Origin of the sequence: Phenylobacterium sp. (assembly GCF_030680185.1) — a bacterium.
In the GTDB taxonomy this organism is placed as follows: domain Bacteria; phylum Pseudomonadota; class Alphaproteobacteria; order Caulobacterales; family Caulobacteraceae; genus Phenylobacterium.
The window spans coordinates 1-55,758 of the sequence record NZ_JAUXVZ010000020.1; the positions used below are offsets into that span (position 1 = coordinate 1).

The window sequence follows — 55,758 nt, forward strand, 5'->3', positions numbered from 1 at the left end:
GACCCTGATGATCATCGAAGCCATGAAGACCATGAACCCGATCCCGGCGCCGCGCGCCGCTGGCGACGCGGTGAACTCCCCCATGGTCGGCACGGTCTATCTGCAGCCCCAGCCGGGCGCCGCCAGCTTCATCAAGGTCGGCGATACGGTCACGGCCGGTCAGACCCTGATGATCATCGAAGCCATGAAGACCATGAATCCGATCCCCGCGACGCGGGCCGGCAAGGTGGTCGAGATCCTGGTTTCGGACGCCCAGCCCGTCGAGTTCGGCGAGCCGCTCGTCATCATCGAGTAGATCGATGTTCGAGAAAATCCTGATCGCCAACCGGGGCGAGATCGCCCTTCGCGTTCACCGGGCCTGCAAGGAGATGGGTATCTCCACGGTGGCCGTGCATTCCGAGGCCGATTCCGGCGCCATGTGGGTGCGCCTGGCCGACGAGAGCGTCTGCATCGGTCCGGCCTCGGCCGCCAAGAGCTATCTCAACATCCCGGCCATCATCGCCGCGGCCGAGATCACCGGCGCCCAGGCCATCCATCCGGGCTACGGCTTCCTGTCGGAAAACGCCCGGTTCGCCGACATCGTGGGCGCCCACGGCTTCACCTTCATCGGGCCCAAGCCCGAGCACATCCAGATGATGGGCGACAAGATCACCGCCAAGCAGGCGGTGATGCGGGCGGGCATCCCGGTGGTCCCCGGCTCGGCCGGCGCGCTCACCACCGAGGAAGAGGCCCTGGCGGCCGCCGACGAGATCGGTTTCCCCGTCCTGATCAAGGCCGCCGCCGGCGGCGGCGGACGCGGCATGAAGGTGGCCCTGGACCGCGAGAGCCTGGCCGAGGCCGTCAGCACCGCCCGCGCCGAGGCCCTGGCGGCCTTTGGCGATGGGTCGGTCTATATGGAGCGCTACCTCCAGAAGCCCCGCCACATCGAAATCCAGGTGATCGCCGACTCCTTCGGCAATGTCTGCCATCTGGGGGAGCGTGACTGCTCCCTGCAGCGCCGCCACCAGAAGGTGCTGGAAGAAGCCCCCTCGCCGGCCATCGATGCGGCGGCCCGGGCCAAGATCGGCAAGGTGGTCGTCGATGCGATCAAGGCCATCGGCTATCTCGGCGTCGGCACCATCGAATTCCTGTATGAAAACGGCGAGTTCTTCTTCATCGAGATGAACACCCGCCTGCAGGTGGAGCATCCGGTCACCGAAGCCATCACCGGCATCGATCTGGTGCGCGAGCAGATCCGCATCGCCGCGGGCCTGCCGCTCTCCTTCACCCAGGAGCAGGTGGTGTTCGAAGGCCACGCCATCGAGTGCCGGATCAACGCCGAGAATGCGCGAACCTTCCGCCCTTCGCCGGGCAAGGTCACCGACTTCCACGCCCCGGGCGGCCTGGGCGTCCGGCTGGATTCGGCGGTCTATGCCGGCTACGTCATCCCGCCCGACTATGACAGCCTGATCGGCAAGCTGATCGTCCACGGGCGCGACCGCGAAGAATGCCTGGCCCGGGTCAACCGCTGCCTGGGCGAGATGGTGGTCGGCGGGGTGGACACCACCATCCCGCTCTTCCAGGACCTGATGCTCCAGCCCGACATCATCGCCGGCGACTACAACATCCATTGGCTGGAAAAGTGGATCAAGGCCCAGGCTGACGAAGCCTGAGGCCATGGAAGCCTTCGGCCCGCTGCAACTGCTGGCCTGCTACACCCGCGGCGTCTTTCCCATGGCCGACGCCCGGGAGGACGACCGCATCTTCCTGGTCGACCCGGAGCACCGCGGCGTCCTGCCGCTGGACGACTTCCACGTGCCGCGCCGCCTGGCGCGGACGGTGCGGTCCGAGCCGTTCGAGATCCGGTTCGACACCGCCTTCGACACCGTCGTCGCGCTGTGCGCCGAGGCCGCGCCGGATCGGCCCGAAACCTGGATCAATCCGGTCATCCAGGACCTCTATTCCGAACTTCACGCCATGGGCTGCGCCCACAGCGTCGAATGCTGGCGCGACGGCGTCCTGGTCGGCGGCCTTTACGGGGTGTCTCTGGGGGGCGCCTTTTTCGGAGAGAGCATGTTCTCGCGGGCCACGGACGCCTCGAAGGTGGCCCTGGTGCATCTGGTCGCCCGGCTGATCGTCGGCGGTTACCGCCTGCTGGACGCCCAGTTCATCACCGATCACCTGACCCAGTTCGCCGCTGAAGAAATCCCCCGCGCCGACTATCACCGCCGCCTGGCCCAGGCCTTGTCGGCCCCGGCGGTCTTTGGGGATCAGCCGCCGCTGGCGGGCGCAGACGCCCTGCAGGTGATCAGCCAGGCGTCATAGACCGGATGCTCCAGCGGATGGAGCGCCGGCGAGGCGGCATACATCCAGCCGCGATAGGCCTGCCGCGGCGCCGGCGTCGGCAAGCCGGCCCGGGGGCGGGGCTGCGAGTCGATGGTCAGATAGGCGATGGCGTCCGGGGCCTGTTCGTCCGGCGCGGCAAGCTCGCAGGCCCGCACCGTGAACACCAGGCTCTTGTAGCGGATGGGTTGGCCCACAGGCGCTTCGAAGCGGATGGTCTCGGCGCTGATCTTGTCCAGGGCCTGGATGACGGCGACGTCGTAACGCGCCCGCTTCATCGGCGGCTTAGGTTCCGGCGCAGGCTCCGGCTCGCGCGCCGCCTGGGTCGTTTCCGGCGCGTCCTCGATCTCCGGCGCCGGTTCGGGCGGCGGGGCGACATCGGGCAGGCTCGGGATAGGGGCCGGCGTGACCTGGGGGGGCGCGGGCTGGGGCGGCGGGGCGGATGTCTCCGGCGCCGTCTGCGCCACCACGGCGCCGGCAGCGAGCCCCGCCAGGCCCAGGCTGAGGATCAGGGCGCGCGAGCGGCGCATCAACCGATACCTATTCCGGCGTCCAGGGCAGATAGTCCCCAGTCGCCTTCTGACGCTCGCCGCTCCGGGCCAGGGAGCCCTGGGGACGGTAGGCGTGGATCGTGCCGGTCAGGTTGGGGCGATGGTCCTTCTCCCAGGGCTGGCGCAGCAGGGGCGCCTCCACCGGGGATTCATCGAAGGTATAGTGCAGCCAGCCATGCCATTCAGCCGGCACCTTGGAGGCCTCCGCATAGCCCGAGAAGATCACCCACCGGCGCTTGCGGCCGTCATAGGAGTCCGACGTATCCTTGGCCTCATAGTAGCGATTGCCATAGTCGTCCTGGCCCACGAAGACGCCACGGCGGCCGATGTGGAAGCGCGCGCCGAGGGAGGCGCCGTTCCACCAGGTGAAGATCGCTTTGAACACGTTGGACTGACCCGGCTGGCAGGAATTTCGGGCGGACTATAGGTCCCCGTCCCCGGATCGTCCAGCGCCCCGCCAACCTCAACATCTTGGGGATGACGCGTCTGTCGCACGCAACATCTATTGCCCGGCCGGCAGGCCCTTTCTAGGCTGCGCCCAAGGGAGTCTGAGATGAGTCTAGACGGCGGCAGAGTGGAGCGGCGCACGCTTGAGCGCAGAGGCGACGTTGTCGAGGTGGCCGCGCCCTCCGCCTGGCCCAACGCCCAGGTCGAGGCGTGGCTGGACTGGGCCGAAGGCGACACCGATCTGCCCGCCGCCATCTTCCGGTTCGCCGAGGCGCAGGTGAAGGCCGGCCAGCGGCTGGGCCTGTTCGAGGGCGTGGGCGCCCGCGGCCGATTCCGCCGGGAACTGGGGGCGGCCCTGCTCGCCGGACAGATCGCTCTGCGCTCGGTCACCACGGCCGAGCCCGACCACCTCGACGACGCTGAGGCCCTGCTGGAAGACTTGGCCCGCTACCGCGCCGCCCATCGGGGTCGGCGCAGCGCCTTGGAGGCCGCCGCCGCCCTCGGGGGCCGGCTCCAGGCCCTGGCCGACGCCGTCCATCGCTGCCATGGCGATCCGGACGCCTGCGCCGACCCGCAACGCAACCCGAGCCTGGCCCGCGCCGCCGAGGCGGCCCGGGCGGCCGGCGCCTCCGACTGGGCTATCCTCGACGCCATCAGCCTCGCCAGGGCGGGCGAGACCCGCCTGCTCGCCATCGCCCCGGTCCTGGCGGATCTCGCGCCGATCCTTGCCCGGCCGCCCGCAAGCCCCGCCCCCGCCCTGGATCGCGCCCTCGCCCTCACCGCCTGGGAGACCGGCGGCCTGACCGTGGCGTTCGACGCCCCTGCGCCGCCGGCCCATGCCCTGGGCTGCGTCAACCTGATGGCGTTCGGCGGCGGCGAGGCTTTCGACGTCGGCCGCTTCGAGGCGTCGGTGGGCCTGCTGGCCACGGCCCTGGCCTGTCTGGCCGAGGGCGAGCCGGCCGTGCTGGGCCTGGCGGGTCTGGCCGACTGGCTGGCCGCCCAGGGCCTGGCCTACGATTCCGATGAGGGCCGGCAGGCCGCCCGCGACCTGTATGAGCGCGCGCGTCTGGCCGCCGAGGCCGCCTGCCCCAGCCTGAACGGCGGCCCGGGCGTGTTCGATGATCCGGAACTGGCCCTGATGGTCGGCGGCGCCAGCGCCGCAGGCGAACCCTGGGAAGGCCCCGTCACCTTCGCTGAAACCGCCGATGGCCATATCGTGCGGGTGGTGAGCGAAGCCGCCCTCTGCGGCCTGCGCGCCATCGGCGCTGACCTGGACGCCGCCCGCTGGCGACTGCTGGGCCATGGCAGCCTGGAGGCCGCGCCGGGGATCGACCACGCCGCCCTGACCGCCCGGGGCTTCACCGAGCACGAGATCGGCGCGGTGGAAGCCGCCCTGCCTTATTGCGTGGCGCTGCGCGAGGCTTTCCGTCCCGAGGTGGTCGGGGAGGGCTTCCTGGCCGACGTCCTCGGCGCGCCGGGCGAAGACCTGCACGACCCGCGGTTCGACGCCCTGCGCGTCATGGGCTTCACAGAGGCCGAGATCGCCGCGGCCCAGGCCCACGCCCTGGGCGCCAATCGCCTGGAAGGCCCTGACCTGGACGCCGCCCAGCAGGCGGTCTTCCTCACCGCCGATGACCTGGGGCCGGCCCCCTACCTCGCCCTGCTGGCGCGCATTCAACCGGCCCTGTCCTGGCCGGCGCAGGCCGACTTCACCCTGCCCTGGGACGCCAGCCTCGAAGACGTCCAGACCTTGATGGCCCAGGCCAGAACCGCTGGGGTCTGCGCCGTGCGCATTCAGCGCGCCGAGCCCTCCGCCTATCAGGGCCTCGACCTGCCTCAGACGAAGGAGGCCGCCCGCGCCGAGCCGCCGCCGGAAGAGCGGATCGTCGAGCGGGTGGTGGAGCGCGAGCGCGCCCGCCGCAAGCTGCCCGACCGTCGCAAGGGCTATATCCAGAAGGCCTCGGTGGGCGGCCACAAGGTCTATCTACACACCGGCGAGTATGACGAGGGCGAGCTCGGCGAGATCTTCATCGACATGCACAAGGAAGGCGCGGCCTTCCGATCGCTGATGAACAACTTCGCCATCGCCGTCTCGATCGGGCTCCAGTACGGGGTGCCCCTGGACGAATTTGTCGAGGCCTTTGTCTTCACCCGCTTCGAGCCGGCCGGACCCGTGACCGGCAACGACTCCGTGCGTTCGGCCACCTCGATCTTGGACTATGTGTTCCGCGAACTGGGCGTCTCCTATTTGGGCCGCGATGACCTCGCCAACGCCGATCCCGACGAGCTCAACGCCGATGGCCTCGGCCGCGGCAAGGCCGATGAGCCGGCGCTCGCCACCGGCGAGCCGCAGCCGGCCTCGCGCTACATCTCCAAGGGCTTTTCCCGCGGAGCGGCGCCGGACAATCTGGTGGTCCTGTCCCTGGCCGACCATCGGGCGAGCCGGGCGCAGAGCGTCCAGGCGGCCGATGTCTGTGCGGCCTGCGGCGACATCGCCGTGGTGCGCAAGGGCGCGAGTCTGATCTGCGAGACCTGCGGCGCCCGGGCTGGAAAGATCGACGACCAGGCGGGTTAGGCGCCAGCCAGCAGGGCGCGCCGCACACCTGGCCTTAAGCTTGCAGGTCTAGGGCAAGACCTGTTCCTTTGCTTGCAAGGCGTCGCCCTATGAGACTGACGACATCCCTTTTCGCCCTGGCGGCTGTTCTGGCCGTGGCCGCCCCGGCGGCCGCCCAGAACGCGGGCCAGATCGCCCAGGTTCGCAATGGCGCGAGCTGTCCCAAGTGCAATCTGTTCCAGGCCGATCTCAGCGGCCTGAGCCTGAGCGGAAAGAACTACGCCGGCGCCCGACTGCGCCAGGCCGACCTCAGCCTGTCGATCATGACGCGCACCAGCTTCGCCGGCGGCGACCTGCGGGATATCGAGGCCTATGGCGGGCTCTTCACCGGGGCCAACTTCGGCGGCGCCAACCTGACCAACGCCAGCTTCGTGGGGACCCATCTGCAGGGCGCCAGCTTCCGCGGCGCCAATCTGACCGGGACCAATTTTTCCGGCGCCGAGATGGATCGGGCGACCGGCCTGACCCAGGGCCAGCTTAATGCCGCCTGCGGCGACGGCGCCACGCGCCTGCCGGGCAATCTCCGAATCCCCGCCTGCTAAGGTCGTATAATTACTGCGATTTAAGTGGTCATTCGCGCGCGGGCGTCACAGATGGAGACTCGACACGGAGCCTGCATGACCCGACTGACCCGCCTTCTCGTCCTGATCGCCGCTCTGGGCGCCCTTGCGCCGGGCGTCGCCAGCGCCCTGACCAGCGACAAGTCCGTCGCCCGCATGGTGGCCTTTGGAGGCTCCTGCGCCAAGTGTGAGCTGTCGGGGCGCAAGCTGGCGGGCGCCAGCTTCATCGGCGCCGACTTCACCGGCGCCGCCCTGGTGGGGTCCGATCTGCGTGGCGCGCGCTTCCACGGTTCGGCCTTCACCCAGGCCGACCTGTCTCGGGCCGACATGTCCGACAGCGCCATGATGGGCGCGGCCTTTGACGAGGCGAACCTGTCTGACGCGGTGCTCCGCTCGGCCGAAGCCAAGGGCGCCAACTTCGCCAAGGCCAACCTCAGCGGCGCCGACCTGCGCGAACTGGACGCCAGCGGCTCAAACTTCGCCTCGGCCAATCTGCAGAACGCTCGCCTGGACGAGGCCGAGCTCAAAGGCGTGAATTTTTCCCGCGCCGACGCCCGCGGCGCCAGTTTCCGGGAAACCGAGCTGACCGCCGCCAATCTTCAGGGCGGCCGCTTCGACAATGTCTCGTTCCGGGAGGCCGAGTTGGACATGGCCAATCTTCGGGGCGCCACCTTCTCCGGCGCGGATTTCCGCGAGGCCACCATGGATCGCACCGATATCGGCGGCGCTGACCTCTCCCGCGCCCGAGGCCTTAAACAGTCGCAGCTGGATGACGCCTGCGCCGACGGCGGCACAAAGGTTCCTTCTGGCCTGACCGCCAAGTCCTGCGGCGGACGGCGCGTGGTGGTTCGCGTACGGCCTCCGCCGGCGCCGCCTGCCCCGCCCGCGCCGCCGGCCGCGCCGCGCTATCTGGCGCCGCTGGCCGACTAACGCCGTTCGCCTCAGGCCGGCTTGATCGGCAGGGCCAGGCGCAGGCTGAGTTCCTTGAGCTGCCGCTCTTCAACGTCCGACGGGGCGCTCATCATCAGATCCTGACCCTGCTGGTTCAGCGGGAAGGCGATGACTTCGCGGATGGCGCTCTCACCGGCCAGCAGCATGACGATCCGGTCGATGCCCGGCGCCAGGCCGCCGTGGGGCGGGGCCCCATAGCGGAAGGCGTTCAGCATGCCGCCGAACTGCTCCTCGACGATCTGCTGGCTATAGCCGGCGATCTCGAAGGCCTTGATCATCACATCGGCCCGGTGGTTCCGCACCGCGCCCGAGCACAGCTCATAGCCGTTGCAGACGATGTCGTACTGGTAGGCCAGGATATCCAGCGGATCCTTGGTCTGCAGCGCCTCCATCTCGCCCTGGGGCATGGAGAAGGGGTTGTGCGAGAAGTCGACGTGGTTCGTCTCCTCGTTCAGCTCGAACATCGGGAAATCGACGATCCAGACGAACTCGAAACGGTCCTCGTCCACCAGCTTCAGGTCGGTCCCGACCTTGGTCCGGGCCGCGCCTGCGAACTTGTAGAAGACCTTGGGATCGCCGGCCGCAAAGAAGGCCGCATCGCCCTGGCCAAGGCCAAGCGCGCTCATCAGGCTCTCGGTCTTTTCAGCGCCCAGGTTCTTGGCGATCGGGCCGCCCCAGCCGCCTTGGTCCTCGCTCCAGAAGATGTAGCCCAGGCCCGGCTGGCCCTCGCCCTGGGCCCAGGAGTTCATCCGGTCGCAGAAGGCGCGGCTGCCGCCCTTGGGCGCCGGGATCGCCCACACCGCGTTCTTGGCGTCTTCCAGGATGCGGGCGAACAGGCCAAAGCCGCCGCCGCGGAAGTGGTCGGAGACGTCCTGCATCTCGATGGGGTTGCGGAGGTCGGGCTTGTCGGAGCCGTACTTGGCGATCGCCTCCCGGTAGGGGATGCGCGGGAAGGGATAGGGGGTGACCGGCTTGCCCTGGCCGTATTCTTCGAACACCCCGTGCATCACCGGCTCGATGGCGGCGAAGATGTCGTCCTGGGTGACGAAGCTCATCTCCACGTCGAGCTGATAGAATTCCAGGCTGCGGTCGGCCCGCAGGTCCTCGTCGCGGAAGCACGGCGCGATCTGGAAATAGCGGTCGAAGCCCGCGACCATCAGCAGCTGCTTGAACTGCTGCGGGGCCTGGGGCAGCGCGTAGAACTTGCCCGCATGCAGACGCGAGGGCACCAGGAAGTCCCGGGCGCCTTCCGGCGATGACGCCGTCAGGATCGGGGTCTGGAACTCGTTGAAGCCCTGGTCGGTCATCCGGCGGCGGATGGAGGCGATCACCTGGCTGCGCAGCAGGATGTTGCGATGCAGGGTCTCACGCCGCAGATCCAGATAGCGGTGCTTGAGGCGGATTTCTTCGGGATAGTCAGGCTCGCCAAACACCGGCAGCGGCAGTTCGGCGGCTTCCGACAGCACCTGGACGCCCTTGGCGTGAACCTCGACCTCGCCGGTGGGCAGGTTGGCGTTCACCGTGTCGGGGGTGCGCGCGACGACCTCGCCCTCCACGCAGATGACGCTCTCGGCCCGCAGGCGCTCGACCGTGGCGAAGCCCGGGGTCTCCGGGGCAAACACCAGCTGGGTCAGGCCGTAATTGTCCCGCAGGTCGATGAAGACCAGCCCCCCATGGTCGCGCTTGCGATGAATCCATCCGGAAAGGCGGACGGTCTGGCCCGTGTCGGCGGCGCGAAGCTGGCCGCAGGTGTGGGAGCGGTAAGGGTGCATGAGGAGTCGCAGAAAAAGCAGGGAAAACGAGGCGCGGAAGGGCGCATGCGGGGCCTGCCTTGTCAAGGCGGCGGGCCGGCGCAAGCCAGCCCGCATCCTAGATAGGTCGAGGCCTATTTCGCGGGATCGACCAGGGCCTGGTAGACCAGGGTCCGGGTTGCGGTCCCCAGATCAGGCCCGCCGGTGCCGCCGAACCGCTGGATCATGCCCACGAACACGATGTCGTTGGTGGGGTCGACCCAGAACCAGGTGCCGGCCGCACCACCCCAGCTGAGCGTCCCCTTCCCTTCCAGACCGCCGGCCTTGCGGGGGTCCTTGATCACCGCGAAGTCGAGGCCGAAGCCCACGGCGTCATTGAAGCGCTGGCCCACCGATCCGTTGGAGGACACCACCGCGTCCTTGGGAATCATGTCGGTTCCCATCAGCTCCACCGTGGCCGGCGAGAGGATCCGCACCCCGTCCAGCTCGCCGCCATTGGCGATCATCTGGGCGAAGCGGGCATAGTCGGCCGTCGTCGAGACCAGGCCGCCGCCGCCGGACTCCATGCGCGGCGGCGCGTTGAAGTCCTGTGCCGGCGCCCCGGCCAGTTCCGTGGCCTCGAACAGGCGTCCCCCGTTCGGCGCGCCCACATAGACCGCAGCCAGGCGATCGCTCTGGCCCTGACGCACCTGGAAGCCCGTGTCGGTCATCTTGAGCGGCTTGAAGATCCGCTCGGCCATGAAGGCGCCCAGGGTCTGGCCGGTCAGCTTCTCGACGATGTGGCCCTGGATATCGACGGCGACGGAGTAGCTCCAGTCCGTGCCCGGCTGGAACATCAGGGGGATGGTCGCAGTCTTCTCGACCATCTCCTGCAGGGAGGCCGAGCCCAGGACGCGCTTTTCGCGGAACATCCGGTCGACAGCGTGTTCCTCGGCCAGGCCATAGCCGAAGCCGGCCGTATGGCTCATCAGCTCGCGCATGGTCGGGTCGCGGGTGACGGGCTCGAGGATCGGCTGGCCCTGGGCGTTGGTTCCCGTCATCACTTTGAGGCCGGCCAGCTCGGGCACGTACATGCTGACCGGGTCATCCAGCCGCCAGCGGCCCTCTTCGAACAGGATCATCATGGCCACGCCGGTGACCGGCTTGGTCATGGAATAGATGCGGAAGATGGCGTCCTTCTCCATCGGCCGCTGCTCGGCCAGGCTCGCCTGCCCATAGGTGTTGAAAGCCACCACCTGGCCGTGGCGGGCCAGGAGGGTGGTCATGCCCGCCACACGGCCGTCGGTGACCGCCCGGGCCATGGCGGCGTCCAGGCGCTTCAGGCGCTCGGCGGAGAAGCCCACCGATTCGGGACTGGCGGCGGCCGGCAGAGGCGCCGGCGCCCTCTGGGCCAGGGCTGCGGGCGGCGCAGCCAGGATGGCGACAGCGAGCGTCGCCGCCGCAAGACGGTTGAAATGGAACATGTGTGGCCTCCCCTGAGCTCTTTGGGCCGAAGCCTATCGGAGCCTGCGGCCGCCGCAATGGCCAAGCTGACCAAGGCGGGGCGAAGGAGGCCTATTTCGGCTTGAACCGCTTGCTGGTCGGGAAGCCGCGGGGCGCCAGCTTGCCGGCCCCGGCCCTGCGGCCAAGCCACTCGCGCCACTCGGTCCAGACCCGGGTGCGGCCGGCGGGATCGATCCAGACAGCGCCCGTCTCGGCCTCGAACACGGTGGCGTCCCGCAGGCCGCCCTCGCGATAGGCCTGCAGCTTGACCCCCTTGCCCCGGGGCATTTCCGGCAGCTCGGCGATGGGGAAGATCAGGATTTTGCCGTTGTCGCCGATCACCGCAATGTGGTCGCCACGCACGGCCAGGGTCGGCAGGGCGCCGTGCTTGTCCACTGTCAGCACCTGCTTGCCGGCCCGGCGCGCCGACACCGCCTCGTCTTCCGACATGACAAAGCCATAGCCGGCCTTGGAGGCCAGCACCCGGCGCAGGCCAGGCTTGTGGGCGAAGACATCGACGATCTCCACCTGGTCTTCCAGGTCGATCATCAGGCGCAGCGGTTCGCCATGCCCGCGGGCCGAGGGCAGCTTGTCACAGCCGATGGTGAAGAACCGGCCGTCCGACGCCAGGATCAGCAGCTTGTCCGTGGTCTCGGCCGGCACGATGAAGCCGAGCTTGTCGCCCTCCTTGAACTTCAGCTCGGAGGGATCGTCGACCTTGCCCTTGGCCGCCCGGATCCAACCACGCTCCGACAGGATCACCGTGATCGGCTCGCGGGGGATCATCGCCTCGATGGCGGCCTCGGCGTCCACCTCGGGCGCATCGGCGAAGATCGAGCGGCGCTTGCCCACGGCGGTGTCGGGGCCGAGCACCTTGCGCACCTCCTTCAGGCCGACTCCGACCAGCTTCCATTGCCGGAGCTCGGACTCCAGCAGCTTCAGCAGGCCGTCGCGCTCCTCCGAAAGCTCCCCATGCTCGCGGCGGATCTCCATCTCCTCCAACCTGGCCAGCTGGCGCAGGCGGGTGTTGAGGATGGCGTCCGCCTGCAGGTCCGAGAGCTTGAAGGTCTCGATCAGCTTGGCCTTCGGCTCGTTCTCGTGCCGAACGATGCGGATCACCTCGTCCAGATTGAGATAGGCGATCAGCAGGCCGTCGAGGATGTGCAGCCTAGCCTCGATCTTGGCGAGGCGGTGGCGGGCGCGGCGCACCAGCACCTCGCGGCGGTGGTCCAGGAAGGCGCGCAGGGCCTCCTTCAGGCTCATCACCCGCGGCGTGCCCCGGGCGTCCAGGACATTGAGGTTCACCGAGAACCGGCTTTCCAGGTCGGAGAGCTTGAACAGACTCTCCATCAGGACTTCCGGCTCGATGTTGCGGCTCTTGGGCTCGAGCACCAGCCGCACGTCCTCTGCCGACTCGTCGCGGACATCCCCCAGCAGCGGGGCGCGCTTGTTCTCGATCAGATTGGCCAGTTGCTCGACCAGGTCGGCCTTCTTCACCTGATAGGGGATCTCGGTGACGATGATCTGGTAGGTCCCGCGCCCGGTGTCTTCGCGCACCCAGCTGGCCCGGGTGCGGACGCCGCCGCGGCCGGTCTCATAGGTCTCTAGCATCGAGGCGTGGGATTCGACGATCACCCCACCGGTGGGGAAGTCCGGCCCCTTCACATGCACCATCAGGTCGGCGGTGCTGACATCGGGAGCATCCAGCATCAGCAGGCAGGCGTCGATCAGTTCGGCGGCGTTGTGCGGCGGGATCGAGGTGGCCATGCCCACGGCGATGCCGCTGGAGCCATTGGCCAGCAGGTTGGGGAAGCCGGCCGGCAGAACCACCGGCTCCTCGTCTTCGCCGTCATAGGTCGAGCGGAAGTCGACGGCGTCCTCGTCGATGCCGTCCAGCAGCAGCTGGGCCGCGTCGGTCAGCTTGCACTCGGTGTAGCGCATGGCCGCGGCGTTATCGCCGTCGATATTGCCGAAGTTCCCCTGGCCGTTGATCAGCGGATAGCGCTGGGAGAAATCCTGGGCCAGGCGGACCAGGGCCTCATAGACCGCCGTGTCCCCGTGGGGGTGGTACTTACCGATCACGTCACCGACCACCCGGGCCGACTTCTTGGCCGAGGAATTGGGGTCCAGGCGCAGCTGGCGCATGGCGAACAGCAGCCGGCGGTGGACCGGCTTCAGGCCGTCGCGCACGTCGGGCAGGGCCCGGCCGGTGATGGTCGAGAGCGCATAGGCCAGGTAGCGGCGCGACAGCGCCTCGCTCAGCGGTTCATCGATAATGCGGTCGCCGTCGCCATCGAACGGCGGGGGTGTGTGCTTGCTCATTGATTCTCCGTGGCCGCGGTTTTAGCGCGCCGCGCGGCGTCCGTCACAGTCGCTCAGCGTCCGACAGGCGGTCGATCATCCAGACCCTGGCCGGCGGCAGGGGCCGGTTCAGAGGATTGAAGACAAAGGCCTCCAGGAAGTGGCCCGTCAGGTCGAGGCCAGAGCCGATGTCGCCCGCCTCCAGCCCCCACTGGGCCGACAGCATGAAGGGCGGCAAGCGCAGGAGCTTGTCCTTGTAGGGCTCGCCGGCCTGGGCGCTGACCGCCCGGCCGGTGCGCGGGCTGACATAGATCAGGTCGTCCACTGATCCCGTGGCGGCGCACTTGGAGAGGTCCAGGCCAAAGCCCAGGTCCTGCAGCAGGCCGGCCTCGAACCGGACGAAGACCGCCGGCCAGATATCGGGGACCGCCAGGGCCCTGATCAGGGCCTCCAGGGCCAGATAGGCTCCGTGGTGGGGCTCCCGCTCCGGCAGGGCGCCAGCGGCCACTGCAGCGGCCGCAGAGAGGCCATGCAGGGCCAGGGGATCATCGAACAGGGCGCCCGGCCCCTCCCCGATCGGCTCCAGGGTCGCGGCGCCCAGTTGCTCGGCCACCCGGGCGCGGAAGCGGACGCGGACCTGGGCGCCGGGCTGCAGGAAGGGCTTCAGGCGACGCGAAGCCCCACCGGCCACATGGGCGGCGTAGCGGCCATGCTCGGACGTCAGCAGATCGACGATGGCGCCGGTCTCGCCATGGGCGCGGGCCGAGAGCACGAAGGCGTCGTCCTCGAACTCCATCAGACGTCACCCATCAGACGTCCCCCATCAGACGTCGAAGTCGAGACCCACGTCGCCGTAGAACTCGCGCTTGTCGGCCCAGGTCTCATCGACCTTCACATGCAGGAACAGGTGCACCGGCCGGTCGAACAGCTCGGTGAGCTCCTCGCGGGACTTCTGGCCGATCCACTTCAGGGTCTGGCCGTTCTTGCCCAGGATGATCGGTCGCTGGCTGTCACGCTGGACATAGATGGTCTGCTCGATCCGCACCGAGCCGTCGCGCCGCTCCTCGAAGGCGGTGGTGTCCACGGCCGCCGCATAGGGCAGTTCCTCATGGACCCGCAGATAGAGCTTTTCGCGGGTGATCTCGGCGGCCAGCAGGCGGGCCGGCAGGTCGGCGGTCTGTTCGGCCGGATAGAGCCAGGGGCCTTCAGGCACCAGCTCGGCCATCCGCCGCTTGAGGTCGTCCACGCCCGAGCCGTCGGCGGCCGAGATCATGAACACCTCGGAATAGACGCCGGTGTCGAACAGGCGCTGGGCCAGGGCCAGCATGCGCTCGCGCTTGACCCCGTCGATCTTGTTGAGCGCCAGGATCGCCTGGCGGCCCGACGCCTTCAGACCCTCGATGATGGTCTGCACGTCGATCACCGCCCGCTTGTCGGCCGGGCTGCCCTGGGCCTCGCCCACGGCCAGCTCCGCCTGGACGTCGATTAGGTGGACGACGCCGTCAGCCTCCTCTGCGCCGCCCCAGGCCGAGCGGACCATGGCCCGGTCCAGACGGCGACGCGGCGCGAAGATGCCGGGCGTGTCCACCAGCACGATCTGGCTTTCGCCCTCGATGGCCACCCCGCGCACGGGAAAGCGCGTGGTTTGGACCTTCTGGGTTACGATGGAGACCTTGGCCCCCACCAGACGGTTGGTGAGAGTCGACTTGCCCGCATTGGGGGCGCCGATGATGGCGACGAATCCGGCGCGGGTCATTGAGGTCCTTCACGTTTGAGAAGCATCACCAGGGCGGCGGCCTTTTCGGCCTCCTGCTTGGAACGTCCCTGGGCGGCTTCGGGATCATACCCCTCAATCGTCACCTGTACGGTGAAAGATGGGGCGTGGTCGGGGCCTTCGCGGGCCACGACCTCATAGGTCGGCAATGGCAGCCCACGGCCCTGCGCCCATTCCTGGAGCTGGGTCTTGGGATCCTTGCCCCGGGGCGCATCCAGGTCGGCGAAGGCCTTGGCCCAGAAGTGCAGGAAAAAGGCCCGGGCGGCGTCCAGGCCGGCGTCGATATAGAGGGCGCCGATCAGGGCCTCGCAGGCGTCCCCCAGCACCCCGTCGGACTCCCGGGCGCCGATCTTGGTGGCGCTGGCCGAGAGCCGCAGGGCCTCGCCCAGGCCGATATCCCGGGCCACGTCGGCGCAGGCGTGGAAGTTGACCAGATTGGCCAGCCGACGGCTGAGCTCGCCCTCGCGCGCCTCGCCGTCCAGGCTCATGAGCCGTTCGGCCGCCAGCAGGTTCAGGACCCGATCGCCCAGGAACTCCAGCCGCTCATAGTGGCGCACCTTGGTCGCGCCCTCGCCGACGCTGGCGTGCGTCAGGGCGCGCTCCAGCAGTTCGCGGTCATGGAAGACATGGCCGATCCTCGCCTCGAGTTCGGCGATGGCGGCCGCCCGGCGATTCATGGACGGCCGGTCACTGGAGGATGTTGAAGAACCGGCCAGGCCGCGCCTCGGTCACCCAGGTCCAGGGCTTGAACAGCGAAGCGGCCCGTTCCCAGGACAACAGGATGATCTCGGCCTTGCCCACCAGATGATCGGCCGGGACATAGCCCACGCCGATCTCGGCCGGCGCGCGGCTGTCGAGAGAGTTGTCCCGGTTATCGCCCATGAAGAAGTAGTGGCCTTCGGGAACCAGGAACGGCCCCTTGTTGTCCATCTCGCCGTCGGCGCCCATGTCGTAGGTCACATAGGTGCGACCGTCCGGCAGGGTTTCGCGGAAGCGCATGACTTCGCGGCTGAAGCCATAGCCGGTGTCGATCAGGCCCGGCGACATGGCCTCGCGGGGGATCGGCTGGCCGTTCAGGATGATCTGGCCGCCACGGATTTCGATGCGGTCGCCCGGCAGGCCGATCAGGCGCTTGATGTAGTCGGTGCGGCCATCGCGGGGCAGCTTGAAGACGATGATATCCCCGCGGGACGGGTCGCGGGCGGCGATGCGGCCTTCGAACAGCGGCGGGCTGAACGGGATCGAATGGCGGGAATAGCCGTACGCATATTTGGAGACGATGATGTAGTCGCCTTCCAGCAGGTTCGGCTCCATGGAGGCCGACGGGATCGTGAACGGCTGGAACAGCAGGACCCGCAGGACCAGGGCGATCAGCAGGGCGTAGACGACCGTCTTCACGATCTCCACAATCTCCTGCACCGCGTCGGGCTTCTGGGAGGCCGGCGCGCTGTGCACATTCTCGCTCATGCGTGTTCTCTGCGGCGCGCTGCAGCGCGCGGAAGGGGTTTAGCTATCGTCTGGCGCTGTCTCTAGCAAGCCAGCCCCCTGTGAACTCGCCGTAATCGACGATTCGCCGCAGGGCTGCGGCTATTCGGGCACGGCCTCTATGATCACGAAGGCTTGAGCGTAGGGATGGTCGTCGGTGAGCGTCACATGCACCACCGCCCGGTGACCGGCCGGCGTGATCTCCTGCAGCCGCTTCAGGGCGCCGTTGGTGAGCGCCATGGTCGGCGCGCCGGACGGCATGTTCGCCACCCCCATGTCGCGCCAGAACACGCCCCGGCGAAAGCCGGTGCCCAGCGCCTTGGAGCAGGCCTCCTTGGCGGCGAACCGCTTGGCGTAACTGGCCGCGCGATCGGGCTTGCGCTCGGAGCGGCGGACTTCGATCTCGGTGAAGATGCGTTTGACGAAGCGATCGCCGAAACGCTCCAAGGTCTTTTCGATACGCCGGATGTCGGCGAGGTCGGAGCCCAGGCCGATGATCACGCCGCCAGCTCCGCCCGGGCCTGGTCCATCAGGGCGCGCATCCTCTGGATGGCGGCCGGCAGGCCGATGAAGATGGCCTCGCCGATCAGGAAATGGCCGATGTTCAGCTCCATCACCTGCGGGATGGCGGCGATCGGCTTGACCGTCTCATAGTCGATCCCGTGGCCGGCATGGACCTCCAGGCCCAGGCGCGAAGCCTCGACGGCGGCGGCCTTCAGGCGCTCCAGCAATTCATCGGCGCGGGGATCGCCCTCACGCACGGCGTCGCAATAGGCCCCGGTATGCAGCTCCACCACCTGGGCGCCCATGGCCTTGGCCGACGCCACCTGCTCCAGGTCGGCGTCGATGAAGCACGAGACGCGGATGCCCGCTCCGGCCAGCCGGCCGACCACGGGGGCGATGTGATTATGGCCCTTCACCAGGTCGAGCCCGCCTTCGGTCGTGACCTCTTCCCGACGCTCGGGCACCAGGCAGGCGGCGTGCGGCAGGTGTCGCAGCGCGATGGCCTCCATCTCGGCCGTCACCGCCATCTCCAGGTTCAGCGGCCGGCCACGGCGCTTCACGATCACCGCCAGGGCGTCGATGTCGGTGTCGGAGATGTGCCGGCGATCTTCGCGCAGATGGGCGGTGATGCCGTCGGCGCCGGCGGCGATGGCCATCTCGGCCGCCCGCACCGGATCGGGATAGGTCGCCCCGCGGGCGTTCCTGATCGTCGCCACATGGTCGATATTGACCCCCAGGCGCAGGCCCCTGCTCATGCTTTCAGCCTCCGGCTGCCGGGATCTTCCACCGGGATGGCGGCGAGTTCGGGGGGCAGTTGGTCGGCGGGATAGGCCGGCACGTCCAGCTTCGCCAGGGACAGGAACGGCGCGCCGATCTCGGCCCGTCCGCCGGAGCGATCGACCAGGGCTGCGGCGCAGACCACCTCGCCGCCCGCCTCGCGGATGGCTTCGACACACTCCCGCGACGATAGCCCCGTGGAGACGATATCCTCGACCATGGCCACGCGCGCGCCGGGCTTCAGGGCGAAGGCGCGACGGAACTGGAGCCGGCCATCGACCCTTTCCACGTACATCGACGGCACGCCCAACTGACGGGCGGTCTCATAACCGGGAATAATGCCGCCGACCGCGGGGGACACGCAGACATCCACCTCGCCGACTTCGCGGCGGATCAGGTCCGCCAGGGCCTTGCACAGGCGTTCGGTCCGGTCAGGATACTGGAAGACCAGATTCTTCTGCAGAAACACGCCGGAGTGGAGCCCGGACGAGAGCACGAAATGGCCCTCTCGCAGGGCGCCGGCGCCGCGGAATTCCTCAAGGACTTCGTCAGTGGTCATTTGGGCGCCTCCTTGAGGGCGAAATATCTGAGGGCGGCCTAGATGTCACCTTCGCCCTCCAGTCTATGGTTGGAGATTCGCAGGAGCCGCCGATGCCGGGGATTATCACAACCGAGCGCCTGACGCTTCGCCCGGCCCGGGCGAGCGACCTGGAGGCCATGCATGTGATCCTCAGCTCGGCTCACGCCATGGCCTTCTGGTCGACCCTTCCCCACGAGAAGATCGACGAAACCCGGCTCTGGCTGGAAGGCATGATGGCCACCCGCGCCGACGACTTCATCGTCGAGACCAAGGCTGGCCAGGTGATCGGCAAGGTGGGCTTCTGGGCCGATCCGGAGATTGGCTACATCCTCCACCCCGACGCCCAGGGGAAGGGCTACGCGCATGAAGCGGTTTCGGCGGTGATCGCGCGGGCGTTCAAGGATCGCGGCCTGAATGAGGCGACGGCGGACGTCGATCCCAACAACACCAGTTCGCGCCGACTGCTTGAGCGGCTGGGGTTCGTGGTCGTGGGCAGCGCCAAGAAGACCTATCTGCTGGGTCACACCTGGGCCGACAGCCTTTACCTGCGCTGCACGCCGGAGACGTTCACGGGGGCGAAAACCGCCTGGACCTGGCGCGACGTGCAGATGGCCTGAGCTGGCGCGCCGGGCCTCAGCCCTTGGCGCGATCCACCGTCTCGACACTGGGATTGGCCCGCAGGCCCGCGGCGATGTGGGTGAGGTGGCGGGCGTCCTTCACCTCGAGGTCGAAATCGACATCGAAAAAGTCGCGCTGGCGATGGTGCATGCGCAGGTTGACGATGTTGCCGCCGGCCTCGCCGATCACCGTGCAGACCTGCCCCAGCACACCTGGCGCATTGCGGATGGTGGCGGCCAGCGAGGCCCTGGAAATGGTGTTGCGCTCGGCTTCCGGCGTCCATTGCAGGTCGCGCCAGACGTCCTCGCGATCCTCGTATTCGGCCAGGGTGGCGCAGTCGATCGTGTGCACCGCCAGGCCGCCGCCCTCAGGCTCCAGAATGCCGACAATGCGGTCGCCGGGCACCGGGCTGCAGCACGGCGCGAAATGCAGGGTGACGCCCGGAGTCAGGCCGCTGCCGCGCACATAGAGCCGCGCGCCCGCGCCGCCTTCGATCCTGCGCTGGGCCGTGGCGGCCTCGCGGTCGGCGGCCTTCAGGCCCGGGAAGATGACGTCCAGCACCTGGGTCGGCGTGACCCGCCCGCGGCCGACGGCCTCGAACAGGTCTTCCTCGGCCGCGGTGGCGAACCGGTCCAGGGCCGGGCGCAGGGAGACATCAGCGCGCTTCTTGCCCGCCCGCTCGAAGGTCTGGTCCACCGTGGCGCGGCCCAGGCGGATGAACTCGTCCTTCTCGCTCTGGCGGATATGCCGGCGGATGGCCGAGCGGGCCCGGCCGGTGACGGTGAGTGAGCGCCAGTCCGGCGGCACCACAGGCTTGGCGCCGCGGATAACCTCCACCACGTCGCCGTTCTGCAGCAGGGTCCGCAAGGGACGCAGCTCGCCATTGACCTTCACGCCAATGCAGGTGTCGCCCACATCGGTGTGGACCGCATAGGCGAAGTCGAGCGGCATGGCGCCCCGCGGCAGGCTGACCAGCCGGCCCTTGGGCGTGAAGACGAACACCTGGTCGAGGAACATTTCGAGCTTGGCGTGCTCGACCAGCTCCTCGACATCTCCGCCGTGTTCCAGCAGCTGGACCAGGTGGCGCAGATTGACCAGCGGATCGCGCCCGCCGGCCGCAGCCTGGGCCTCGGCGTCGAAGCCGTAGCTTTCGTTCTTGTAGCGCCAGTGGGCGGCGACGCCGTCCTCGGCCACCCGGTCCATGGCCTCGGTGCGGATCTGCATCTCGATCCGCATGCCGCGGGGGCCGACCACCGTGGTGTGGATCGAGCGGTAGTTGTTCCGCTTGGGCGTCGAGATGTAGTCCTTGAACCGCTCGGGCACGCTGGGCCAGGCCCGGTGGATGACGCCGAGCGCCCGGTAGCAGTCCTCCTCGGAATCGACGATGACCCGGAAGGCGTAGATGTCGGAGAGCTGAGAGAAGCCGATCGATTTGCGCTGCAGCTTCCGCCAGATCGAAAAGGCGTGCTTCTCGCGGCCGAACACCCGGGCGGCGACGCTGGCGGCGGCCAGCTTGGCGGAGATCTCGCCGGAGACCACCGACACCGCCCCGCCCTGCTCCTGGCGCAGCGCCTCGAGCCGCCGGCCGATGGCGTCGCGGGCCACCGGGTTCAGGTGCAGGAAGGCCAGCTCCTCCAGCTCGGTGCAGATGCGGTGGCAGCCGATGGAGCGCGCCAGGGGCGCATAGATTTCCAGGGTCTCGCGGGCGATCCGCTCGCGCTTGGCCGGGTTCTTGATGAACTCCAGGGTGCGCATGTTGTGCAGCCGGTCGGCCAGCTTGACCATCAGGACGCGCACGTCCTTGGAGATGGCCAGGATGAACTTGCGCAGGTTCTCGGCCTGGCGGGTATGTTCGGAATTGCCTTCGAGTTGGGAGAGCTTGGTGACGCCCTCGACCAGTTCGCCGATCTCTTCGCCGAACAGCTGATCGATATCGGCCCGGCTGACCGGACAGTCCTCGATCACATCATGCAGCAGGGCCGTGACGATGGTCGCGGTGTCGAGGCGGTAGTCTGTGAGGATGCCCGCCACCTCGATGGGGTGGGCGAAATAGGGGTCGCCAGAGGCCCGCTTCTGCGAGCCGTGCATGCGCATGGCGTAGACATAGGCGCGGTTCAGCAGCGCCTCGTCGGCGGTCGGGTCATAGGACCGGACCTTGTCGATCAGCTCGTATTGGCGAAGCAGCTTGGGCGGACGCGCCGGTACGGGCGCGTCCTTGGGCTCGGCGACGGGTTGGGCCGCCTGGACAGTAAGAGGGTCTGCGCCTTCGGGGCTCAGTACCGCTCCTCCTGACCGCCATCCCGGTCGCTCTGCAGGGCCCGGATCAGTTCCAGTTCGCTCATCTGGGCATGGGTCGGGTCGGCCAGCAGGGCCAGGGTTTCGGCCTCTTCCTCGGCTTCGGTGTGCTCGTCCACGCGCTGCAGGCTGGCGATCAGGTTTTCGCGCAGCTCTTCGGCGTCGACCACGTCGTCGGCGATCTCACGCAGGGAGACGACCGGGTTCTTGTCGTTGTCGCGGTCGACCAGCAGCTGAGAGCCGGCCGAGATGGCGCGCGCGCGATGGGCGGCCAGAAGAACCAGGTTGAACCGGTTCGGAACCTTCTGGATGCAATCTTCGACGGTGACGCGGGCCATGGAATCCTCGGATTGGGGAGAGAACTGGAGAAAATAGTCGCTCATGCCCGATTGTGCAATGCCGCAGGGGCCGCGTGCGCCTTCGACCCCACCCTCCCTACGGCGCCAGTCGTTGCACCCGCATTCTCCCATCAACAATCATGATCGGCGGGCGCCCATCCTCGTGATGGATTGTTTGTCACTGGTCTCGCGTGTCGCCAAACATCTCAAAACAGCGTCGGAAAATCGGACGCTCCTATTCAAAATTACCATGATATGCGATCGGACGCCGCGGCGGCGGCTCAGAGGGGCGGGTCGCCGGACTGCAAAAACGGTGTCTGAACTCAAAGCGTAGGCATTAGCCGAGGCGGCCGCGAAGTAGGATCTCCATGCGTAGGATCGGTAAGGTGGTCATGGCGGCCGGCGCCGCGCTCGGCCTTGCGATCGGGATCGCTGTGGTTGTCACCTATTGGCCAGCCCCGTCGCCACCGCGACAGCAGGTCGAACCGGCGGCGCCGCTGCGCATCGACAATGTCACGGTGGTCGATGTCGATACGGGCGCCCTCTCCTCAGACAGATCAATTCTGATCGTCGACGGCAAGATCGCTCAGATCACCGGAGCCGACGAGATCAGCGAGCTTTCCAGTCTGCGCCGGATCGACGCCGCTGGGCAATATGTCGTGCCTGGCTACAATAACATGCACAGCCACATCCTGACCGCGGCCCACCCCAACGCCGGGCTCGCGCTGATGTTGTCGGAAGGCGTGACGGGCTTTCGTCAGATGAACGGCTCGGACCGGTTGCTGAAACTACGGCGGGAAGGCCGGCTGCCACTGAACGAAAACACTCCGCGGCTTCTGGCGACGCCGGGAGACCTGGTGATGCCGTTCAACGTGGCGTCGGTCGCAGACGCCGAGACGCTTGTCACCTCGCAGAAGCGCCAGGGCGCAGACTTCATCAAGGTCGGGGCCACGACGCCCCCGTTGCTCTACGCGATCTTGTCGGCCGCGCGAAAGGAAGCGATCCCGGTCGTGGGCCATCTGCCGGAGGGCATAGATCCCGTTCGCGCGTCGCAAAGCGGCTTCCACTCGATCGAGCACCTGGGTCCAGGCGACACGATGTGGATTGGTTGCTCGGCTAAAAAAGCGACGCTCATGAAAGAGGCTGAGCTCAACCCCTCGTTTGCCGCCCCGCCCTTCGAAATACCGACATTCGCGCAAAAGTTGCTTGCGCCTTTCGTCTCTCGAGTCATGGCGCGGCGCCTTCTCAACCCCGCCGCGTTCGAAAAGGAGGAAGGCGTTCGCCGCCTCCAGGCCGCCTTCGACAGCTATGAGCCACAGCAGTGTCGCGCCCTGGCCCAGGAGCTGGCGCGCAACGGCACCTGGATGGTCCCCACGCTTGTCAGGCTGCGAACTCAATATCTGCAGGACTCTCCCGAGTACCGCACCGATCCGTCCATCCCCTATCTTGAGCCTAGCGCCTACAGCGCCTGGATAAAGGTGGCCGACGTCTTCGCGGCGCTGCCAGAGAGTTCCCGCGCGACATTTCGTGAAGGCTACGATCGAAGCTTGGCCTTGACGGCGGTATTGGCGGACGAGGCGGTCCCGATGATGACCGGCACCGACGGCAGCCACCAGGCGCCGGGCTTGAGCATGAAACAGGAATTTCAGGAACTCGCCCGAGCGGGGCTGTCGCCGTTGAAGATCCTTCAGATGACCACGCGCGATCCGGCTCGGTTTCTAGGCCGGACCGCGACCATGGGCTCCGTCGCCGTGGGCAAGGACGCCGACTTGGTTCTGCTCTCGGAAAACCCGACGTCGGACGTCGCCAATCTCGGCCGCATCGCCGGTGTGGTCAGATCGGGCCACTATCATTCGCGCGACGACTTGGAGCTCATGCGACAGCGTGTCGCCAGGGCGCACGGGCGGTTGGAGTAGCGGCCTCAAGCTTGGGTGAAGCCTCCTGGGGTGGGAAGCGACGCCCCTTCAAGCCCTCCGCGCGTCGCACCCTACGCTCGCTCCCGCCGCCAATTCTCGCGCCGTCAGCCCCAAAACCGGATGGCGCCAGTCCGGCGCGATCTCGGCCAAGGGGCCCATGACGAACAGCCGCTGGTGGGCGCGGGGATGGGGCAGGATCAGGTCTTCGCTGTCGATCACCTGGCGGCCGTGGGCGATCAGATCGAGATCCAGGGTCCGGGGCGCATTCCTTTCCCCCCGATTGCGGTTGAATTCCGCCTCGATTGAAAACAGGGTATGCAGAACCGAACGGGGTTCAAGGCGCGTCTCGACAATCGCGACAGCGTTGCGATACTCCGGCTGCGACGGATCGGGCCAGGCGGCCGAGCGCCACCACCCCGATCGCCGAAGAACAGGCAATCCCGCCTGATCGAAACGAGCCAGGGCGGCTTCGAGAAGGGCTTCCGAAGAGCCGTAATCGCCGGTCAGATTGCCCCCCAGCGCGATCACGACCGCCTCGTCCCAGCCAGGTCCCGCGCCGTTTTCAAGGATTTCCACGCTTATGACTTTCTACCCCACCGACCGGCTCGCCCTCTTTATCGACGGAGCGAACCTGTACTCGGCGGCCAAGGGGCTCGGCTTCGACATCGACTACCGCAAGCTGCTGGAGGAATTCCGCAAGCGCGGCGTGCTGGTGCGGGCCTATTATTACACCGCCCTGGTGGAGGACCAGGAATACTCGCCGATCCGTCCCCTGGTGGACTGGCTCGACTACAATGGCTTCCGCCTCGTGACCAAGGCCGCCCGGGAATATACCGACGCGCAAGGCCGCAAGCGCTGGCGCGGCGACATGGACGTCGAGATCGCCGTCGACATGATGGAGATGGCCGAGCACGCCGACCACCTGGTGCTGTTCTCTGGCGACGGTGACTTCCGCTGCCTGGTGGAGGCCGTGCAGCGCAAGGGCTCGCGGGTGAGCGTGGTCTCCACCGTGAAGTCCCAGCCGCCGATGGCGTCGGACGATCTGCGCCGCCAGGCCGACGTCTTCATCGACCTGGCCGATCTGTCGGAGATCATCGGCCGGCCTTCGCGCCTGCCCCGGTTCATCCAGGAGAGCCGGATGAACAATGAGAGCGAGAACGAGGCGGATGCCGAGGCCTGAGCCGGCCATGAGCTCCGCCGCCGAACCGCCCCGCGACTGCCCGCTCTGCCCGCGCCTGGTGGCCTATCGCGAGGTCAATCGCGCCGCTCATCCCGACTGGTGGAACGGTCCGGCTCCTTCGTTCGGCGATCCGGGCGCCCGCCTGGCCGTGGTTGGCCTGGCGCCTGGCCGCATGGGCGCCAACCGCACGGGGCGGCCCTTCACCGGCGACTTCGCCGGCGTGCTGCTGTTCGACACCCTGATCCGCTTGGGCTTCGCGCGCGGGACCTATGAGGCCCGCCCCGACGATGGGTTGGAGTTGATCGACTGCCTGATCACCAACGCCGTGCGCTGCGCCCCGCCGGGCAACAAGCCCGAGACGTCGGAGGAGGCCACCTGCCGGTCGTTCCTGACCGCCCGGCTGGATGAGCTGCCCAATCTGAAGGTGATCGTCACCCTGGGCGACGTGTCCCGGCGCAATGTCCTGCGCGCGCTGGGCCTCAAGGCCTCGGCCGGCGTCGGCGGCCACGGGTCTGAGTTCCAGGCCGGCCCCTATACGGTGATCAATTCCTACCACTGCTCCCGGCTCAACACGAACACCGGACGGCTGACCCCGCAGATGTTCGAGGACATATTCGTCCGCGTCCGGACGCTGCTGGACGGCTGATCCGCTCCCCCTGCCTGCGGACGCAGTTCGCATCTTCCTCCGTCATGGTCGGACTTGATCCGACCATCCATGAACACGTCGGCCAACCCGGTGTTCTTGGACCCTCGCGTCAGGCGCGAGGGTGACGGGAAGACTGAGGGTCTAAGCGCTGCGCCAGTACTGATAGCGCCACAGCGGCGTGAAGCCGGCGCGGGCATAGAGGGCGCGGGCCGGCGCATTGCCCTCCTCCACCTGCAGGAAGATCTGCGTCGCGCCCTGGACCTGGGCGGCCTGGGCGAGGCGGGCCATGACCTGTCCCGCCAGACCCTCCCCCCGGCGGGCGCGGCGGGTGCGCATGCCGTGCAGACTGGCCCAGCCCTCGGCAAGGCTGAGCGCGCCGACCGCGTGGGTCCCCTCTGGGTCGCGGACGGCGGCGAACACCGCGCCGGGCGACTTCGACAGCACGGCCACCCGGTGGGCGCCGTCCTGCGGATCAAACCCCTCGCCCAGAAACACCGACGCCCAGTCTTCGTCCGGCGCCTCAAGTTGCGTCGCGCCGGCAGGCTCGGCGAACCCGGCCACCAGATCGAGATCAGCGGCCATCACCATCGTAGGCTGCTGCGGCGCATAGCCCCGATCCGCCAGCGCCTCGGCCACGCTGGCCAGGCCCTCAACATCCGGCAGCCGGAACACCGGCGACATGCCCTTGGCGCGATAGGCCGCCTCGATGCGGGCGATTAGGCTCTCGTCGCGGACCAGGGTGTGGGCGAGCGGCGCGGCGCTGTGGGCGCGGCCGATGGAGCCTGGCCGCAAGCCCAGGATCCAGGGCCCGATCACCTCGAAACAGTCATGGGCGACGGTGGCGATGGTGGCGCGCTCAATCGCCTCGATCTGCGCCGGAGTTGGCGACGAAAGGCTCACCCCTTGTCGCGCAGCAGGCGGGCCTTATCGCGGGCCCAGTCCCGTTCCGCCGAGGTTTCGCGCTTGTCGTGCAGCTTCTTGCCCTTGGCCAAGGCGATCTCAAGCTTGGCCAGGCCCTTGTCGTTCCAATAGAGCTTGGTGGGCACGATGGTGCGCCCTTCCCGCTGGACGGCGCCGATCAGGCGGTCGATCTGCTTGCGATGGAGCAGCAGTTTCCGGGGCCGGCGGGGCTCATGGTTGAAGTGGCTGGCCTTGGCGTAGGGCGGAATGTCGGCGTTGATCAGCACGATGTCGCGCCCCTCCACCGCCGCATAGGATTCCGCGATATTGGCCTTGCCGGCGCGCAGGGACTTCACCTCGCTGCCCGTCAGGGCCAGGCCCGCCTCCATGGCGTCGTCGAGGAAGTAGTCGAATCGCGCCCGCCGGTTTTCGGCGATGGGTTTTCCAGCCATGACCAGCGCCTAGACGATCCCGGCGTCGTGCAGGGCCGCCAGGACTTCCTTGCGCGCGGCGTCAGAGGCCGGCGCGATCGGCAGCCGCGCCTCCTCCGAGCAGAGCCCCAGATGTGCCAGGGCGAACTTGGTGGGCGCAGGCGAGGCGTCGGTGAACAGCGCCTTGTGCAGACGGATCAGCCGGTCCTGCCAATAGAGGGCGGTCTTCCAGTCGCCGCTCAGGGCTGCGTTGTAGAAGGTGGAAATCAGATCCGGCGCCACATTGACGCTGACCGAGATGGAGCCGTGGCCCCCGTGGGCCATGTAGCCCAGCGCGCTGGGATCATCGCCCGACAGCATCACCCAGTCCTGGCCGCACAGCAGACGCTGCATGGTCGGACGGGTCATGTCGCCGGTGGCGTCCTTGACGCCGACGATGTTGGGCAGGCGCGACAGACGGCCCAGGGTGTCGTTGGAGATGTCCACCCCGGTGCGCGAGGGCACGTTGTAGACGATCACCGGCAACTGCACGGCCTCGTTGATCGCCGCATAGTGGGCGTACATGCCCTCCTGGCTGGGGCGATTATAGTAGGGCGTCACCACCATGGCCGCGTCGGCGCCGACGGCCTTGGCGTGCTTGACCAGTTCGATGGCCTCGCGGGTCGAGTTGGACCCGGCGCCGGCGATCACCGGCACGCGGCCGGCCGCGGTGCGAATGCACAGATCGACCACCCGGCGGTGCTCGTCATGGGAAAGGGTCGCGGTCTCGCCGGTGGTGCCGACGGGCACCAGGCCGTGGACCCCGCCGCTGATCTGGCGCTCGATGAGCGCCACAAAGGCGTCCTCATCCACCGCGCCGTCCCGGAAAGGGGTCACCAGGGCCGGCATCACGCCCCTGAATAATGGTTCGGACATTGTCTGCAAAAAGCCGTGAAAGCGCCGCATGCTGTTGCGGCCTATGATGTTGCGCGGACAATATGTCCGGCGCGGCCATGCCCGCAACCGCCCTGTCATCCGATAGGGTGAGACCTGGAGAGTTCCTGCTTGTACGTCCTTGCGCCAAAGACCCTTCTGACCGCCGCGGCCCTGTTCCTCGTGGTCGGCGTCCCTCAGGCGCAAACCCCACCGGCCTCGGCCCAGGACCCCTTCCCCAAGCCCATCGAGCTCGAGGCGGTGCGACGCGCGCCGCAGGCCCCCCTTTCGGCCAGCGAGAATCAGCTGCTGCGCCAGGCGCTGACCGCCGCGCGGCGCAGCGATGTGGCCGCAACGCGCAGCCTGATCGGCGCCATGTCCGACCCCATCGCCCGCAAGATCGCCACCTGGGCGCTGGTGGATGTGGCCGGCGAATCGGTCGGCTTCTTCGAGGCTGACCAAGCCCGTCGCGACCTGGCCGACTGGCCCCGCAGCGCCGGGCGCCAGGAGACCGCCGAAAAGCTGCTGGCGACCTCTGGCCTCTCGCCGCAGCAGACCATCGCCTGGTTCGGCGGCGAACAGCCCGTCACCGCCCGCGGCGCCATCGCTCTGGCCAACGCCCAGATCGCCGCCGGCCAGGAGGCAGAAGCCACCGCCCTGATCCGCCGCTACTGGCGTGACGAGGTGTTCGAAGCCGATGTCCAGGCCTCGATGCTGGCTCAGTTCGGCCGCTACCTGCGGCCCGAGGATCATGTCCGCCGGGCCGACCGACTGCTCTACGGGCCGCAAGGCCCCGCCGCCCAGGCCATGCTGGGTCTGCTGCCGGCTGACGAGCGGGCCATCGCGCAGGCGCGCATCGCCCTGCGCTCTGGCTCGGCAGGGGCCGAGGCCCAGCTGGCCGCCCTGACGCCGATCCAGGCGGCCCACCCCGGGATCGCCTTCGAGCGGGCGGCCTATCTGCGCGGCCGCGGCCAGGAGTCCCGCGCCTATGACGTTCTGACCCCCCTGCCCCCGGAGCATGCTCAGCTGAGCACCGCGGCCAGCCGCGTCTGGCGGGAACGCTATCCGATGACCCTGGCGGCCCTGCGGAGCGGCGACTATCGCAACGCCTATCGCGCCTCGGCCAATACCGGCCTGACCGTGGGGGCCTCGGCGGCCGAAGCCGAATTCTACGCCGGCTGGATCGCGCTTCGCCGGCTGAACAACGCCGAGCTGGCCGACCGGCACTTCGCCGCCATCGCCGAGATCGGTTCTTCGCCCATCACCCGGGGCCGCGCCCTCTACTGGCGGGGCCGGGCGCATGAGGCCATGGGGGACGCGGCCGGCGCCCAGAGCTTCTATCGCGCGGCCAGCGAGCACAACACGACCTTCTACGGCCAGCTGGCCGGCGAGAAGGTGGGCGACGGGACCATGACCCTGCCGCCGGAGCCCGAGATCACCGAGTTCGACCGCGCCCGCTTCGAGGGTCGCGACGTAGTGCGCGCCGCGCGGCGCCTGCAGGAGATCGGCGAGGCCGGCCTGTTCCGCACCTTCGCCCTGCACCTGAAGGACACCGTGCCCAACGCCGCCGAGCAGGCCCTGATCGTCGATATGGCCCGCGGCTATGGCGACCAGACCGGCTCGATGCTGGTGGTGCGCGGCGCCGCCACCCTGGGCCACGTCCTGCCCCTGCGCGGCTATCCGCAGCGCACGCCGCCCCAGGTGTCGAATGCGCCGGAGCTTGCGCTGACCATGAGCATCACCCGCCAGGAGAGCGGATTTGATCCCCTGATCCGTTCGCCCGCCGGCGCCCGGGGCATGATGCAGGTGATGCCGGGCACGGCCCAGATCGTGGCCCGCCAGATCGGCCTCTCATACTCGGCCAACATGCTGGATGATCCCGACTACAATATGCAGCTGGGTCAGACCTATATCGCCCAGATGCTCCGGCAGTTCAGCGGCTCCTATCCCCTGGCCATCGCCGCCTATAACGCCGGTCCGGGGCGGCCCTCCCAGTGGATCGGCTTCTGCGGCGATCCCCGCGGCGCCGGCACCGACCCTATCGACTTCGTCGAATGCATCCCGTTCTCCGAGACGCGCAACTATGTGATGCGGGTGATGGAGGGCGCGCAGGTCTATCGGGCGCGGCAGAACAACGGCACGGCCAAGATCACGCTCTCGCAGGATCTCGCCCGGGGCGGCTACGGCTATTCCACCGCCCAGGCGACCGGGGCCCAATAGCCAGCCTCCTCGGTCCTAATCGATCGTAATGCCGGCCAGCAGGCCTTCGATGGTCACGTGGATCAGGTCGTCCACCGGCTGCCAGGGGAAGTTGGGGCGCGAGAGGCGCAGGGCCACCACCCCGTGGCAGGCGGCCCAGAGCGCCTGGCTGGCGCTGTCGGCGTCCCCCAGGCGCAAGCGGCCCTCGGCGGCGATTTCGCGGACCACGCCGCTGAACGAGTCGTAGCAGCCGGCCCCCAGTTCCGAAGCCGCGTCGGACCCCTGGGGCAAGGGCCGCACCGCCGAAAACACCAGCTGATAGGCGTTGGGATGCTCGAACCCCCAACGCATATAGGCGTCGAGCATCATGCGGGTGCGGCTGACCGCGTCGAGCGGGCGCTCGGCGATCTGATTGTTGCGATCCAGAAGCTCCTGCATGGCTCCCTGGCAAATCTCCAGCAGGATGCAGGCCTTGTCCTGGAAATGCATGTAGAGCGCCGTGGACGACACCCCCACCTCGTCGGCGATCCGGCGAATGGTCGCGCCCTCATAGCCCTCGGCTACGAAGATACGCTCGGCCGCCTCAAGAATCTCAGCCCGACGCAGATGGCCGTCGCCCTTGGCTTTACGCGCCGAGCGACGCCGTGTGGTGCTGACGCCTACCAAACCCAAATCCCCCTCAAATACACCTGAACACCGGAAACCAATTTCGACCACCTGACAACCCCGGGCTGGATTATCCAGATTTTTCAGCCGTCAGGCGCCATACCGGACCCTATAGGATTTCATCCCCTGGCGCCGTGGGCGGCTTTTTCGTAAGCGAAGCCCATGACTTCATCCCGCCCCACCGTCGCCGAGACCCCCGGCGTGATGCGCACCACCGGCTGGGCCGACTATGCCCTGCTGGATTCCGGGGATGGCAGGAAGCTGGAGCGCTACGGCCCTTACACCGTGGTGCGCCCCGAGCCCCAGTGCCTGTGGACCCCGCGCCTGGACGCTGCGACCTGGGCCAGGGCCGATGCGGTGTTCGATCCCAGCGACGAGGAGGACGCCGGCCGCTGGCGTTTCCAGGGCAAGCTGCAGGACTCCTGGCCCATGTCGTGGCGCCAGGCGAGGTTCAACGCCCGCTTCACCGCCTTCCGTCACCTGGCCTTCTTTCCGGAGCAGGCGGCCAACTGGGAATGGCTGGAGGCGCGCATCCGTAGCGACGCCCAGGCCGCGGCCGAGCCGCCCCGCGTCCTCAACCTGTTCGGCTATACTGGCGTGGCCAGCCTGGTCTGCGCCTCGGCCGGGGCGGCGGTGACCCATGTGGACGCCTCCAAGAAGGCTATCGCCTGGGCGCGGGAAAACGCCGAGCTGTCGGGGCTGGCGGACCGGCCGATCCGCTGGATCTGCGAGGACGCCCGCCGCTATGTGCAGCGCGAGGTCCGCCGGGGCTCGCGCTATGAGGGGATCATTCTGGATCCGCCGAAGTACGGCCGCGGCCCCACGGGCGAGGTCTGGCGGCTGTTCGAGGATCTGCCGGAGCTTTCGGCCCTATGCGCCGAACTTCTCTCGGAAAAAGCCTCCTTCCTTATACTGAATGCTTATGCGGCCAGGATTTCCGGCGCGGCCCTAGCGGGCCTGCTGTCCGAGCGCTTGGCGACACGCGGTGGGACCATCGAATGGGGCGAGCTGGCGCTGTCGGAGCAGTCCGGCGAGCGGGAGATCGGCCTATCCTTCTACGCCCGGTGGGCCTCGTGAGCGGGCGGACCGTCACCTCCCTGACCAATCCCACGGTCAAGGCCGTCCGCGCCCTTCACCAGCGCAAGACTCGGGATGAGACCGGCCTGTTTGTGGCCGAGGGCCTGAAGAACGTCACCGAGGGCGTGGAGACGGGCCACGCGCCGGAGATCCTGCTCTTTGGACGCGAGGCCGCCGACCATCCCCTGCTGCGCGCCGCAGCCCAGGCGACCGACAGGGCCGGCGGCGAGGTCATCGAGGTGACCCAGGACATCCTCGCCAAGGTCTCCCGGCGGGATAATCCCCAGGCGGTGGTGGGCGTCTTCCGCCAGGTCTTCACCCCCCTCACCTCGCTGGAGCCCCGGACCGCCAAGGCCTGGGTCGCCCTGCACCGGGTGCGCGATCCGGGCAATCTGGGGACCATCATCCGCACCGCCGACGCCGCCGGCTGCGGCGCGGTCGTGCTGGTGGGGGAATGCTGCGATCCCTATTCGGTGGAGGCGGTTCGGGCGACCATGGGCTCGATCTTCGCCGTGCCCATCGTCCTCGCCACCGAAGCCGAGTTCGCCGCCTGGCGCCGCGACTGGCCAGGCTCAGTGGTCGGCACCCTTCTGAGCGCCGAGGTCGACCATCGCAGCGCAGGCTACGTCCACCCGGCCCTGATCCTGATGGGCAATGAGCAGCAGGGCCTGCCGCCGGACATGGCCGCGCTCTGCGACGTCAACGTCAAGATCCCCATGCGCGGCCGGGCCGATAGCCTGAACCTGTCAGTGGCCACCGGCGTGATGATCTACGCCGCAAGCTAGCTCCGCGGCTTGGTCCGGGTGGTCGGGTCGGCGACGGACGGATCTTCCGGCCAGGGATGGCGGGGAAAGCGGCCGCGCATATCGGCCCGCACATCGCGCCAGGAGCCGCGCCAGAAGCCCGGCAGGTCCTGGGTCAACTGGATCGGCCGCCGGGCCGGCGACAGCAGCGCCAGCGTCAAAGGCCGCCCGGCCACCATCGGGTGCTCGTTCAACCCGAACACCTCCTGCACGCGGATATCCACTCGCGGGCCGCCCTCGGCCTCATAGTCGATCTGCGCCCGGTTGCCTGTCGGCGCCGTCCAATGGGTGGGAAGCTCCGCCTCCAGCCGTCGCTGAAGGTCCCAGGGCACAAGGCTGCGCAGGGCGCCGTCCAGCAGGTCGGGCGTCAGGTCGGCGAGCCCGCGAAGGCCGTGCAGCAGTGGCGTCAGCCAGTCGTCGAGCTGCGCCACGAGCGCCTGATCCGACAGATCCGGCCAGGTCTGCGCATCTGTTTCGCGCAGGAAGGCGACGCGCTTGCGAAGCGCTGTCGCCGCCGTCCCCCAGCGCAGGGCGCCCAGCCCCTCCCGCCGCAGGCGCGCGGCCAGGGCTTGGGCCACCACCTCAGCCGGCGGATTGTCATCGAGGCTTTCGTGCAGGGCGAGCCGGCCTAGCCGCGTCAGGCGGCGCACGCGGATCCGGCCACCGGGGCTTTCCTCGACACGATCCTCGGTCTCCAGGATGGGGGCGAAGGCTTCGAGGATTTCGTCCTGCGTCAGGGGCGCGGCCAGCAGGATACGATCTCTGCGATCCCCGCCGCCCAGTTCGGCCACCGCCAGCCAGGGCTCGCGGGCCAGCACGTCGCCGGGCTCGATGAAGGCGCCGCGGCCAGTGGCCAGCTGGAACTCCCCCAAGGGCCCCCGCGCCTTGGCCACCCGCTCGGGATAGGCGAGCGCCAGCATCTGGCCGTCGCTGAGCGGCGCGCCCTTGCCCGCCCTGGTCCCTCGGACCCAGCGGTCGGCCAGGGCGCGGGCGTCCCGGGCGCGGGGGGAGCCGTCGCGGTCGAAGGCCTCAAGCCGGTGGGTCAGATGGGCTTCGCGGCCGCCCAGACTGCGCTCGGTGACCAGGGCGGCGATGCGCGCCGCCCGCAGCGCCTGGCCATGCTCGGCGGCCCGCAGGACCATATGCGCCAATCGCGGCGGCAGGGGCATGTCGGCCAAGGCCTCGCCGTGCGGGGTCAGCACGCCAGCCGCATCCACCGCCTCCAACCGGCGCAGCAGGGCCTGGGCCTCCGCCAGGGCGGCCTTTGGCGGCGGATCGAGAAAGGCCAGATCATCGGCCGACTTCGCCCCCCAGCGGGCCATGTCCAGGGCCAGACCCGACAGGTCGGCGTCGAGGATTTCCGGATCGGCGAAGGCCGGCAGGGCGCGGGTTTCGGCCTCGTCCCACAGGCGGTAGCAGACGCCGGGCGCCGTCCGGCCGGCCCGCCCGCGCCGCTGGTCGGCGGCGGCACGGCTGACCCGCACCGTGGCCAGCCGCGTCAGGCCGCTGGCGGGATCGAAGCGCGGCACACGAGCCTGACCGCCATCGATCACCACCCGGACGTCTTCCAGCGTCAGGCTGGTCTCGGCGATGGAGGTGGCCAGGACGACCTTGCGCACTCCCGGCGGGGGCGCCGCTACGGCCCGGTCCTGGGCCTTGGGATCGAGAGCGCCATAGAGGGGCGTGACCAGCACGTCGTCGCGCCGCAGCCGCTCCCCCAGTCTCTGGGCGGTGCGCAGGATCTCGCCCTGGCCCGGCAGGAAGACCAGGACCCCGCCGGTCTCCTCGGCCAGGGCGCGCTCGATGGCCCGGACCACAGCGTCCTCCAGACGCAGGGGCTCGCTGCGGCCGAGATAGCGGGTCTCCACCGGAAAGGTCCGTCCCAGGCTCTCAATCACCGGAGCGCCGGCCATAAGCCGCGCCACAGCCGCCCCATCCAGGGTGGCCGACATCACCAGCAGGCGCAGATCGTCGCGCAGCAGGCCTTGCGCATCCAGCGCCAGGGCCAGGCCCAGGTCGGCGTCCAGGCTGCGCTCGTGAAACTCATCGAAGATCACGCAGGCCACCCCCGACAGGCCGGGGTCGGCCAGGATCATCCGGGTGAAGACGCCTTCGGTGACCACCTCGATGCGGGTGCGGGCGGAGACCTTGGACTGCATGCGCACGCGAAAGCCGACCGTCTCGCCCACGGCCTCGCCAAGCGTCGCGGCCATGCGTTCGGCGGCGGCCCGGGCCGCCAGGCGCCGCGGCTCCAGCATGATGATGCGGCCGCCGTCGAGCCAGGGCGCCTCCAGCAGGGAGAGCGGGGTGACCGTGGTCTTGCCGGCGCCCGGCGGGGCGACCAGCACGGCGCGGGTCCCCGTCGCCAGGGCGTCGTTCACCGCGCCCAGGACGTCATGGATCGGCAGCATGGCGCTCAAGGATACGACCCTTGGTGATCCGCTCAGCTGATCAGCTGGGGGAAGAGGCCAAAGAGCAGGATCAGGAACACCGCGATGGGGCAGAGCCAGGCGATCAGGAAGCGCCAGACGGGCAGCAGCGGGCCGCCGCCCAGGCCGGTCTCGCCGTCCACCAGCTTGCGGTCGGCGATCCAGCCGATGAACACCGCGGTGATCAGTCCCGACAACGGCAGCAGGATCTTGCCGGTCACCCCGTCAAAGGCGTCGAACCAGTTGGCGTTCTCGAAGCCGGGCAGGAAGGCCAGCGGCCGGTGATCGGCCCAGACATTGAACGACAACACCGAGATCATCCCGATCACGAAGAGGCTGGCGCCCAGCAGGCTCGCCACCACCACCCGGCTGGCCTTGAACCGCTCCACGAAATAGGCCGTCGAGATCTCCAGCAGCGACACCGAAGAGGTCAAGGCGGCGAACAGGGCCAGGAGGAAGAAGGCCAGTCCCACCAGGGCGCCGCCCGGCATGCTGTGGAACGCTGCCGGCAGGGTCTGGAACATGAGCGTCGGGCCAGCGTCCGGCGTCAGGCCGACGCTGAACACGATGGGAAAGATCGCCAGGCCGGCAATGATGGCGACCGCGGTGTCGGCGGCCGAGATGAAACCCGAGGTCTGGCCGAGATTGGTGTCGCGCGACGCATAGGCGCCATAGGCGATCATGGCCCCGCCCCCAAGGCTCAAGGAAAAGAAGGCCTGACCCAGGGCCGAGTTCAGCACCTGGGGCTGAAGGGCGCGACTGAAGTCCGGGGTGAACAGGAAGGCCACGGCGGCGGCGAAGTCACCGCTGATCCCGGCATAGATGGTGATCGCCACCAGCAGCACGAAGAAGGCCGGCATCAGCCAGGTGGCCGCCACCTCGATGCCGCCCTTCACCCCGCGGGCGACCACGAAGGTCGTGGCGGCGGCGAACAGAAGATGGGTCAGGCTCATCTGCAGCGGATTGGCGAACAGGGCCGGCATCTGCCCCCTCACCTCCTCGACACTCAGATTGGAATAGGCGCCCGCGAAGGGCTGACCCGCCATGATCGTGCGAGCGACGTCGGCGCCCGATGTGCCGACATAATAGAGCACCCAGCCGGCGACCACGCTGTAGAAGGTGAGGATCACATAGTTGGCGATCATGCCGATCACCGCCAGCCCGGCCCAGGCGCTGCTGGCCTTGGATTGCCGGGCCAGCAGAACGGCGCTCGCCACGGTCGAGCGCTGGCCATGGCGACCGATCAGGGTTTCGGCCAGAAGCAGCGGCGCGCCGATGAGGGCCACGCAAAGAATATAGATTAAGACGAATGCCCCGCCGCCATTGGCGCCGGCCTCGGAAGGGAAGCGCCAGAGATTGCCGAGGCCCACGGCCGAGCCGACGGCGGCCAGCACGAAGGCCGCCTTGGATGACCAGTGGGGCTGACCGGCGGTGGCAAGGTTGGCGACCATGAGGATTTCCCGCGGTTAGACACGTCCGTGGGACGCCGAAACCGCGACCTTGGCCAGCGTCGGACGAACAATCAAGCCGGGGCGCCCGAAGGCCGCCGGAACCGGGGGTCGCCTTCCCCGGCCCCGGCGGCCTCGCCTGGGGCCTATTGCGCCGCGCCCACGGTCTTCTCGTGGTAGCGCGAGTGCCAGTAGGCGTAGCCGAAATAGACCACGATCCCGATCGCCAGCCACACCACCAGCCGCACGAAGGTCGCCGCCGGCAGGCTGGAGATCAGATAGAGGCAGGCCAGCATGCCGCCCGGCGCCACCAGCCACACCAGCGGAGTCTTGAAGGCCCGCGGCAGGTCCGGCCGCGTGACCCGCAGATAGAGCACTGCGCCGCAAATCATCGAGAAGGCCAGCAGGGTGCCGACCGACACCAGCTCGCCCAGCAGGCCGATGGGAAACAGCCCGGCCATGAGGCCGGCGAAAATGGCCGTGAGCGCGGTGCCGGCCCAGGGGGTGCGCCGCTTGGGATGCACCTTGGAGAAGATCGGCGGCAACAGGCCGTCGCGGGACATGGCGTAGAAAATCCGCGACTGGCCATAGAGCAGCGCCATGATCGTCGAGGCGAGGCCCACCGTGGCGCCGATGGTCACCACCGGCTTCAGCCAGGCGAGCTGCGGTCCGACATTGTCCACCGCCACATAGACCGGGGCCGGCACGTTCAGGGTCGTGTAGGGCGCAAGGCCGGTGATCACCAGGCTCATCAGGATGTAGAGCACGGTGCAGATGGCCAGGGAGGCGAGGATGCCGATGGGCAGCGTCCGCTGGGGGTTCTTCGTCTCCTGCGCCGCCGTCGAGATGGTCTCGAAGCCGATATAGGCGAAGAAGATCACCCCGGCCGCGGCGAATATCCCGCCCAGCCCGTACTTCGACGCCCCGGTGATCGGGTCCGTGGTTTCGGCGGGAATGAAGGGCTGCCAGTTGGCCGGGTTCACATAGAGGAATCCGAAGATGATCACGAGCAGCACCACCGAGACCTTCAGAAGCACGATGGCGTTGTTGAACACCGCCGATTCCGTGATGCCGGCGATCAGCACCGCCGCCGTGATCCCAATGACGGCCATGGCCGGAACATTGAGGATGGCGCCGGTGGCGACCAGCTGGTGAGCGTCGTTCACGAGATAGGGCGCCTGGCTCCAGGCCGCCGGTATCAGCACGCCAAAGTCCGCCATCATGCCCACGAAATAGCCTGACCAGCCGACGGCGACGGTCGCCCCGGCGAACAGGTATTCGACGATCAGGTCCCAGGCGATGATCCAGGCGAAAAACTCGCCGACGGTGGCGTAGGCGTAGGTGTAGGCCGATCCCGCCACCGGAATGGTCGAGGCCAGCTCCGCATAGCAAAGCGCCGCCAGGGCGCAGACTAGCCCGGCGATGATGAATGAGATGGTGATGGCGGGTCCTGCATGGGCCTCGGCCGCCTGGCCGGTCAGGACGAATATGCCGGCCCCGATGACCGACCCGATGCCAAGCGCGGTCAGACTGACCGGCCCGAGGCTTCGTTTTAGCGTGTGCTCCCCCTGTTCCGCCGCCTGGGCGAGAAGCACTTCAATGGGCTTTTTTGCGAATATCTTCACCGCAGGACGCGTCCCAACGGGCGTAGCACAACGCCGCCCGAATGGCCGAACCAATGCACGGCCCGCAGAGTCCGGCAATCGCTCTCAAGCGAGGCCCTTTTCCCCGCCGCGGGAAACATGAACAATGCTCCGAAATGCGGAGGCCAACGCCCTTGAACCCATCGGAACCGCCCATCCGCGCCCTGATCGCGCCGGTGACGCCGCTCGCGCAGAACTGCACCATCGTCTGGTGCGCCAGGACGAAGAAGGCGGCGATCATCGATCCCGGCGGCGAGGTCCCTCGCCTGCTCCAAGCGCTCAAGGATCACGACCTGACGTTGGAGAAAATCTGGATCACCCACGGGCACCTGGATCATGCCGGCGGAACCGCCGCGTTGAAGGCCGCCACCGGCGTCCCCATCGAGGGTCCCCATCGCGACGACGCCTTCTGGATCGAACAGATGGACGCAGACGGCGCCCGCTGGGGCATGCCCGAGGCCCGCTCCTTCACGCCCGATCGCTGGCTGGAGAACGGCGATGTGGTGCAGCTCGGCGAGACCGAGTTCGAGGTCTATCACTGTCCGGGCCATACCCCGGGCCATGTAGTGTTCTTCCACCGTCAGGCGCGCTTCGCCCAGGTCGGCGACGTGCTGTTTCAGGGCTCCATCGGCCGCACGGACTTCCCCCGTGGCAGTCATCAGGACCTGATCGACGCCATCACCGGCAAGCTCTGGCCGCTGGGCGACGATGTGCGCTTTGTCTGCGGCCATGGACCGATGTCCAGCTTCGGCGCCGAACGCCAGACCAATCCCTTCGTCGCCGATCAGGTCCTGGCGCGCTGAAACCACGCATGCGCCTTTTACAGGCGTGAAATCTGACGGTTACCCCGGAGGGCGAAAATGGCTCGCATGCAGACAACGCTCACCGACGCGCCCGGCCCCACCGCGCGGATCCTGATGGTCGATGACGACCCCGGCATCCGCGACGTGGTCTCCGATTTCCTCGGCCGCCATGGCTATTCGGTGACCACCGCCGGCGATGCGCGTGAGATGGAGCAGGCGCTGGAGCGCGAGCCCGTCGACCTGATCGTGCTGGACGTCATGCTGCCGGGAGAGGATGGCCTGGCCATCTGCCGCCGTCTGGCCGTGGGCGAGGCCCCGCCGATCATCATGCTCTCGGCCATGGGCGAGGACACCGACCGGATCGTCGGCCTGGAGCTGGGCGCCGACGACTATCTTTCCAAGCCCTGCAATCCACGCGAACTCCTGGCTCGCATCCGCGCCATCCTGCGCCGGGCCGAACAGCGGGGGTCGGGCGATGACCTGGGCGCGGCCTGTGAATTCGCCGGCTGGCGGCTCGATCTGGTCCGGCGCGAACTGCGCTCGCCGCAGGGGGTGGTGGTGAACCTGTCCAGCGGGGAGTTCTCCCTGCTGCGCGCCTTTGTCGAGCGGCCCCAGCGGGTGCTGACCCGCGATCAGCTCCTGGACTTCGCCCGCGGGCCGACCTCCGACGCCTTCGACCGGGCGATCGACGTGCAGATCAGCCGCCTGCGCCGAAAGCTTGACGACGGCGGGGGCCACGACCTGATCCGCACCCTCCGCAACGAAGGCTATATGTTCACCCCGCGGGTGAAGCGTCCGTGAGCCGAGCCAGCCGCCCCACGGCGTCTCTGTTTGTCCAGGTCCTGATGCTGGTGGGGGTCAGCCTGATCACCGCCCAGGCGATCAGCGTCTTCCTGCTGTTCAACCTGCCGCCGCCGGTGCCGGACTTCTACCGCTTCTCGGAGATCGCCGCCGCCCTGCAGGGTCGCCCGGGCGAGCTGATCGAACGGCGCGATCTTCAGTTCCACCTCGCCGACGCCCCGCCTGAAGGCCAGTCGACCGCCGAAAGCATGATGTGGGCGAGAGACAAGCTCGCCGAGGACCTGGGCGTGGCGCCCAGCGCCATCGTCATCGCCAAGACCTACCGCCTGCCCATCTCCGACCGCCGTGTCTTTCGCATCGTCCGCGACCGGATGGAGCGCGCCGGCGGCGAAGGCGTCGAAGACCGGTTCCTGGTGGCGCCGTTCGAGATCGCCATGCAGCGGCCGGACGGCCGGTGGGCCGTGGTGCGACCTCAGCGCGGCCTGGGGCTGAATGTCTGGCAACAGCGGGTCATGCTCTGGTTCCTGCTGTCGGCCCTGGTCATGGCGCCGATCGCCTGGATGTTCGCCCGGCGCCTGTCGAAGCCGTTCCGTCTGTTCGCCGAGGCCGCCGAGCGTCTGGGCCGCGATCCGGAGGCTCCGCCGCTCACCATCCGCGGCTCGGCCGAAATCGCCGTCGCCGCCCGGGCCTTCAACCAGATGCAGGAGCGCCTGCGCCGCTATGTTCAGGACCGCACCGCCATGGTCGGCGCCATCGCCCACGACCTGCGCACCCCCCTGACGCGCCTGCGCTTCCGGATCGAGAACGCGCCGGAAGACCAGCGGGCCAAGATGGCGTCGGACATCGACCAGATGGAGGCCATGGTCGCCGCCACCTTGGGTTTCGTCCGCGACGCCACCCGTCCTGGCCAGCGCACCAAGCTGGAACTGGCCTCACTGGTGGAAAGCGTCTGCGATGAAATGGCCGAGACGGGCGCAGCCATCGAGGTCGAGCGGGCCGAGAAGGTGGTCATCGAGGGCGATCCCGTGGCCTTGCGCCGGCTGGTCACCAATCTCGTGGAAAACGCGGTCAAGTTCGGTGATCGGGGCCGGGCGCGGGTGATCACCGGCGAGCGCGCCGTCATCATCGAGATCGACGACGAAGGCCCCGGCATTCCCGAAGCCGAGATCGAGCGGGTCTTCGAGCCCTTCTACCGCCGCGAGCCCTCCCGCAGCCGCGGCACCGGCGGGATTGGCCTCGGCCTGGCCGTCGTGCGCTCCATCGCCCGCAGCCACGGGGGCGATGTGACCATGGTCAACCGCCCCGGCGGCGGACTGACGGCGCGGGTGACTTTGCCCGGTTAGCGGAAGGCGCGGGACGGGGCGCAGCCGGCGGGTTACCGGGATGCCTCTGTAAAAATTCCGAGATTCGGCGACGCAACCTCAGATGCGATTCGCGGGTTGCTAGAGCGGAGCCTTACGCGGCCCTCCGGATCCGGAGCGTCGGGCGAGAGTTCCGACGCCGCCTGCAAGGAGTGACCCTGATGAGCATTGCCGACCAAACCCCCCCCCGCGCCCGTCGCGGCTTCGCCGCCATGAACCCTGAGCGCCGTCGAGAAATCGCGCGCAAGGGTGGCGCCAGCGTGCCCGGCGAGAAGCGCAGCTTCGCCAAAGACCGTGATCTGGCCGCCTCGGCCGGACGGAAGGGCGGCGAGGCGTCGCGCGGAGGCGGTCGCCGCGAAACCGACGAAACGCCGGAATCCTGAACGCGGCGAGGTTCAGGCCCTGAGCCTGAACCGCCCAGCCGAGGCTGAACATCCTGAAGCGCGCCAGAGGTGATTGGGGCCACTCGCCTCCCGCGCGTTTCAGGCGCTCAGCAGAAAAATCCCAAATGCCGGCTCTGGACTGATCCAACGCCGCTCCATTCGCCATCCGGCCTTAGCCGCCAGAGCTTCCAGCCGCTCTGGCGTGAATTTGTGCGAGTTCTCCGTGTGGATGGTCTCGCCGGCGGCGAAATCGAAGCGGCGACCGGCGACCTGCACGCTCTGGGCCTTGCTGGACACCAGATGCATTTCAATCCGGGCCTGATCGGCGTTCCAGAGCGCGCGATGTGAGAAGGCGGAAAGGTCGAAGTCGGCGGCCAGCTCGCGGTTCATCCGCACCAGCAGGTTCAGATTGAATGCCGCCGTCACCCCTTGCGCATCGTCATAGGCCGCCACCAGGACGTCTTCGCCCTTGACCAGGTCGGCGCCCACCAGGAAGCGCGCGCCGTCCCCTAGCAGGTGGCGCGCATTGACCAGGAACTCCACGGCCTCCTCCGGCGTCAGATTGCCGATGGTCGAGCCGGGGAAGAACCCCACTGCCGGGCGCCCCTGGGCCTGGGCCGGCAGGTCCAGAGCCGTGGTGAAATCGTCCGCCAGGGGCGCGACAGCCAGGCTCGGATAGTCGGCCGAGAGGCTGGCCACGGCCTCATCCAGGGCGCTGGGGCTGATATCGATGGGGGTGTAGACCGCCACCTGCGGGGCGTGGTCGAGGATTTCGCGAGTCTTGAGGCTGGCGCCGCTGCCGAACTCCACAAGGACGGCGTCGGGCGGGATAAAAGCGGCCACCTCGGCGGCGACGTCCTTGAGCAGGGCGAGCTCTGTGCGCGTCGGATAGTATTCCGGCAGCCCGCAGATATCCTCAAACAGCCGCGAGCCCTCGGCGTCATAGAAGTACTTCGGCGATATCGCCTTCTGCCGCCGCGCCAGCCCCGAGAGGACATCGGCCTCGAACGCGCTGCGGCGACGCGCAGGCTTGGGCGCGGCGCCATCCTTGGCCAGGCGCAGCCCGGAGAACATCCACCGCTGATGCGGGTGGAAGAAGTTGCGGTAGGTGGCCCGCACATGGCCGGCCGGCGTCACGCAGGCCCCGCCGCGTAGCACCATCTGGCCGCTCATGAACTTGCCATTGTACTCGCCCACCGCGCCTTCGGCCGGGGCGAAGCCGGGATAGGGGCCATAGGCGCTGCGGGTCCATTCCCAGAGATCGCCGAACATCTGGCGCAGGCCAGATCCGCTGGCGGCGCTCGGCGCCGGCGTCGCCCGGTCGAGGAAGTTGCCCCGCCGGGGAAGCTGGGCCGCGGCGTGCTCCCACTCGGCTTCGGTGGGCAACCTCGCGCCCGCCCAGGTGGCGAAGGCGTCGGCCTCGAAATAGCTGAGATGGGCCACCGGCAGGTGCGGGTCGACAGGACGCAGGCCCTGCAGGCTCATGGCGCTCCAACCGGTGCCGGCCTCGGCCTCCTGCCAGTAGAAGGGCGCACGCCACCCCTCGGCCTGGACCCGGGCCCAGCCGTCGGACAGCCAGAGTTCCGCGCGCTCATAGCCCCCGTCGGCCATGAAGCTCAGCCATTCGCCGTTGGTCACCAGACGGTCGGCCAGGCTGTAGGGCGCCAGATAGGTCTTGTGGCGCGGCCCCTCATTGTCGAAGGCGAAGCCCGGCCCGTGATGGCCGACCTCGACCAGACCGCCCTCGAAGCTCTGAAATCCAAGGGGACCAGGATCTGCGGCCAGGCCCGTGACCGCGCTGCGGCCATAGGCGGGCTTCAGCGGCGACTGGGCGAACAGGTGCAGGACGTCCATCAGGATCAACTCCTGATGCTGTTCCTCATGGGCGAGGCCCAGATCGAACAGGTCCGCGAAGTCCGACGCGCCAGACAGCAGCAGGCGAGTCATCGCCTCGTCCACATGGGCGCGATAGGCCATCACCCGCTCCTGGGAGGGGCGGGTCAGAAGACCCCGCTGAGGTCGTGGCTGACGGGGTCCCAGAGCCTCGTAATAGGAGTTGAACAGGAAGCCGAACCGCTCGTCGAAGACGCGATAGGCCGGCAGATGAGGCGTCAGCAGGAAGGTCTCGAAAAACCAGGTGGTGTGGGCCAGATGCCATTTGGTCGGGCTGGCGTCGGGCATGGACTGGGCCAGCTGGTCTTCCGGGGAAAGGTCGCGGACCAGATGCTCGGTTCGCGCCCGGGCGGCCAAGTACCGTTCCAGTCGCGCATGAGCTGGCGCGTCCTGGGCCGCGAAGGTCATGGTTGCGTCGTCCGAAGGCGCCATTCCACCCCTCCCCATCCCGGTTCCGCAAAGCCAGCCGGCCGCGCGCCTTCGCCAATGCGAAGGTTCAAGGACGAACGCCGATCGGGCGCGCCCTGTTCCCTTAGGTTGGTCCTCGGCCCCCCTGGCGCAACCCGGAACGGAAGACTCCCGGCCACGTTTGGGGGATTGGCCGGGCGGCCGATCGCCCACCAAGGTCGACCCTTAAGGAGTAGGTGTGTCGAGCGAAGGCTCCCAGATGACGCGCGACGGATGGCGGGACGCCGTGGTGGCGATGATCCCGGCCTTGCGCGCCTTCGGCTGGTCTCTGACCCACAATGGATCGGACGCTGACGATCTGGTGCAGGACACCCTGATCAAGGCCTGGTCCAACCGCGACAAGTTCGAGCCGGGGACCAATCTGCGCGCCTGGCTCTTCACCATTCTGCGCAACACCTACTACACCCAGATCGCCCGCCGACGCCGCGAGGTGCGCGACGAGGATGGCGACTACGCCAAGCAGCTGAAAACGCCGCCAAGTCAGGACTGGAGCGTCGCCATGCAGGATTTGCAGGCCGGCCTCGCCCAGCTTCCCGATGAACATCGCGAGGCGCTGATCCTGGTGGGCGCGGCGGGGCTCAGCTACGAAGAGGCGGCCGAAATCTGCGGCTGCGCCGTCGGCACCATCAAGAGCCGGGTGAACCGGGCGCGCAATCGACTGGTCAAGATCATGGAGGACACCGAGTCCTCGGACCCGGCCCCGGGCCCCCCAGACGCGGTCAGGTCCCGCTAGCAACTTGCAGCGGCGGCGGCGCCAGATCGCTCTCGGTATCGCCATCCAGCTGGTCGACCACGGACATGATGGAGTCCGGCACAGGTCGTGACTGAAGCTGCTGGAACATGGCGGACAGCTGTTGGGTCAGGTCATCCTTCGCCGGGCGCAGGTCGGCCGACATATCGAAACTCCAGTAAGAGGTCCGCAGATTTTCCATGAGGAAGGTTAATGCAGCCTGTCTGACGGAACGAGTCCCAGCGCGCAGGGGTTGAACGGGACCATCCAAGGAGACCCCATGGCCGAACACCCCAAGCCGCCCGCCTCCTCCACCGAACGCACCAGCGACACGCCTGGCCAGACCCGCCCGGGCGCCCAGGCCTTCGGCATCGGCGCCGAGGAGTCGCGGCCCGAGTCCAGCGGCATCGTCGATGAGCACAAGGCCTATGTGAAGAAGATCGGCCATCCCACCGCCCCTGAAACCGACCTCGGCGAACCGGCGGAGGAGATGCCCGACCCCACTGAAAATCCCTGATCTGAAGTGCGTGCTGGAACCTGCGCCACGGCGCGGGCCTTATCTGCGGCATGATCCAAGCTGACGCCGCAGGCGGCTTCCAAGGCGGCCTGACGTCGCTGCTGCAAGACCATCCAGAGCAGGCCGGCCTGGTCATCGGCCTGCTGGTCTTCGCCGAGAGCCTGGCCTTCGTCGGCTTCTTCGTTCCCTCGACGCCCATGCTCCTGGCCATCGGCGCGATGCTGGGCGCGGGCCTGCTGGAGCCAGGCCCTCTGCTGCTCTACGCCATCCTCGGCGCGGTGCTCGGCGACGCCGTCTCTTATGAGCTCGGCCGTTGGATGGGCCCGTCGGCCCTGCGCCATCGGATGCTCAAGCGCCGTCGTCGCGCTATCGCCCGCGCGCGCCTGTTCATCCGCAAGGCCGGGATGCTGACCATGGTGATCGGCCGATTCACCGGCCCCATACGCTCACTGGTTCCGCTAGCCGCCGGCATGCTGAAAATGCGTCGCACCCAGTTCCAGATCGCCAATCTGATCGGCGCAGTCCTGTGGATTCCCGTGATGCTCGCGCCGGGCTATCTGGCCGCACAGGGCCTGAGCCTGCTGCCAGAAGGGATGCTGGAGCCGGTGCTGGCGGGCCTCGCCATCGCCGCCATGGGCCTGCTGTTCTGGAAGTGGCGCAAGCGCCGGGCGACCTCAGGCTGAGACCGTCACCATTTCGTTGATCTTGGCGGCCAGCTCCTCCAGGCGGAACGGCTTGGCCACCATCGACATGTTGGCGCCCAGGAAGTCGGCGCGGATCGTCGCGTTTTCCGCATAGCCGGTGATGAACAGGATCGGCAGATCCGGTCGGTGCGCGCGGGCGACCTCGGCGAGTTCTCGGCCATTCATCCCTGGCAGGCCGACATCCGAGATCAGAAGATCGAACGGCGTCGGCGAGGCCAGGATGGGGATCGCAGCGTGGGGCTCGGCCGCCTCGACGGGGAAGTAGCCCAGCTCCTGGAGCACTTCGCGGACCAGCAGACGAACAGCCGGATCGTCCTCGACCACAAGCACGCGCTGGCCGTCGCCATGCGGGGCGATAGTCTCCGGCGCGGCCTCGGCGGCCGCCTCGTCCGCCGTGGCGGGCAGCAAAAGCTCGATGCGAGTCCCCGCCCCTGGCCGGCTGTCGATGCGCACATGGCCACCGCTCTGGCGGGCGAAGCCATAGACCATGGAAAGCCCGAGACCCGTCCCCTGCCCCAGCGGCTTGGTGGTGAAGAAGGGATCGAAGACCTTCTCCACCAACTCCGGCGTCATGCCGACCCCGGTGTCGGAGACCGTGATCATCACATAGGCGCCGGGCTCCAATCCCGGGTGCTGCACGGTTTCGGCTTCGTCCAGACGCACAGCGCCCGTGCCGATGGTCAGGACGCCACCGTCGGGCATGGCGTCGCGCGCGTTGATCGCCAGGTTCAGAAGGGCGCTTTCGAGCTGGTTGACGTCGACGATGGCCCGCGGAACGTCCGGGTCGAGGGCGAACTGGAGCTGAATGCGTTCGTCGACCGAACCCCGGATCAACTCGTTGAGCGACGCCGCCAGGCTGTTGATGTCGGTGGGCTTGGGGTCCAGGGACTGGCGGCGCGAAAAGGCCAGCAGGCGCTGGGTGAGCGCCGCCGCGCGGCTGGCCGAAGCGGTCGCCGCATCCATGAACCGATCGAGATCATCGAGCCGATTGGAGGCGATCCGCCGCCGCATGATGTCCAGCGAGCCGATCACGCCCGTGAGCATGTTGTTGAAATCGTGGGCGATCCCGCCGGTCAGCTGCCCCACCGCCTCCATCTTCTGGCTCTGACGGAGTGCGGCCTCGGCCAGGGCGCGCTGCGCCACCTCCTCCTGAAGCTCGGCCGTCCGCTCCTGCACCTTCAGTTCGAGAGCCTCGTGGCTCTGGGCCAGCAGCGCCATCTGGTCGCGCAGGGCGAACTGCCGCCTGCGACTGCGCAGGGCCACGTCGATGGCGCTCAGCAGGGACCGCTGTCCCAAGGGGCGTTCGAGCAGGATCGCATTGGTGATGTCGGCGAGCAGTCGTCCAGCCTGGCCATCGGCCGGCCGGCCGCTGGGGCGCGGCGAGGTGAGCAGGAGGACAGGGAGGTCCGACCAGCCTGGCTGGACCGCCAGGACCTGGCTCAGAGCCCCCTGGGCCACCAGACCTTCTTCCGTCACCAGAACGGCGCCGGTGCTTTCGTCGACCGCGGCGGCCAAGCTTGGGAGATTGGCGAACACGCGGGCTTCGAACCCGCCGCGGCGCAGCAGGTCGGCGATCGTCTCACCGTCGCGGCCGTAGGGGGCGCAGACGAGGATCGGATTCAGGTCACTCACGTCCCTAGGTTTCACCCCTTGGTTCCATCAAAGGGCCGGCCGCTCCGGCATACTCCGGGGTCCCGGTCATCACCCCTCTGAAGGTGGTCAAGGGCTCACCGACCCGGATCCCTTGAGCATCAATGCGCAATTCGCGAATTGTGTCCTCGTGGGTCCCGCCCCGGTTCTTGATGATCGAGATCGCCTTGCGGATGCGCCCCTCGGCTTCAAAGAAGCGGATCAGCACCACGGCGTCGGCGATGTAGGAGATATTCAGGACGCCGGTGGTCATACTGCCCACCAGCCCGGCCTGGGGATTGATCAGGAAGGTCGTCACCCCCTGCTGGTTCAAGTACGAGAGCAACTCGTGCATTTGCAGGATCAGCTGTTGTTCCTGCGGCATGGCCGTCACGTAGCCGCTCAGGCTATCGATAACCAGAATGCGCACGGCCCGCTCTTCGACCTCGCGCCGCACCATCCAGGCGAACTGTCCCGGTGAAATTTCGGCGGGATCGATCTGGCTGATCGTCAGGGCGCCGCTGTCGATATGCTTCTGAAGATCGAAGCCCAAGGCCCTGGCGCGGACGAGCAAGGTGCCGACGCGCTCGTCGAACTCGAACAGGGCCGCGCTCTCGCCACGCTCGCAGGCGGCGTAGATGTATTGAAGCGTCAGGGTCGTCTTGCCGCCGCCAGCCGGTCCGGTGACCAGGGTGGTCGTTCCCCGGAGCGGCCCGCCCGCCAGCAGGCGGTCCAGTTCGGGCACGCCGCTCGGCGTCGGGTCGCCGGCGAAGGGCGCATGGTGATTGGCCGCGATCAGCCTAGGATAGACTTCGAGCCCGCCTGTGCGAATGGCGAAGTCGTGGTAGCCGGCTACGAAGTCGACCCCGCGCAGTTTCTGGACCTGCAGGCGGCGTCGCGCCGCGCCGAATTCCAACGTCAGCCGCTCCAGGCTCAGCACGCCGTGACAGAGACTATGGAGGTGCGCGTCCCGCTGCCCGTTCTCGCCGGTGAGATCATCGACGAGGAGGACGGTGATGCGCCGGCCGGCGAAGAACTGCTTCAAGGCCAGCACCTGCCGCCGATAGCGCAGCGGATCCTGCGCCAGGAGGCGCATCTCCGACAGGCTGTCGAAGACGATGCGGGCGGGTTGGACCTCGTCCACCTTTTCCTGGATCAGCCGGACAGTGCCGCCGAGTTCCATCTCCCAGGGGTGCAGGACCGATTGCTCTCGTCCCTCGCCGAGCACTTCGCTGGCTGAGGCGAGTTCAAAGAGATCGATACCGTCCAGGCTCCAGCCATGGGACTCCGCCACCGCCTGCAATTCCTCGGCGGTTTCGGACAGGGTGACATAGAGCACGCGCTCACCGCCGCGCACCCCTTCAAGGAGGTACCGCAGGGCCAGGGTGGTCTTGCCCGAGCCCGGCGCGCCTTCCAGAAGATAGACCCGGTTGGCGGGCAACCCGCCCCGCAGAACACCGTCGAGCCCGATGCTGCCGGTGGAAATCCGCACCGGCTCGCCCGGCTTGTCCTCAGTCATGTGGCCCTCTCAAGACCGGTTGGCCGCGCCAGTCGGCTCATCGACCGCTTCGGCGTCGAGAAACGCCGCACGACATGCAGGTTCCTCGGCCCTCACCCGTTCTGCAACGCAAAGCCAAGCTGAAGCGTTGCCGAGTTTCGCGGGCGTTCCGGCGCCAAGCAATACCTTCCAGGGCCGCCCAGGACCCGTGATCGGAAGATGTCGATTGAGGAGGGTGGCGGTGACGGAGGGATTCGAACCCTCGATACCCTTTCAGGTATGACGATTTAGCAAACCGTTGCCTTCAGCCACTCGGCCACGTCACCATTGATTTGAACCGGGTTGTCTCCCGGCCTTCCGATGGTCGCCAGTCCAGCCTTGAGCAGCGACGATCTCGAAGGACGGTCTCCATAGCCGAAACCCGGGGGCCGGGGCAACGGCTCAAAGCCGCGCCCGGCGAAAGAGCCGCGGGTCAGCGCCGGTTAACCTGTCGATCAGGGGCGGCGCCCCATACTGGGCAGGACTTTACGACCCCCGCGTACAGAATGACCCGCGTACAGAATGTCCAACCTGGTCCGTCTCCCTCAGGCTTCGCCTAAAGCCCCCCGCCCCTCGCCGGCTGACCACGCGCCAGAGGCCGAGGCTGAGGCGAAGTTCGCCCTGGGGCTGGAGCAGGGTCTGGAGGGCGCCCTGCCCCCGGCGGAGTCGGCGCCCGTCCAGGACCGCCGCGGCCCAATGCGGCCAGATCGGCTGAGCCCCACCCGCAGGCGATTGCAGGGCCAGGCCTATGCCTGGGCCTTCCAGGCCGCAGACGGGGCCTGTCTTCTGGTCATCGCCCTGGTGGCCTTTCTCGTGGGGCCAGGCCCGGCCGGGGTCTACGCCACACCCGCCCTCGCGGTGATGATCGCCCTCAGCCTGTTCGACGCCTATGGCTTCCGCAGCCGTCAGGGTCTGGCCTACCATCTCGCCCAGACCTCGGTGGCCGCCGCTCTGGGGGTGCTGACCGCCGTGGCCCTGCTGGCCGCCTTCCTGCCCCTGCATGCCGTGGTGGCGGCCCTGGGCTCGTGGACCGTCGCGGCCTTTCTCAGCATCTACGCCTTGCATGCGGTCTGGTGGCTGATGGTCCGGCGCTGGCGGGGGGAAGGTCGGCTGACGCCCAATGTGGTCGTCGTCGGCGCCACGCCTGCGGCAGAGCGGCTGATCGGCGAGGCGATCCGGTCCGGCGACGTCAATGTCCTGGGAATCTTCGACGACCGGCTGGCCCGCGTGCCCAGCGCCCTGCGCGGCGTGCCGGTTCTGGGCGACACCCAGGCCCTGCTCGACCACCGCATCATGCCCTATGTGGATCGGGTGATCGTCGCGGTGCCCACCGGCGCCCGGGACCGGGTGCGGCAGGTGATCGAGGCTCTTCGCCCGCTGCCCAACGAAATCAGCCTGCTGCTGGAGGACGAGATCGCGCCGGTGGACGCTGTCGCCGTGCGGGGGACGCAGAGCGTCAGCGACCTGCCGCTGGCGCGCATCGCCGGGCCGCCGCGCCACCTGGGCCGGGCGATCACCAAGCGCAGCCTGGATCTGACCATCGGCGTCGTGGCGATGATCGCCGCCCTGCCGATCATGGCGCTGATCGCATTGGCCATCCGGCTCGACAGCCCCGGCCCGATCCTGTTCCGCCAGCGCCGCCAGGGCTTCAACAACGAAGAAATCGTGGTCTGGAAGTTCCGCTCCATGCGCCACGACCTCGCCGACGCCAGAGCCCGCCAGCAGGTGCAGGCCGATGACGTGCGGGTCACCCGGGTGGGCCGCTTCATCCGCCGCACCAGCCTCGACGAGCTGCCGCAGATCTTCAATGTGCTCACCGGCGAGATGTCCCTGGTCGGACCGCGTCCCCACGCCATCGGCATGATGACCGGCGATGTGGAATCGGCCCGGCTGGTGGCCGAATACGCCCACCGCCACCGGATGAAGCCCGGGATCACGGGATGGGCCGCCATCCACGGCTCCCGCGGACCGGTGGACACCCCGGCCGACGTCCGCCGACGCATCCAGCTGGACATCGAATACATCGAGCGCCAATCGGTCTGGCTCGACCTCTACATCATCGCCATGACCATCCCCTGCCTCTTCGGGGATCGGCAGGCCGTGCGCTAGGGGACAGGTCTCATGTTCTGGCGCGGCGTGGTCGGCTACCTGCCGGTCAACATCATTCAAGGCCTGGTGGGTCTGGCGACCATCGTCACCTTCACCCGCCTGCTGGCCCCCTCGCAGTTCGGCGATTACGCCCTGGGCTTCTCGGTGATGAGCCTGCTGCACACCGCGATCTTCACCTGGAATGAGGCCGCCATGGCCCGCTTCTGGGTGGCGGAGTCCGACAAGGGCCAGGGCGGCGCCCATGCCGCCACAGTCTATCGCACCTGGCTGGCCCTGCTGGTCGTCCTGCCGCTGGCGCTCGCCGCCGCGCTGCTGATTCCCATGGCCCCGGGCCTGCGGCTGGCCGTGGTCTGCGGCGTGCTGGCCGTCCTGCCCCGCACCTTCGCCAAGCTCGCCCAGGAACGCCGCCGCGCGGCCGGCGAAGTGGCCGGGGCGGCCTCCATCGACATCATCCAGACCCTGGGCGCCTTCGTGGTCGGCGCGGTGCTGGCCTATATGGGCTTTGGCGGCGCAGCCCCGCTGATCGGGTTCGGCGTGGCCGCCGCCATCTGCATGGCCTGGACCCTGCCCTCGGAACTGGCCCACAGCCGTCGCGGACAGTTCGAGGCGCCCCGGGCGCGAAGCTATCTCGGCTATGGCCTGCCGGTCGCCCTGTCGCTGATCCTGGCCCTGGTGCTGTCGACCACCGACCGGTTCCTGCTGGCGGCCTTTCTCGATGAGGCGGCGGTGGGCGTCTATCATGCCGGCTACAGCCTGGCGAACCGCACCCTGGACGTCCTGTTCATCTGGCTGGGCGCGGCCGGAGGCCCTGCCCTGATCGCCGCCCTGGAGCGCGGCGGCGAAGGCGAGCTCGGCGCCGCGGCCCGGGAACAGGCCAGCCTCATGCTGCTGCTCTGCGTGCCGGCCGCCGTCGGCCTGGCCCTGGTGGCCGCGCCGCTGTCGCATCTGATGGTCGGGCAGGAGCTGGCCATGGGCGCCGCTCACGTCACCCCCTGGATCGCCGCCAGCGGCCTGCTGGCCGGCCTGACCACCTACTACTTCCACCAGGCCTTCACCCTGGGCCAGCGCACCGAACTTCTGCTGGCCGCCATGGCCATCCCGGCACTCGCCAACCTGGTCCTCAACCTGATCCTGATCCCGCGCTATGGGCTCGACGGCGCGCTGTGGGCCACGGTGGCGAGCTATGGCCTCGGCCTCGCAGCCTCGGTGGCCCTCGGCGCCCGCAGCCTTCGCCTGCCCGTACCGTGGACGCCCCTGCTGCAGACCGTGTTCGCCACCGCCGTGATGGGCGTCGCCGTCGTCCAGATCCCGGCCCTGGGCGGCTGGGCCGAGCTGATCCTGAAGGCCGGGCTCGGCGCCATCGTGTTTGGAGCCATCACCTTCGCCCTGGACACCGGCGCCCTGCGCAGCCGTGGGCTGGCCCTGGTCCGTGGCTACAGGGCGCGCACGGCATGACAGAGATCCTGTTCGACAATGCGCCATGGGCTGAGGCCAAGCCTCGCCTCTCGGTGCTGATCCCGTTCAAGGGGGACGATCCCTGCAGCCTCCTGGCCACCCTGGGACGCGAGCCGGTCGCCGCGGAGATCGTCGTGCTGGACGACGGTACGGCCGACGCCGCCCTCACCGAGCGGGTGCGCGCGCAGGTCGCCGCCCTTCCCCTGCCCGCCCGCCTGGTGACCCTGGCGGCCAACGAGGGTCGCGCCAAGGGCCGCAACCGGCTGGTCAGCCATGCCCGGGCCGGCCACTTCCTGTTCCTCGACAGCGACATGGCGCCCGACACCGGCGACTTCCTGGGCCGCTGGCTGACCCTGATCGAACGGGACGATCCTCCCGTCGCGTTCGGCGGTTTCTCGCTGCTGCAGGTGGAGCCCCGACCGGACCAGGCCCTGCACCGGGTCATGGCCGGTCACAGCGACTGCCTGCCCGCGTACGAACGGATGGCTGCGCCGGAAAAGCATGTCTTCACCTCCAACCTGCTGGTCCGGCGGGATGTCTTCGCCGCCGAGGGCTTTGACGAGGGCTTCGCCGGCTGGGGCTGGGAGGATGTGGAGTGGGGCATGCGGGTGGCCCGGCGCTGGCCCATCCTGCACATCGACAACACCGCCACCCATCTCGGCCTCGACAGTGCGGCGACTATCGCGGCCAAGTACGAACAGTCGGCGGCGAACTTCGCCCGCGTGGTGGCCGCCCATCCCGAGGTGGTCCGCACCTATCCCAGCTATCGCGTCGCCCGCATCCTGCGCCGCGCGCCCCTGCGCGGCGTCTGGCGGCCGATGATCAAGGCCTATGCCCTGAATAGCGCAGCGCCGATCAAGAGCCGCGCCTTCGCCATGCGCCTCTATCGCGCCGCCCTTTATGCCGAGGCCGTCTGATGTCCTATGCTGAGGCCTACCAGCCCGACCGCTCGCTCAAGGGCAAGATCCGCCGCCGTGTGGTGCGCCTGGCCCATCGCCGGCCGCTGGCCCGCGGTCCGACGACGCCCATGGTCACCTTCAGCTTCGATGATGCGCCGCTCAGCGCCGTCGAGGCTGGCGCCGCCCTCCTAGAAGCCCGCGGCGCTCGGGGGACCTTCTATGTGTCAGCCGGCCTGGCCGGGACCGAGGGACCGATGGGCCGCTACGCCGAGGCCGCCGACTATGCCCGGCTGGCGGCGGTCGGCCATGAGATCGCCTGCCACACCTATTCCCACCTGGACTGCGGCCAGGCCAGCGGCGCCCAGGCCCTGGCCGACACGACCCGCAACCTGGAGGTCCTGGCCGACTGGCGCGCCGGCGCGGTGGACAACTTCGCCTATCCCTATGGCGACGTCGCCGCCGGCCCGAAGGCCGCGCTGGCCAGGCGATACGCCGTCCTGCGCGCCCTGCACCACGGCGTGATCGAGGCCGGAACCGATCTCAACCAGGCGCCGGCCGTGGGGATCGAGGGCGCGGATGGAGAGGCTGTGGCCGAGCACTGGCTGGCGCGCGCCAAGGCCAGGTCCGCCTGGCTGATCCTGTACACCCATGATGTGCGCCCCGATCCGTCGCCATGGGGCTGCGCGCCGGACGCCCTGGCCCGATTGATCGACCGCGCCCAGGCCGACGGATTTGAGATCGCCACCGTGGCCGAGGCGGCCCGTCGTCTGGACATCGCCGCAGCGGCCTGAGCGGCCCTCAGATATCGCTCTCGTCGTCCTCGATCCGCTGCTGGCGGCGGGCGGCCTTGGCGCGGGCGGCAAACAGCTTGCGGTGGATCACCTCGGCGGCTGGATCGGCCTTGCGCGGCAGGCTCGCCCCCTCGCGCTCCAGCTTTCGGTAGGACTCCAGGCGCTCGCGGGAGATGACGCCGGACGCCAGGGCCGGGCCGACCGCGCAGCCCGGCTCGCCATTGTGGCTGCAGTCGCGGAACCGGCACTGCAGGGCCAGGGCCTCGATATCCTCAAACGTCTGGGCCGCGCCCTCCCCTGGATCCCATAGCCCCAGTTCGCGCATCCCGGGCGTGTCGAGGATCAGGCCGCCCTGCGGCAGGAGGACAAGCTCGCGGTGCGTGGTGGTGTGGCGGCCCCGGCCATCGGCGGCGCGCACCTCGCCCACCGCCTGGCGGGCCTCTCCGGCCAGGGCGTTGACCAGGGTCGACTTGCCCACACCCGACATGCCCAGCATCACCGCCGTCGTCCCGGGGCCGAGATAGGCCTGCAGGGCGTCCAGGCCGAGGCTCTGGGGCGCAGAGATCGGCAGGACCGGGGCGCCCAGCGCGACGCCTTCGACCTCGCGCACGAAGGCGGGCACGTCATCGACCAGGTCGGCCTTGGTCAGCACCACCACCGGCTGGGCGCCTGTGCGCCAGGCGGCCGTGAGATAGCGCTCGATCCGGCGCAGGTTGAAGTCGGTGTCGAGCCCTGTGGTCAGCAGGACCACGTCGAAATTGGCGGCCACCACCTGGGGCTTTTCGACCACGCCGGCGGCCTTGCGCACGAACTGGCTGTGGCGGGGCAGCACCGCATGGATGGTCGAGACGCCATCGCCGGACTGGGGCGCCACGGCCACCCAGTCGCCCACCACCGGCAGGTCGGCGGTCGAGGCGTTGTGCAGGAAACGGCCTGCGGTCTCGGCGGACATCTCGCCCTCTTCGCCGATCAGCACGAAGCGGGCGCGGTGCTGGATCACCACCCGGGCGGGGGCAAGCCCTTGGGCCGCGAAGGGGGCGAAGTCCGCCTGAAGCGCGTCCGTCCAGCCGTAGGATTTCAGCAATTCGACGTCCTTCGCACTGCCGACAGCCGGCCCGGATCACGCGCGGCGGCGCTCGATCTCTCGGTCGGGCCAGGCGAGCTTCACGGCGATGGCCACGAAGAGCACCCAACGGAAGTCATTATAGGTCACCGCGATGCTCTCGGTGATGGTCATCAGGCTGTAGACGATCAGGAAGGGGATCGCCAGATAGGCGCCCGGGTGGCGGAACAGGGCCACCAGCGCCAGGAGCACGGTCTGGGCGTAGAACAGGGCGAAGGCCACCAGGCCCAGAACCCCCATACCGATCCACTGTTCGATCCAGGAGTTGTGGGCGTGCTCCGGCTCGAAGCCGGCGTCCTTGCTCATCTGGGCCAGGGGCGCCCAGGGGCCCAGATCGTCCCAAACCACGCCAAAGCCATAGCCGGTCCACGGCCGCGCCTGGATCTGGGTCATGGCCGCAGCCCAGATCTCTGTCCGCCCCGTGAGCGTGGCGTCCTTGCCCAGGGCCTCGAACACCACGTCGGCGGCGAAGAGTGCGATCCCCAGGCCCATGCCGGCGGCGACGATGGCCAGCCACAGGATGGCGATGCGGGTGGCTGGACCCCGCCGGATGACACCGACGAAGATCAGCCCCCCCAGGCCGAGCGCCAGCGCCACCAGCGAGGTCTTGGAGGTGGACATGAGCACGAGCAGCAGGGCCAGGCCCGCAAAGCCGATCCAAATGAGCCGTCGGCGGGGATTGAGGATCGCCGCGGCGCCCATGATCGCGAAGCCGAGCGCCATATTGCCCCCCAGGGCGTTCTTCTCCGACCAGACGCCGCGCCAGGCGCCGGGAAAGATTTCCTGCATGACGCCCACCGAGGGCAGGACCAGGGGGACCACGAAGGCGATGACCGCCAGGATGGCGAAGGCGGCCGCAATCACCTCGGCCAGTTCCGACCACTTCAGCCGTGAGGCCAGGACCACTCCGCCCAGGGCCGAGCAATAGGCGGCGAAGACCCGTCGCAGGGTCTGG

General features: G+C 68.5%; 52 protein-coding genes and 1 tRNA gene (1 of these 53 only partly in view). 24 read left to right on the forward strand and 29 right to left on the reverse strand.

Annotated features, from left to right (window positions below; all coding sequences use genetic code 11):
- The 3 genes from Q8L83_RS03630 to aat form a co-directional block, all read left to right on the forward strand.
- The coding region (locus Q8L83_RS03630) for a biotin/lipoyl-containing protein (protein WP_305284781.1) at positions 1–295 on the forward strand (295 nt) is incomplete at its 5' end.
- A gap of 4 nt (positions 296–299) precedes the next feature.
- Positions 300–1,652, forward strand: a complete 1,353-nt coding sequence (gene accC / locus Q8L83_RS03635; RefSeq protein ID WP_305284783.1) for an acetyl-CoA carboxylase biotin carboxylase subunit — start codon at positions 300–302, stop codon at positions 1,650–1,652.
- A gap of 4 nt (positions 1,653–1,656) precedes the next feature.
- Positions 1,657–2,304, forward strand: a complete 648-nt coding sequence (gene aat / locus Q8L83_RS03640; RefSeq protein ID WP_305284785.1) for a leucyl/phenylalanyl-tRNA--protein transferase — start codon at positions 1,657–1,659, stop codon at positions 2,302–2,304.
- Here the strand turns inward: aat and Q8L83_RS03645 are convergent.
- A complete protein-coding gene (locus tag Q8L83_RS03645; protein WP_305284786.1) occupies positions 2,250–2,852 on the reverse strand; it encodes a DUF2155 domain-containing protein in 603 nt (200 codons plus the stop codon). The two genes, aat and Q8L83_RS03645, sit on opposite strands and share 55 nt — an antisense overlap.
- A 10-nt stretch (positions 2,853–2,862) precedes the next feature.
- Positions 2,863–3,258 carry an NADH:ubiquinone oxidoreductase subunit NDUFA12 gene (locus tag Q8L83_RS03650; RefSeq protein WP_305284787.1) on the reverse strand — a complete coding sequence of 132 codons (396 nt, stop codon included), beginning with the start codon at positions 3,256–3,258 and terminating at the stop codon, positions 2,863–2,865.
- Between the two features lie 168 nt (positions 3,259–3,426).
- Between Q8L83_RS03650 and Q8L83_RS03655 the strand changes: the two genes are divergently transcribed.
- From Q8L83_RS03655 to Q8L83_RS03665, 3 genes are all read left to right on the forward strand, one after another.
- Entirely contained in the window at positions 3,427–5,895 is a 2,469-nt protein-coding gene (locus tag Q8L83_RS03655; protein ID WP_305284788.1) for a ribonucleotide reductase, read from the forward strand.
- Between the two features lie 89 nt (positions 5,896–5,984).
- Entirely contained in the window at positions 5,985–6,476 is a 492-nt protein-coding gene (locus Q8L83_RS03660; RefSeq protein WP_305284789.1) for a pentapeptide repeat-containing protein, read from the forward strand.
- Positions 6,477–6,551: 75 nt separating this feature from the next.
- The gene (locus tag Q8L83_RS03665; protein WP_305284790.1) at positions 6,552–7,424 is read left to right on the forward strand and encodes a pentapeptide repeat-containing protein; all 873 of its coding nucleotides are present in this window, start codon (positions 6,552–6,554) and stop codon (positions 7,422–7,424) included.
- An 11-nt stretch (positions 7,425–7,435) separates the two neighbouring features.
- On the opposite strand, the gene aspS is transcribed toward Q8L83_RS03665, so the two are convergent.
- The 10 genes from aspS to pyrE all read right to left on the reverse strand — a co-directional run bounded on the left by aspS (position 7,436) and on the right by pyrE (position 18,078).
- Entirely contained in the window at positions 7,436–9,217 is a 1,782-nt protein-coding gene (aspS, locus tag Q8L83_RS03670; RefSeq protein WP_305284791.1) for an aspartate--tRNA ligase, read from the reverse strand.
- 113 nt (positions 9,218–9,330) lie between these two features.
- The gene (locus Q8L83_RS03675) at positions 9,331–10,659 is read right to left on the reverse strand and encodes a serine hydrolase (RefSeq protein ID WP_305284792.1); all 1,329 of its coding nucleotides are present in this window, start codon (positions 10,657–10,659) and stop codon (positions 9,331–9,333) included.
- Positions 10,660–10,750: 91 nt separating this feature from the next.
- Positions 10,751–13,000, reverse strand: coding sequence for a DNA topoisomerase IV subunit A (gene parC / locus Q8L83_RS03680; protein ID WP_305284793.1), 2,250 nt, complete (start codon positions 12,998–13,000; stop codon positions 10,751–10,753).
- 43 nt (positions 13,001–13,043) lie between these two features.
- Positions 13,044–13,775 carry a DNA repair protein RecO gene (recO, locus tag Q8L83_RS03685; RefSeq protein WP_305284794.1) on the reverse strand — a complete coding sequence of 244 codons (732 nt, stop codon included), beginning with the start codon at positions 13,773–13,775 and terminating at the stop codon, positions 13,044–13,046.
- Between the two features lie 27 nt (positions 13,776–13,802).
- Positions 13,803–14,735 (reverse strand): GTPase Era, encoded by a 933-nt coding sequence (era, locus tag Q8L83_RS03690; protein ID WP_305284795.1) that lies wholly within the window; start codon positions 14,733–14,735, stop codon positions 13,803–13,805.
- On the reverse strand, positions 14,732–15,430 hold the full coding sequence (gene rnc, locus Q8L83_RS03695) for a ribonuclease III (protein ID WP_305284796.1): 699 nt from the start codon (positions 15,428–15,430) through the stop codon (positions 14,732–14,734). Before rnc ends, era begins: the two co-directional genes overlap by 4 nt.
- A gap of 10 nt (positions 15,431–15,440) precedes the next feature.
- Positions 15,441–16,220, reverse strand: coding sequence for a signal peptidase I (gene lepB / locus Q8L83_RS03700; RefSeq protein ID WP_305284797.1), 780 nt, complete (start codon positions 16,218–16,220; stop codon positions 15,441–15,443).
- A 120-nt stretch (positions 16,221–16,340) separates the two neighbouring features.
- Positions 16,341–16,739, reverse strand: a complete 399-nt coding sequence (gene acpS / locus Q8L83_RS03705) for a holo-ACP synthase (protein WP_305284798.1) — start codon at positions 16,737–16,739, stop codon at positions 16,341–16,343.
- Positions 16,736–17,497, reverse strand: a complete 762-nt coding sequence (locus tag Q8L83_RS03710; protein ID WP_305284799.1) for a pyridoxine 5'-phosphate synthase — start codon at positions 17,495–17,497, stop codon at positions 16,736–16,738. Before Q8L83_RS03710 ends, acpS begins: the two co-directional genes overlap by 4 nt.
- Positions 17,494–18,078 (reverse strand): orotate phosphoribosyltransferase, encoded by a 585-nt coding sequence (pyrE, locus tag Q8L83_RS03715; RefSeq protein WP_305284800.1) that lies wholly within the window; start codon positions 18,076–18,078, stop codon positions 17,494–17,496. The genes Q8L83_RS03710 and pyrE overlap by 4 nt, the downstream gene beginning before the upstream one ends.
- A gap of 92 nt (positions 18,079–18,170) precedes the next feature.
- Between pyrE and Q8L83_RS03720 the strand changes: the two genes are divergently transcribed.
- On the forward strand, positions 18,171–18,716 hold the full coding sequence (locus Q8L83_RS03720; protein WP_305284801.1) for a GNAT family N-acetyltransferase: 546 nt from the start codon (positions 18,171–18,173) through the stop codon (positions 18,714–18,716).
- Positions 18,717–18,732: 16 nt separating this feature from the next.
- Here Q8L83_RS03720 and Q8L83_RS03725 read toward each other — a convergent pair whose 3' ends face one another.
- Together Q8L83_RS03725 and rpoZ are read right to left on the reverse strand one after the other, a co-directional pair.
- Positions 18,733–20,901: a bifunctional (p)ppGpp synthetase/guanosine-3',5'-bis(diphosphate) 3'-pyrophosphohydrolase gene (locus tag Q8L83_RS03725; RefSeq protein WP_305284870.1), complete on the reverse strand. Its 2,169-nt coding sequence runs from the start codon at positions 20,899–20,901 to the stop codon at positions 18,733–18,735.
- Between the two features lie 89 nt (positions 20,902–20,990).
- Positions 20,991–21,350 carry a DNA-directed RNA polymerase subunit omega gene (gene rpoZ / locus Q8L83_RS03730; RefSeq protein ID WP_305284871.1) on the reverse strand — a complete coding sequence of 120 codons (360 nt, stop codon included), beginning with the start codon at positions 21,348–21,350 and terminating at the stop codon, positions 20,991–20,993.
- 392 nt (positions 21,351–21,742) lie between these two features.
- On the opposite strand from rpoZ, the gene Q8L83_RS03735 reads away from it, so the two are divergent.
- The gene (locus tag Q8L83_RS03735) at positions 21,743–23,266 is read left to right on the forward strand and encodes an amidohydrolase family protein (RefSeq protein ID WP_305284872.1); all 1,524 of its coding nucleotides are present in this window, start codon (positions 21,743–21,745) and stop codon (positions 23,264–23,266) included.
- Positions 23,267–23,314: 48 nt separating this feature from the next.
- On the opposite strand, the gene folK is transcribed toward Q8L83_RS03735, so the two are convergent.
- Entirely contained in the window at positions 23,315–23,842 is a 528-nt protein-coding gene (gene folK / locus Q8L83_RS03740) for a 2-amino-4-hydroxy-6-hydroxymethyldihydropteridine diphosphokinase (RefSeq protein WP_305284802.1), read from the reverse strand.
- A 4-nt stretch (positions 23,843–23,846) separates the two neighbouring features.
- Between folK and Q8L83_RS03745 the strand changes: the two genes are divergently transcribed.
- Positions 23,847–24,446 carry an NYN domain-containing protein gene (locus Q8L83_RS03745; RefSeq protein ID WP_305284803.1) on the forward strand — a complete coding sequence of 200 codons (600 nt, stop codon included), beginning with the start codon at positions 23,847–23,849 and terminating at the stop codon, positions 24,444–24,446.
- Positions 24,433–25,092: a uracil-DNA glycosylase gene (locus tag Q8L83_RS03750; protein WP_305284804.1), complete on the forward strand. Its 660-nt coding sequence runs from the start codon at positions 24,433–24,435 to the stop codon at positions 25,090–25,092. The genes Q8L83_RS03745 and Q8L83_RS03750 overlap by 14 nt, the downstream gene beginning before the upstream one ends.
- A gap of 141 nt (positions 25,093–25,233) precedes the next feature.
- Here Q8L83_RS03750 and Q8L83_RS03755 read toward each other — a convergent pair whose 3' ends face one another.
- The 3 genes from Q8L83_RS03755 to dapA are packed head-to-tail and all read right to left on the reverse strand — an operon-like array spanning position 25,234 to position 27,338.
- On the reverse strand, positions 25,234–25,992 hold the full coding sequence (locus Q8L83_RS03755) for a GNAT family N-acetyltransferase (RefSeq protein WP_305284805.1): 759 nt from the start codon (positions 25,990–25,992) through the stop codon (positions 25,234–25,236).
- The gene (smpB, locus tag Q8L83_RS03760; RefSeq protein WP_293316850.1) at positions 25,989–26,444 is read right to left on the reverse strand and encodes an SsrA-binding protein SmpB; all 456 of its coding nucleotides are present in this window, start codon (positions 26,442–26,444) and stop codon (positions 25,989–25,991) included. Before smpB ends, Q8L83_RS03755 begins: the two co-directional genes overlap by 4 nt.
- Positions 26,445–26,453: 9 nt before the next feature.
- Entirely contained in the window at positions 26,454–27,338 is an 885-nt protein-coding gene (dapA, locus tag Q8L83_RS03765) for a 4-hydroxy-tetrahydrodipicolinate synthase (protein WP_305284806.1), read from the reverse strand.
- Positions 27,339–27,467: 129 nt separating this feature from the next.
- On the opposite strand from dapA, the gene Q8L83_RS03770 reads away from it, so the two are divergent.
- Positions 27,468–29,555 carry a lytic transglycosylase domain-containing protein gene (locus tag Q8L83_RS03770; protein WP_305284808.1) on the forward strand — a complete coding sequence of 696 codons (2,088 nt, stop codon included), beginning with the start codon at positions 27,468–27,470 and terminating at the stop codon, positions 29,553–29,555.
- 15 nt (positions 29,556–29,570) lie between these two features.
- On the opposite strand, the gene Q8L83_RS03775 is transcribed toward Q8L83_RS03770, so the two are convergent.
- Complete coding sequence (locus tag Q8L83_RS03775) at positions 29,571–30,206, reverse strand: TetR/AcrR family transcriptional regulator (RefSeq protein WP_305284809.1); 636 nt, start codon at positions 30,204–30,206, stop codon at positions 29,571–29,573.
- 156 nt (positions 30,207–30,362) lie between these two features.
- Between Q8L83_RS03775 and Q8L83_RS03780 the strand changes: the two genes are divergently transcribed.
- Both Q8L83_RS03780 and Q8L83_RS03785 read left to right on the forward strand, forming a co-directional pair.
- Positions 30,363–31,277: a class I SAM-dependent methyltransferase gene (locus tag Q8L83_RS03780; RefSeq protein ID WP_305284811.1), complete on the forward strand. Its 915-nt coding sequence runs from the start codon at positions 30,363–30,365 to the stop codon at positions 31,275–31,277.
- Positions 31,274–32,062, forward strand: a complete 789-nt coding sequence (locus Q8L83_RS03785; protein WP_305284812.1) for an RNA methyltransferase — start codon at positions 31,274–31,276, stop codon at positions 32,060–32,062. Before Q8L83_RS03780 ends, Q8L83_RS03785 begins: the two co-directional genes overlap by 4 nt.
- Here the strand turns inward: Q8L83_RS03785 and hrpB are convergent.
- The 3 genes from hrpB to Q8L83_RS03800 form a co-directional block, all read right to left on the reverse strand.
- Complete coding sequence (hrpB, locus tag Q8L83_RS03790; RefSeq protein WP_305284873.1) at positions 32,059–34,491, reverse strand: ATP-dependent helicase HrpB; 2,433 nt, start codon at positions 34,489–34,491, stop codon at positions 32,059–32,061. The genes Q8L83_RS03785 and hrpB overlap by 4 nt on opposite strands.
- Before the next feature lie 32 nt (positions 34,492–34,523).
- Complete coding sequence (locus Q8L83_RS03795) at positions 34,524–35,960, reverse strand: sodium-dependent transporter (RefSeq protein WP_305284813.1); 1,437 nt, start codon at positions 35,958–35,960, stop codon at positions 34,524–34,526.
- A 143-nt stretch (positions 35,961–36,103) separates the two neighbouring features.
- Positions 36,104–37,552: an amino acid permease gene (locus Q8L83_RS03800; protein ID WP_305284814.1), complete on the reverse strand. Its 1,449-nt coding sequence runs from the start codon at positions 37,550–37,552 to the stop codon at positions 36,104–36,106.
- Positions 37,553–37,734: 182 nt separating this feature from the next.
- Between Q8L83_RS03800 and Q8L83_RS03805 the strand changes: the two genes are divergently transcribed.
- From Q8L83_RS03805 to Q8L83_RS03820, 4 genes are all read left to right on the forward strand, one after another.
- The gene (locus tag Q8L83_RS03805) at positions 37,735–38,403 is read left to right on the forward strand and encodes an MBL fold metallo-hydrolase (RefSeq protein WP_305284815.1); all 669 of its coding nucleotides are present in this window, start codon (positions 37,735–37,737) and stop codon (positions 38,401–38,403) included.
- A 57-nt stretch (positions 38,404–38,460) separates the two neighbouring features.
- Positions 38,461–39,204, forward strand: coding sequence for a response regulator (locus Q8L83_RS03810; RefSeq protein WP_305284817.1), 744 nt, complete (start codon positions 38,461–38,463; stop codon positions 39,202–39,204).
- Positions 39,201–40,547 (forward strand): ATP-binding protein, encoded by a 1,347-nt coding sequence (locus tag Q8L83_RS03815; protein ID WP_305284818.1) that lies wholly within the window; start codon positions 39,201–39,203, stop codon positions 40,545–40,547. Before Q8L83_RS03810 ends, Q8L83_RS03815 begins: the two co-directional genes overlap by 4 nt.
- A 179-nt stretch (positions 40,548–40,726) precedes the next feature.
- Positions 40,727–40,948, forward strand: coding sequence for a general stress protein (locus Q8L83_RS03820; RefSeq protein WP_305284819.1), 222 nt, complete (start codon positions 40,727–40,729; stop codon positions 40,946–40,948).
- Between the two features lie 99 nt (positions 40,949–41,047).
- On the opposite strand, the gene egtB is transcribed toward Q8L83_RS03820, so the two are convergent.
- Entirely contained in the window at positions 41,048–43,273 is a 2,226-nt protein-coding gene (gene egtB, locus Q8L83_RS03825) for an ergothioneine biosynthesis protein EgtB (protein WP_305284820.1), read from the reverse strand.
- Positions 43,274–43,508: 235 nt separating this feature from the next.
- Here egtB and Q8L83_RS03830 point away from each other — a divergent pair, with 235 nt between their 5' ends.
- A complete protein-coding gene (locus Q8L83_RS03830; protein ID WP_305284822.1) occupies positions 43,509–44,042 on the forward strand; it encodes a sigma-70 family RNA polymerase sigma factor in 534 nt (177 codons plus the stop codon).
- Here Q8L83_RS03830 and Q8L83_RS03835 read toward each other — a convergent pair.
- Complete coding sequence (locus Q8L83_RS03835; RefSeq protein ID WP_305284823.1) at positions 44,029–44,205, reverse strand: hypothetical protein; 177 nt, start codon at positions 44,203–44,205, stop codon at positions 44,029–44,031. The genes Q8L83_RS03830 and Q8L83_RS03835 overlap by 14 nt on opposite strands.
- Before the next feature lie 114 nt (positions 44,206–44,319).
- Between Q8L83_RS03835 and Q8L83_RS03840 the strand changes: the two genes are divergently transcribed.
- Together Q8L83_RS03840 and Q8L83_RS03845 are read left to right on the forward strand one after the other, a co-directional pair.
- The gene (locus Q8L83_RS03840; RefSeq protein WP_305284825.1) at positions 44,320–44,556 is read left to right on the forward strand and encodes a hypothetical protein; all 237 of its coding nucleotides are present in this window, start codon (positions 44,320–44,322) and stop codon (positions 44,554–44,556) included.
- A 50-nt stretch (positions 44,557–44,606) separates the two neighbouring features.
- The gene (locus Q8L83_RS03845; protein ID WP_305284826.1) at positions 44,607–45,239 is read left to right on the forward strand and encodes a DedA family protein; all 633 of its coding nucleotides are present in this window, start codon (positions 44,607–44,609) and stop codon (positions 45,237–45,239) included.
- On the opposite strand, the gene Q8L83_RS03850 is transcribed toward Q8L83_RS03845, so the two are convergent.
- The 3 genes from Q8L83_RS03850 to Q8L83_RS03860 form a co-directional block, all read right to left on the reverse strand.
- Positions 45,231–46,892, reverse strand: coding sequence for an ATP-binding protein (locus tag Q8L83_RS03850; RefSeq protein ID WP_305284827.1), 1,662 nt, complete (start codon positions 46,890–46,892; stop codon positions 45,231–45,233). The genes Q8L83_RS03845 and Q8L83_RS03850 overlap by 9 nt on opposite strands.
- Positions 46,893–46,896: 4 nt before the next feature.
- Entirely contained in the window at positions 46,897–48,408 is a 1,512-nt protein-coding gene (locus Q8L83_RS03855) for an ATPase domain-containing protein (protein ID WP_305284828.1), read from the reverse strand.
- A gap of 215 nt (positions 48,409–48,623) precedes the next feature.
- Positions 48,624–48,713: transfer RNA gene (locus Q8L83_RS03860), tRNA-Ser, on the reverse strand.
- A 235-nt stretch (positions 48,714–48,948) separates the two neighbouring features.
- Between Q8L83_RS03860 and Q8L83_RS03865 the strand changes: the two genes are divergently transcribed.
- The 4 genes from Q8L83_RS03865 to Q8L83_RS03880 are packed head-to-tail and all read left to right on the forward strand — an operon-like array spanning position 48,949 to position 53,680.
- Positions 48,949–50,535 carry an exopolysaccharide biosynthesis polyprenyl glycosylphosphotransferase gene (locus tag Q8L83_RS03865; protein WP_305284829.1) on the forward strand — a complete coding sequence of 529 codons (1,587 nt, stop codon included), beginning with the start codon at positions 48,949–48,951 and terminating at the stop codon, positions 50,533–50,535.
- Positions 50,536–50,547: 12 nt separating this feature from the next.
- Complete coding sequence (locus Q8L83_RS03870; protein WP_305284830.1) at positions 50,548–51,990, forward strand: lipopolysaccharide biosynthesis protein; 1,443 nt, start codon at positions 50,548–50,550, stop codon at positions 51,988–51,990.
- Complete coding sequence (locus Q8L83_RS03875) at positions 51,987–52,907, forward strand: glycosyltransferase family 2 protein (protein ID WP_305284831.1); 921 nt, start codon at positions 51,987–51,989, stop codon at positions 52,905–52,907. The genes Q8L83_RS03870 and Q8L83_RS03875 overlap by 4 nt, the downstream gene beginning before the upstream one ends.
- Positions 52,907–53,680 carry a polysaccharide deacetylase family protein gene (locus tag Q8L83_RS03880; protein ID WP_305284832.1) on the forward strand — a complete coding sequence of 258 codons (774 nt, stop codon included), beginning with the start codon at positions 52,907–52,909 and terminating at the stop codon, positions 53,678–53,680. The genes Q8L83_RS03875 and Q8L83_RS03880 overlap by 1 nt, the downstream gene beginning before the upstream one ends.
- Positions 53,681–53,687: 7 nt before the next feature.
- On the opposite strand, the gene rsgA is transcribed toward Q8L83_RS03880, so the two are convergent.
- Entirely contained in the window at positions 53,688–54,764 is a 1,077-nt protein-coding gene (gene rsgA / locus Q8L83_RS03885; protein WP_305284833.1) for a ribosome small subunit-dependent GTPase A, read from the reverse strand.
- A 36-nt stretch (positions 54,765–54,800) separates the two neighbouring features.
- Positions 54,801–55,758, reverse strand: the 3' portion of a protein-coding gene (locus Q8L83_RS03890; RefSeq protein ID WP_305284834.1) for an O-antigen ligase. It continues 323 nt past the right edge of the window; only the last 958 of its 1,281 coding nucleotides appear in the window; its start codon lies off the right edge, out of view; its stop codon occupies positions 54,801–54,803.

Excerpts from the sequence above, each read along its gene's own strand:
- Q8L83_RS03830 (WP_305284822.1), top strand. The coding sequence starts at position 43,509 with ATGACGCGCGACGGATGGCGGGACGCCGTGGTGGCGATGATCCCGGCC.
- Q8L83_RS03880 (WP_305284832.1), top strand. The coding sequence starts at position 52,907 with ATGTCCTATGCTGAGGCCTACCAGCCCGACCGCTCGCTCAAGGGCAAG.
- recO (WP_305284794.1), bottom strand. The coding sequence starts at position 13,775 with ATGGAGTTCGAGGACGACGCCTTCGTGCTCTCGGCCCGCGCCCATGGC.
- aat (WP_305284785.1), top strand. The coding sequence starts at position 1,657 with ATGGAAGCCTTCGGCCCGCTGCAACTGCTGGCCTGCTACACCCGCGGC.
- Q8L83_RS03745 (WP_305284803.1), top strand. The coding sequence starts at position 23,847 with ATGACTTTCTACCCCACCGACCGGCTCGCCCTCTTTATCGACGGAGCG.
- aspS (WP_305284791.1), bottom strand. The coding sequence starts at position 9,217 with ATGCACCCTTACCGCTCCCACACCTGCGGCCAGCTTCGCGCCGCCGAC.
- Q8L83_RS03780 (WP_305284811.1), top strand. The coding sequence starts at position 30,363 with ATGACTTCATCCCGCCCCACCGTCGCCGAGACCCCCGGCGTGATGCGC.
- rnc (WP_305284796.1), bottom strand. The coding sequence starts at position 15,430 with ATGAATCGCCGGGCGGCCGCCATCGCCGAACTCGAGGCGAGGATCGGC.
- Q8L83_RS03845 (WP_305284826.1), top strand. The coding sequence starts at position 44,607 with ATGATCCAAGCTGACGCCGCAGGCGGCTTCCAAGGCGGCCTGACGTCG.
- Q8L83_RS03820 (WP_305284819.1), top strand. The coding sequence starts at position 40,727 with ATGAGCATTGCCGACCAAACCCCCCCCCGCGCCCGTCGCGGCTTCGCC.
- Q8L83_RS03855 (WP_305284828.1), bottom strand. The coding sequence starts at position 48,408 with ATGACTGAGGACAAGCCGGGCGAGCCGGTGCGGATTTCCACCGGCAGC.
- hrpB (WP_305284873.1), bottom strand. The coding sequence starts at position 34,491 with ATGCTGCCGATCCATGACGTCCTGGGCGCGGTGAACGACGCCCTGGCG.
- Q8L83_RS03810 (WP_305284817.1), top strand. The coding sequence starts at position 38,461 with ATGGCTCGCATGCAGACAACGCTCACCGACGCGCCCGGCCCCACCGCG.
- Q8L83_RS03870 (WP_305284830.1), top strand. The coding sequence starts at position 50,548 with ATGTTCTGGCGCGGCGTGGTCGGCTACCTGCCGGTCAACATCATTCAA.
- Q8L83_RS03660 (WP_305284789.1), top strand. The coding sequence starts at position 5,985 with ATGAGACTGACGACATCCCTTTTCGCCCTGGCGGCTGTTCTGGCCGTG.
- Q8L83_RS03865 (WP_305284829.1), top strand. The coding sequence starts at position 48,949 with ATGTCCAACCTGGTCCGTCTCCCTCAGGCTTCGCCTAAAGCCCCCCGC.
- smpB (WP_293316850.1), bottom strand. The coding sequence starts at position 26,444 with ATGGCTGGAAAACCCATCGCCGAAAACCGGCGGGCGCGATTCGACTAC.
- Q8L83_RS03675 (WP_305284792.1), bottom strand. The coding sequence starts at position 10,659 with ATGTTCCATTTCAACCGTCTTGCGGCGGCGACGCTCGCTGTCGCCATC.
- Q8L83_RS03750 (WP_305284804.1), top strand. The coding sequence starts at position 24,433 with ATGCCGAGGCCTGAGCCGGCCATGAGCTCCGCCGCCGAACCGCCCCGC.
- parC (WP_305284793.1), bottom strand. The coding sequence starts at position 13,000 with ATGAGCAAGCACACACCCCCGCCGTTCGATGGCGACGGCGACCGCATT.
- accC (WP_305284783.1), top strand. The coding sequence starts at position 300 with ATGTTCGAGAAAATCCTGATCGCCAACCGGGGCGAGATCGCCCTTCGC.
- Q8L83_RS03875 (WP_305284831.1), top strand. The coding sequence starts at position 51,987 with ATGACAGAGATCCTGTTCGACAATGCGCCATGGGCTGAGGCCAAGCCT.
- Q8L83_RS03835 (WP_305284823.1), bottom strand. The coding sequence starts at position 44,205 with ATGTCGGCCGACCTGCGCCCGGCGAAGGATGACCTGACCCAACAGCTG.
- pyrE (WP_305284800.1), bottom strand. The coding sequence starts at position 18,078 with ATGACCACTGACGAAGTCCTTGAGGAATTCCGCGGCGCCGGCGCCCTG.
- era (WP_305284795.1), bottom strand. The coding sequence starts at position 14,735 with ATGACCCGCGCCGGATTCGTCGCCATCATCGGCGCCCCCAATGCGGGC.
- Q8L83_RS03710 (WP_305284799.1), bottom strand. The coding sequence starts at position 17,497 with ATGAGCAGGGGCCTGCGCCTGGGGGTCAATATCGACCATGTGGCGACG.
- Q8L83_RS03665 (WP_305284790.1), top strand. The coding sequence starts at position 6,552 with ATGACCCGACTGACCCGCCTTCTCGTCCTGATCGCCGCTCTGGGCGCC.
- Q8L83_RS03655 (WP_305284788.1), top strand. The coding sequence starts at position 3,427 with ATGAGTCTAGACGGCGGCAGAGTGGAGCGGCGCACGCTTGAGCGCAGA.
- dapA (WP_305284806.1), bottom strand. The coding sequence starts at position 27,338 with ATGTCCGAACCATTATTCAGGGGCGTGATGCCGGCCCTGGTGACCCCT.
- Q8L83_RS03720 (WP_305284801.1), top strand. The coding sequence starts at position 18,171 with ATGCCGGGGATTATCACAACCGAGCGCCTGACGCTTCGCCCGGCCCGG.
- Q8L83_RS03735 (WP_305284872.1), top strand. The coding sequence starts at position 21,743 with ATGGCGGCCGGCGCCGCGCTCGGCCTTGCGATCGGGATCGCTGTGGTT.
- Q8L83_RS03645 (WP_305284786.1), bottom strand. The coding sequence starts at position 2,852 with ATGCGCCGCTCGCGCGCCCTGATCCTCAGCCTGGGCCTGGCGGGGCTC.
- lepB (WP_305284797.1), bottom strand. The coding sequence starts at position 16,220 with ATGAGCGAGAATGTGCACAGCGCGCCGGCCTCCCAGAAGCCCGACGCG.
- Q8L83_RS03795 (WP_305284813.1), bottom strand. The coding sequence starts at position 35,960 with ATGGTCGCCAACCTTGCCACCGCCGGTCAGCCCCACTGGTCATCCAAG.
- Q8L83_RS03840 (WP_305284825.1), top strand. The coding sequence starts at position 44,320 with ATGGCCGAACACCCCAAGCCGCCCGCCTCCTCCACCGAACGCACCAGC.
- egtB (WP_305284820.1), bottom strand. The coding sequence starts at position 43,273 with ATGGCGCCTTCGGACGACGCAACCATGACCTTCGCGGCCCAGGACGCG.
- rpoZ (WP_305284871.1), bottom strand. The coding sequence starts at position 21,350 with ATGGCCCGCGTCACCGTCGAAGATTGCATCCAGAAGGTTCCGAACCGG.